General features: G+C 67.5%; 37 protein-coding genes and 1 tRNA gene (1 of these 38 cut by a window edge). 12 read left to right on the forward strand and 26 right to left on the reverse strand.

Going from position 1 to position 49,467, the window contains the following annotated elements; translation table 11 throughout:
- The 3 genes from FFS08_RS12180 to FFS08_RS12190 all read right to left on the reverse strand — a co-directional run.
- A protein-coding gene (locus tag FFS08_RS12180) for a TonB-dependent receptor plug domain-containing protein (RefSeq protein WP_171012581.1) crosses the window boundary here: on the reverse strand, positions 1-472 show its start. Its footprint begins 2,093 nt before the window's first position; 472 of the gene's 2,565 nt are visible here — the first part of the coding sequence; its start codon is at positions 470-472; the stop codon falls past the left edge of the window.
- Positions 473-828: 356 nt separating this feature from the next.
- On the reverse strand, positions 829-1,857 hold the full coding sequence (locus FFS08_RS12185) for a FecR family protein (protein WP_137861258.1): 1,029 nt from the start codon (positions 1,855-1,857) through the stop codon (positions 829-831).
- Complete coding sequence (locus FFS08_RS12190) at positions 1,854-2,561, reverse strand: RNA polymerase sigma factor (RefSeq protein ID WP_137861259.1); 708 nt, start codon at positions 2,559-2,561, stop codon at positions 1,854-1,856. The genes FFS08_RS12185 and FFS08_RS12190 overlap by 4 nt, the downstream gene beginning before the upstream one ends.
- On the opposite strand from FFS08_RS12190, the gene FFS08_RS12195 reads away from it, so the two are divergent.
- From FFS08_RS12195 to FFS08_RS12230, 8 genes are all read left to right on the forward strand, one after another.
- Positions 2,562-2,638, forward strand: a tRNA-Trp gene (locus tag FFS08_RS12195). It begins immediately after the preceding gene.
- A gap of 231 nt (positions 2,639-2,869) precedes the next feature.
- Positions 2,870-4,510: a capsular polysaccharide export protein, LipB/KpsS family gene (locus tag FFS08_RS12200; RefSeq protein ID WP_171012583.1), complete on the forward strand. Its 1,641-nt coding sequence runs from the start codon at positions 2,870-2,872 to the stop codon at positions 4,508-4,510.
- Entirely contained in the window at positions 4,507-5,754 is a 1,248-nt protein-coding gene (locus FFS08_RS12205; RefSeq protein ID WP_137861261.1) for a capsule polysaccharide biogenesis protein, read from the forward strand. Before FFS08_RS12200 ends, FFS08_RS12205 begins: the two co-directional genes overlap by 4 nt.
- Positions 5,751-7,016 (forward strand): glycosyltransferase family 4 protein, encoded by a 1,266-nt coding sequence (locus FFS08_RS12210; RefSeq protein WP_137861262.1) that lies wholly within the window; start codon positions 5,751-5,753, stop codon positions 7,014-7,016. The genes FFS08_RS12205 and FFS08_RS12210 overlap by 4 nt, the downstream gene beginning before the upstream one ends.
- On the forward strand, positions 7,013-7,822 hold the full coding sequence (locus FFS08_RS12215; protein WP_137861263.1) for an ABC transporter permease: 810 nt from the start codon (positions 7,013-7,015) through the stop codon (positions 7,820-7,822). Before FFS08_RS12210 ends, FFS08_RS12215 begins: the two co-directional genes overlap by 4 nt.
- Positions 7,823-7,826: 4 nt before the next feature.
- Positions 7,827-9,074 (forward strand): KpsE/RkpR family capsule polysaccharide export protein, encoded by a 1,248-nt coding sequence (locus tag FFS08_RS12220; protein WP_137861264.1) that lies wholly within the window; start codon positions 7,827-7,829, stop codon positions 9,072-9,074.
- Complete coding sequence (locus FFS08_RS12225; protein ID WP_137861265.1) at positions 9,071-11,533, forward strand: glycosyltransferase family 4 protein; 2,463 nt, start codon at positions 9,071-9,073, stop codon at positions 11,531-11,533. The genes FFS08_RS12220 and FFS08_RS12225 overlap by 4 nt, the downstream gene beginning before the upstream one ends.
- 44 nt (positions 11,534-11,577) lie before the next feature.
- Entirely contained in the window at positions 11,578-13,551 is a 1,974-nt protein-coding gene (locus FFS08_RS12230; RefSeq protein WP_171015307.1) for an FkbM family methyltransferase, read from the forward strand.
- 8 nt (positions 13,552-13,559) lie between these two features.
- Here the strand turns inward: FFS08_RS12230 and FFS08_RS12235 are convergent, their stop codons facing one another.
- Complete coding sequence (locus tag FFS08_RS12235) at positions 13,560-14,348, reverse strand: glycosyltransferase (protein WP_137861267.1); 789 nt, start codon at positions 14,346-14,348, stop codon at positions 13,560-13,562.
- Positions 14,349-14,419: 71 nt separating this feature from the next.
- On the opposite strand from FFS08_RS12235, the gene FFS08_RS12240 reads away from it, so the two are divergent.
- Complete coding sequence (locus FFS08_RS12240) at positions 14,420-15,082, forward strand: ABC transporter ATP-binding protein (protein WP_137861268.1); 663 nt, start codon at positions 14,420-14,422, stop codon at positions 15,080-15,082.
- A gap of 50 nt (positions 15,083-15,132) precedes the next feature.
- Here FFS08_RS12240 and FFS08_RS12245 read toward each other — a convergent pair whose 3' ends face one another.
- From FFS08_RS12245 to FFS08_RS12270, 6 genes are all read right to left on the reverse strand, one after another.
- Positions 15,133-16,269 carry a polysaccharide biosynthesis/export family protein gene (locus FFS08_RS12245; RefSeq protein ID WP_137861269.1) on the reverse strand — a complete coding sequence of 379 codons (1,137 nt, stop codon included), beginning with the start codon at positions 16,267-16,269 and terminating at the stop codon, positions 15,133-15,135.
- Positions 16,266-17,636, reverse strand: coding sequence for a glycosyltransferase family 4 protein (locus FFS08_RS12250; protein ID WP_137861270.1), 1,371 nt, complete (start codon positions 17,634-17,636; stop codon positions 16,266-16,268). The genes FFS08_RS12245 and FFS08_RS12250 overlap by 4 nt, the downstream gene beginning before the upstream one ends.
- The gene (locus FFS08_RS12255) at positions 17,633-18,430 is read right to left on the reverse strand and encodes an FkbM family methyltransferase (RefSeq protein WP_212742006.1); all 798 of its coding nucleotides are present in this window, start codon (positions 18,428-18,430) and stop codon (positions 17,633-17,635) included. Before FFS08_RS12255 ends, FFS08_RS12250 begins: the two co-directional genes overlap by 4 nt.
- Before the next feature lie 35 nt (positions 18,431-18,465).
- The gene (locus FFS08_RS12260; RefSeq protein ID WP_171012584.1) at positions 18,466-19,704 is read right to left on the reverse strand and encodes a glycosyltransferase family 4 protein; all 1,239 of its coding nucleotides are present in this window, start codon (positions 19,702-19,704) and stop codon (positions 18,466-18,468) included.
- A gap of 194 nt (positions 19,705-19,898) precedes the next feature.
- Entirely contained in the window at positions 19,899-20,384 is a 486-nt protein-coding gene (locus tag FFS08_RS12265; protein WP_137861273.1) for a helix-turn-helix transcriptional regulator, read from the reverse strand.
- A gap of 366 nt (positions 20,385-20,750) precedes the next feature.
- Positions 20,751-21,389 (reverse strand): hypothetical protein, encoded by a 639-nt coding sequence (locus FFS08_RS12270; protein WP_137861274.1) that lies wholly within the window; start codon positions 21,387-21,389, stop codon positions 20,751-20,753.
- Positions 21,390-21,633: 244 nt separating this feature from the next.
- Between FFS08_RS12270 and FFS08_RS12275 the strand changes: the two genes are divergently transcribed.
- Entirely contained in the window at positions 21,634-22,386 is a 753-nt protein-coding gene (locus tag FFS08_RS12275; RefSeq protein ID WP_171012585.1) for a cell wall hydrolase, read from the forward strand.
- 5 nt (positions 22,387-22,391) lie between these two features.
- Here FFS08_RS12275 and FFS08_RS12280 read toward each other — a convergent pair whose 3' ends face one another.
- The 13 genes from FFS08_RS12280 to FFS08_RS12340 are packed head-to-tail and all read right to left on the reverse strand — an operon-like array spanning position 22,392 to position 34,532.
- Positions 22,392-23,129, reverse strand: a complete 738-nt coding sequence (locus FFS08_RS12280) for an O-linked N-acetylglucosamine transferase family protein (RefSeq protein WP_137861276.1) — start codon at positions 23,127-23,129, stop codon at positions 22,392-22,394.
- A 3-nt stretch (positions 23,130-23,132) separates the two neighbouring features.
- Complete coding sequence (locus FFS08_RS12285; protein ID WP_171012586.1) at positions 23,133-24,809, reverse strand: tetratricopeptide repeat protein; 1,677 nt, start codon at positions 24,807-24,809, stop codon at positions 23,133-23,135.
- A gap of 23 nt (positions 24,810-24,832) precedes the next feature.
- Positions 24,833-25,675 (reverse strand): type II secretion system minor pseudopilin, encoded by an 843-nt coding sequence (locus FFS08_RS12290; protein ID WP_137861278.1) that lies wholly within the window; start codon positions 25,673-25,675, stop codon positions 24,833-24,835.
- Positions 25,672-27,720 (reverse strand): type II secretion system secretin GspD, encoded by a 2,049-nt coding sequence (gspD, locus tag FFS08_RS12295; protein ID WP_171012587.1) that lies wholly within the window; start codon positions 27,718-27,720, stop codon positions 25,672-25,674. The genes FFS08_RS12290 and gspD overlap by 4 nt, the downstream gene beginning before the upstream one ends.
- Positions 27,720-28,232 (reverse strand): hypothetical protein, encoded by a 513-nt coding sequence (locus FFS08_RS12300; protein ID WP_137861280.1) that lies wholly within the window; start codon positions 28,230-28,232, stop codon positions 27,720-27,722. Before FFS08_RS12300 ends, gspD begins: the two co-directional genes overlap by 1 nt.
- Positions 28,192-28,746, reverse strand: coding sequence for a type II secretion system protein GspM (gspM, locus tag FFS08_RS12305; protein WP_137861281.1), 555 nt, complete (start codon positions 28,744-28,746; stop codon positions 28,192-28,194). Before gspM ends, FFS08_RS12300 begins: the two co-directional genes overlap by 41 nt.
- Positions 28,743-29,750, reverse strand: a complete 1,008-nt coding sequence (locus tag FFS08_RS12310) for a hypothetical protein (protein WP_137861282.1) — start codon at positions 29,748-29,750, stop codon at positions 28,743-28,745. The genes gspM and FFS08_RS12310 overlap by 4 nt, the downstream gene beginning before the upstream one ends.
- Positions 29,747-30,433, reverse strand: coding sequence for a PulJ/GspJ family protein (locus FFS08_RS12315; protein WP_137861283.1), 687 nt, complete (start codon positions 30,431-30,433; stop codon positions 29,747-29,749). Before FFS08_RS12315 ends, FFS08_RS12310 begins: the two co-directional genes overlap by 4 nt.
- Before the next feature lie 3 nt (positions 30,434-30,436).
- Positions 30,437-30,820 (reverse strand): type II secretion system protein, encoded by a 384-nt coding sequence (locus FFS08_RS12320; RefSeq protein WP_137861284.1) that lies wholly within the window; start codon positions 30,818-30,820, stop codon positions 30,437-30,439.
- Entirely contained in the window at positions 30,817-31,254 is a 438-nt protein-coding gene (locus tag FFS08_RS12325; protein ID WP_171012588.1) for a GspH/FimT family pseudopilin, read from the reverse strand. The genes FFS08_RS12320 and FFS08_RS12325 overlap by 4 nt, the downstream gene beginning before the upstream one ends.
- The gene (gene gspG / locus FFS08_RS12330) at positions 31,238-31,660 is read right to left on the reverse strand and encodes a type II secretion system major pseudopilin GspG (protein WP_212742007.1); all 423 of its coding nucleotides are present in this window, start codon (positions 31,658-31,660) and stop codon (positions 31,238-31,240) included. The genes FFS08_RS12325 and gspG overlap by 17 nt, the downstream gene beginning before the upstream one ends.
- 17 nt (positions 31,661-31,677) lie before the next feature.
- Positions 31,678-32,889, reverse strand: coding sequence for a type II secretion system F family protein (locus FFS08_RS12335; RefSeq protein ID WP_137861287.1), 1,212 nt, complete (start codon positions 32,887-32,889; stop codon positions 31,678-31,680).
- Entirely contained in the window at positions 32,889-34,532 is a 1,644-nt protein-coding gene (locus tag FFS08_RS12340) for a GspE/PulE family protein (RefSeq protein WP_249340963.1), read from the reverse strand. Before FFS08_RS12340 ends, FFS08_RS12335 begins: the two co-directional genes overlap by 1 nt.
- Before the next feature lie 609 nt (positions 34,533-35,141).
- Between FFS08_RS12340 and FFS08_RS12345 the strand changes: the two genes are divergently transcribed.
- Positions 35,142-37,109 (forward strand): type 2 periplasmic-binding domain-containing protein, encoded by a 1,968-nt coding sequence (locus tag FFS08_RS12345; protein WP_137861289.1) that lies wholly within the window; start codon positions 35,142-35,144, stop codon positions 37,107-37,109.
- Positions 37,110-37,255: 146 nt separating this feature from the next.
- The gene (locus FFS08_RS12350; protein WP_137861290.1) at positions 37,256-39,208 is read left to right on the forward strand and encodes a type 2 periplasmic-binding domain-containing protein; all 1,953 of its coding nucleotides are present in this window, start codon (positions 37,256-37,258) and stop codon (positions 39,206-39,208) included.
- A gap of 69 nt (positions 39,209-39,277) precedes the next feature.
- Here the strand turns inward: FFS08_RS12350 and FFS08_RS12355 are convergent, their stop codons facing one another.
- The 3 genes from FFS08_RS12355 to FFS08_RS12365 form a co-directional block, all read right to left on the reverse strand.
- On the reverse strand, positions 39,278-41,116 hold the full coding sequence (locus tag FFS08_RS12355; RefSeq protein ID WP_137861291.1) for a tetratricopeptide repeat-containing sulfotransferase family protein: 1,839 nt from the start codon (positions 41,114-41,116) through the stop codon (positions 39,278-39,280).
- Positions 41,117-41,170: 54 nt separating this feature from the next.
- On the reverse strand, positions 41,171-42,301 hold the full coding sequence (locus tag FFS08_RS12360) for a Hint domain-containing protein (protein ID WP_171015308.1): 1,131 nt from the start codon (positions 42,299-42,301) through the stop codon (positions 41,171-41,173).
- Between the two features lie 380 nt (positions 42,302-42,681).
- Positions 42,682-49,428 (reverse strand): filamentous hemagglutinin family protein, encoded by a 6,747-nt coding sequence (locus FFS08_RS12365; RefSeq protein ID WP_212742008.1) that lies wholly within the window; start codon positions 49,426-49,428, stop codon positions 42,682-42,684.
- Positions 49,429-49,467 lie beyond the last annotated feature (39 nt).

Consider the following 49,467-nt stretch of genomic DNA (forward strand, 5'->3'; position numbering starts at 1 on the left):
TCACGTCGCCCAGATCGCGCTGCCCGGCTTCGCGCATCTCGCGCTGGTCGATCCGGAGGACGGGAGAGGCGACGGGCGCCCCGGCGATGTGCGTGCCGGTGACGACGATCTCCTGTTCGGCCGCGGCGACTTGCTCGGGAGCCGGATCCGCGTCCTGCGCGGCGGCCGTCGCGGCCACCACGACGAACACGCCGCGCGCGCTGCGGGAAACGCTCAACCCCGATCCGCGGATGAGGGCCGCAATCGCCGCGTCCGCAGTATAGGCGCCGTGCAGCGCATTGCTTCGCTTGCCGCGCACGACCTCGCCGCGGAAGACGATCTGCTCATGCGTCACGCCCGCAACGGTCTTGAGCGCGGCCTCCATGTCCTGTGCGGGAATGTCGAGCCGGTAGCTGGCCTGCGCTTGCGCCGATACCGGCGAGAGACAGCTCGCAGCCACCGTCATGGCAGCGCCAATGCGAAGCAACGCCATCGAACCCCTCATCTCTCTTCCCCTGTATCGCTCCCCGTTCGCCAGGAGCTTCCGGGAAGAAAGACGCACGAGCGGCGATATCGCGAAATGTCTGAACCATATCGCCATTCCGGCTCGCGGGACGCAGTGGCGAAACCCGCCCGCTCCGGCATCATGCAGCCCAGCGGGAGATGCCCCGCTTCGAGTTGATCCAGGTCGAGGACCTGAACAAATCTTGTCACCCCGGCCTCAAGGCCGGGGTGACGATGGGAGAATATGAGTCTCCAACCTAGGGTCAAACCTCGATCAAGACCTTGATTTCTTTCGTCATCCCCACGCAGGCGGGGATGACAAGGTTTGCTGAACGAGTCTTGACCCTAGCGCCCGGTGGAACGCAGGACCACCGTCTCTCCGCGCCGGAGCTTCCGCAGTCCGTAGAGCGTGACCACGCCGTCGATGAACGCTTCGGTGTCACCCGCATTGAACGTACCGCTCACCGGCAACGCGGCGGTGACCGGATCCTCGACCACGAGCCTTGCTCCGGAATAGCGATTGACCCGCTCCACGGCGACGCCCAGCGGCTCGTCGGAGAAGACCAGCTGTCCCTGCTCCCAGGCGGAACTGCGGACCATGTCGACGGCCTCCAGCCGCACCGCCGGGGAAGCGCCGGCCGGGACGATCAGCGCCGTGCTGGGCGCCAGCATCCGGTCCGCAGGCGTCCTGCCCTGGAGCAGGACGTGCCGGGGCACCTGATCGGCGGGGCCGTCCTCGAGCACCGAAACCGAGCCCTGGTAGAGCACTACCCGCATCTCCGCCCGGAACAACTCGATGCTGAACGCCGTGCCCGTCGCGACCACCATGCGATCGCCGGCCGTAACCGCGAAGGGGCGCCGCGGATCCTTGGCGACTTCGAACCGCGCCCGGCCGGCGAGCAGGCGCAGCGCCCGCCGCTCGGCGTCATAGCGCACCTCGACGGCGCTCGCCGCATCGAGGGAGAGCCGCGACCCGTCGTCGAGCGTGACTAGGCGGCGCTCGCCGATCCCGGTCCGATAGGTTTCGCCGCGCGGATAGAAATAGAAGGTCGCGACGATCAGCAGGAGGCAGGCGGCAAGCGCCCCAAGGACGTGTCGCAGTTCCGGCCGCCAGCCGCGCGCGGCGCGCCGGTCGGCCTGGCTCAGCGCCTTGAGCGCGTCCGCGCGCGCGGCGACCAGTTCGGGCGCCTCCGCTGCCTCGCCCGCCATTCGCCAGGCCCGGACCATGCCGGCGAGCACCTCGCGATTGGCCGGATGCGCCTCCAGCCACAATTCGAGCTCGAGTTCCTCCTCCAGGTCGATCGGCCCTTCATGGAACCGCATCAACCATGCCACCGCCTGTTGGCGGACGCCGTCCGGATCGCCGCCGCTCACCGACTTTTCTCCATGGAACTGGCCAGCGCCTCCAGCGCGCGCTGGACATGGATCTCGACCATGCGGACCGACAGGCCGAAGCTGTCCGCGATCGTGCGCTTGTCGATATGCTCGATGCGGTACAGCGTGAAGATCCTTCGGGTCTTTTCGGGCAGTTGATCGATCGTGCGCGCGACGAGACCGAGATTCTCCCGCCCCTCGGCAACGCGGTGGGGATCCAGCGGATCAATGCCCAGGAAATCCTCGATCGCCCGGGATTCCCGGTAGCTGGTGCGGACGCGCTCGCGCCGTCCCTTGTCGCGCAGCAGGTTCGCTGCGATCCGGAAGACATAGGCATCCGCCATCGGCGCCTCGCGCTTCGGATCGCGCACGATGCGGAAGAAGACGTCCTGGGTGAGATCCTCGGCTTCGGACAGCGTTTGCACACGTCGTGCGAAGAATGCGATCAGCGCCCGGCGCAAACGCCGGTCGTTCTCCGTCAATTCCTGTCGCACGGCCTTGGTCAATCGCTTCGAACCCTCCGACAGCATAACGCGCAGCTTCGCGGAATCCGAAACGGGAAAATCATGGGGATCGACGCTTCCGTCCGGCAGGTATCGACCGAAGGCTCGCAAGCCGCGCTCATTTCCGACCTCGGAAGGGCAAGGGATGCCAGCTTTCCCCTTGCTTTCCGCCCTGCCCGCCCATAAAGCCACCCACCGCACAGGGGCGTAGCTCAGCTGGTTAGAGCGTCGGTCTCCAAAACCGAAGGCCCTCGGTTCGAATCCGAGCGCCCCTGCCATTTCCGCCCCCGCTCGATCCGGGATCCGGGCACCCCCTGATCCAGAGACGCCGAGCAGGCGTTCGAGGCGGCACCCGCCTCTCTACACGTTTGCGATGACATTTTCGCCAGGCCATAGCCATGCGGCGCTCTTGTCTATTTCGCTTTCCGGCTGGGGGAATCCCCAGCCCGCTCGCCCGCTGCGCCTGCGATAGCGATTGTGTGGATTGCGATCGCAGACCAGCCGATGCCATGACCGCTCTCGCCGCCCCGACGCGCGCCGCTCCGCTTCTGCAGGCGCCGCCGGCCTTTGCGAGGCGTTCCCGGGCGCCCCTGGCGGTCGCCCGGGGTTCGCGCCGCCGCGTGTCGCTGACGCGGGCGCAGGCCGAACGGTCGGATGCGCTGATCGAACGGCTGCGCGAGTTGCGGGTCGGCGGCTGCTTCTGGGGTGCCCGGCCGCCCCTTTCCATGGGCTGCACCGTGGTGCGGTGCCCGGTTGCGGGCGCCCTGACCCTGGCGAGCGATGCCAAGGCCATGCACTGGGCCGATACCGAAGCGCTGGGGAGTGGAATCGACCCTTGGCATCTGCTCGACCATGCCGCGCGCGTGATCGCCCCGCACGGCGACACATTCGCGATACTCGCCAGGCTGCAGGGTGTCCCCACCACTGATTCCGTTACCGGCGAACCGCTGCCGCTAGACCCGGATGCGCGCCGTGCCCTCGCCTGGGAAACGCTTGTCGAGGCCCACAGATATCACGAACCCTTCACCGGATCGGAGATATCGGCGGAAGCGGCCATCGACCTGCTCGGCGAATGGCGACGGCATATCGAGGCGACCGCCGGGATCGGCGTGCAATTCGGGATGCGGCCCTGGAAGCGCGGCCAGATCGATCGTTTCCTCATGGGCGCCGCCCGCGCGCCCCGGCATGCCGGCCGGGGCGCACATGCGCTGGCCAGGGCGGGCGCGAACAAGAGCGCCATCGCGATATGGCCGTCGCGGGTGCCGCCGGACTTCGAGGCGAGTGCCGCGGCGGCGGGCGTGCCGATGGCCCGGATCGAGGACGGGTTCCTCCGCTCGCTGGGCCTGGGCGTGCATCTGGTGCCGCCGCAGTCGATCATCATCGACCGCCGGGGAATGCATTACGACCCAGGCCGGCCCAGCGATCTGGAAGCATTGCTGTCGCAACATCCCTTCCCGCCCGAGCTGCTGCGCCGCGCCGCAGCGCTTCGCGCCGCGATCGTCACCGCCGGGATCGGCAAATATGGCCGCGCCGACAGGGCGTCGCCGATCGCGCTGCCGCAGGACCGGCGCAACGTCCTGGTGGTCGGCCAGGTCGAGGACGACTGGTCGGTCCGGATGGGCGATGTTGCGGGCCTGGGCAATTCGGGGCTTGTGAAGCGCGCCCGTGCGCACGCGCCGGATGCATTCCTCCTCTACAAGCCGCATCCCGACACGCTCTCCGGCCATCGCCGCGGCGCACTCGACCGCGAGGCACGCGGCCTTGCCGACCGGATACTCGACAGGCCGTGCGGACTGGCGCCGCTGCTGGAGCAGGTCGATGAAGTCCATGTCCTCACTTCGCTGGCCGGGTTCGAGGCATTGCTGCGCGAACGCGCCGTGACGTGCCACGGCGTGCCCTTCTATGCCGGCTGGGGGCTGACTCGCGACTTCGTGACGGTGCCGCGCCGCACGCGCCGCCTGACGCTCGACGCGCTGGTGGCGGCAACCCTGCTCCTCTACCCGCTCTATCTGGACCCGGAGACCGGCCTGCCCTGTTCGGCTGAGCGGCTGGTCGCATGCCTGGCGAGCGCAGTCCCGCGGATATCGCTGCTGAGCCGGCTGCGGCGGATGGAGGGCAAGATCCGCAACGTGCTGGGGGGGGCGGCATGAGACGCTGCTTCCTGTTTCTCCAGGGCCCGCCCGGACCTTTTTTCCGGCAGCTCGGCGCGGCCCTGCGTTGCGCCGGCCACGACGTGCTGCGCGTCAATTTCAACGGCGGCGATCGTCTCGACTGGGGCGCGCCGGCGATCGATTTCCGGCAGCGGGGCGAGGCCTGGCCGGACGAAGCTGGAGCGCTGATCCGGCAGAACCATGTAACCGACCTGGTGCTGTTCGGGGATTGCCGGCCGCTGCACCGAGCCGCGATATCCGCGGCGGCGGAGCGGCAGATCACCGTACACGTGTTCGAGGAGGGCTATGTCCGCCCCGATTGGGTGACGCTCGAGCAGAATGGCGTCAACGGCCATTCCTCGCTGCCGCGCGATGCCGAATATTATTGCCGGACGGCGATCCACCTCGCGCCCGTGCCGGCGCTCCCGCCAGTCCCGGCCAGCTTCATGCAGCGCGCCCGCGAGGCTTTCGCTTATTATGGCGCCAGTGCCGCGCTCACTCTCCGGTTCCCCCGGTACCGCTCGCATCGTCCCTTTCCGAGCACGGCGGAGGCAGCAGGCTGGCTGCGCCGATTTGCGCGGCATCCCCTTGTCCGGTGGCGGAGCCGGGCGGTGCGCCGCGCCCTCGCATCATCCTATTTCGTCGTGCCGCTGCAACTCGATTCCGACCATCAGCTACGCGTCCACTCGCCGTTCGAAGGCATGGAGAGCGCCATCCGCGCCATCCTGGCCTCCTTCGCCGGGCACGCGCCCGACGGGCCGATGCTGGTGTTCAAGGAACATCCGCTCGACAATGGGCTGCGTTACTGGCGCAAGCGGATCGAAGCCCAGGCGCTTGCCCTCGGCATCGCCGATCGGGTCCGCTATCTCGAACATGCCGACATCGCGCCGCTCGTCGCTCATGCGCGCGGCGTGGTGACCGTGAACAGCACGACCGGAACGCTGGCACTGGCGGCGGGCGTTCCAGTGAAGGTGCTGGGCCGCGCCGTCTATGACGTGCCCGGCATCACGCACCAGGGCCCTCTCGACGGCTTCTGGGAGGCGCCCGGCAGGCCGCAGGTCGAGATCTATGCCGCGTTTCGCCGGGTGCTCGCACATCGCTGCCTGCTCCGGGGCAGCTTCAGCAGCCGTGAAGGACGGGCGCTGCTGATCGAACCGGCGGTCACGCGGATGCTCGCAGCGGGCACCACGGGCGATGCGGTGCGCGCCGTCGAGGCCGGCAAGCCGGTGCGGGCGCTCACATGAAGCCCCGGCCCTTCGCTGATCCGACAGCCTGCGCGGCCGTCCCGCCGCCACCGGTTCGATCGATCGAACCGGAGATCGTCCTCGATCTCACCCGCCTCCTGTCACGCGTGCGGCACCCAACCCCGACCGGCGTCGATCGGGTGGAGATGCACTATGCCCGCACCTTGCTGGCGCGCGTGCCCGAACGGCTCCAATTCGCTGCGACTCATCCGCTCGGCCGCTATGGCCGGCTCGATCCCGGCAATGTCCTCCGCTTCCTCGACGCCACCGAGAGGCGCTGGCGCGAAATCGGGGAAAGGGAGACCCGCGGTGCGGCCTGGCGGCATCTGATCAAGGCCCTGGCCGGCCTGCGGCCGCAACGGATCGCACCGGCCACGCGGCCACGCATCCTGTTGCAGGTCTCGCCCAGCGCGCTCGATAAGCCAGCCAGGGTCGCGGCGCGGCTGCGCCGTGAGGATGCCAGGCTGGTCTGCCTGATCCACGACCTCATCCCGATCGCCGAACCCGGCTTCGCACGCCAGGATGGCCCGCGTCGCCATGCCCGGCGGATGATCGGCGTAGCGCGTCACGCGCATGGGGTGATTGCCAATTCGCACGCCACTGCAGCCACGCTGACCAGCTATCTGGGCGCCATCGGCGAACCGGTGCCGCGCGTCCTCGTGAATCCGCTGGGCGCCGCTCGCTTCGTGTCGGATCCGCCGCCGCTCGACGGCCCCTATTTCCTCTGCCTGGGCACGATCGAGCCGCGCAAGAACCATCTCCTGCTGCTGCACCTGTGGCGACAGCTTGCCGAGGAGGCGGACGGACATCCGATACCCAGGCTCGTCCTTATCGGGCGGCGCGGCTGGGAAAATCAGAACACCTTCAATCTGCTCGACCGGTGCCCGCGCCTGCGCCCGCATGTCCAGGAGCTCGGACGGGTTTCCGATCGCACGCTGTCGGCCTGGCTCGGCGGAGCATCGGCATTGCTGATGCCCTCCTTCGCCGAGGGTTTCGGGCTGCCCGTGGCCGAGGCGCTCGCGGCCGGAACTCCGGTCATCGCCAGCGACCTGCCCGCGCATCGCGAGGCTGGCGGCGAGGTGCCGGATTATCTCGACCCGCTCGACGGCCCCGGATGGCGCCGGCGCATTCTCGACTATGCCGATCCCGGCTCCCCCGCACGCCGCGCCCAGCTGGCGCGCATGCGCGGGGTCCTTCCCCGGACTTGGGAGAATCACGTCGAACGCGCATTGGCCTTCGCGGACGAGGTCGCACGATCATGATCGCCATTGGCGATCTCAGCGGACCGGCCCGGTATTTCCGGGGGCTGGAGGTGCAGGGCGCCGTGCTGGGCGCACTGATCATGCGCGAGCTGCACACGCGCTACGGACGCGAGAATATCGGCTACGCCTGGCTGCTCGTCGAACCGATGCTGCTCGCCGCCTCGGTCGCCGCGCTGCACGGGAAGGAAAGCCCACACGGGGGAAGCGACCTGTACCCGGTGCCCTTCGCGCTGGGCGGCTATTGCATGTTCATGCTCTTTCGCTCGGTGATCTCGCGCGCGGAGTCTGCGCTGGAGGCAAACAAGCCGCTGCTGTTCCACCGGATGGTGACGATCTTCGACCTGCTCGCCGCGCGCATGCTGCTCGAAGCCGCATCGTCGCTGCTCGCGCTCGTCGTGCTGCTGAGCCTCTCCTGGGCGCTGGGCTTCGGAGGTCTGCCCGCGTCGCCGCTGACGATGCTGGCGGCCTTTGGCTTCATGGCCTGGTTCTCCTTCGCGCTGGCCATGCCGGTGTGCGCCGCCGCCCATTTCAGCAAGGCGGCGGGCAAGTTCGTCCATCCGCTGGTCTATCTGGCAATGCCGATCTCCGGCACCTTCTTCCTGCTCGAATGGCTGCCTGAACCCTATCGGGGCATGCTGGCCTGGTTCCCGCTCAACCAGATCTTCGAGCTGTTCCACACCGGCCAGTTCGCCTCGGTCCGCAGCCCCTATTTCGACCTGATCTATCTCAGCTTCTGGTGCCTTGGCCTCACATTGCTGGGGCTGATCTCGATCCGCATCGTCCGCAAACATGTTCATCTGAGTTGATCCCATGGCAACGATCCCGCTTCCTTCGCCCGGGCATGAGGCCGACTTCGCCGCACCGCCGGCCGCAGCGCCTTCCGGAGAACCCGCCGCACTCTTCCAACGCGAGCCGGCGCACGCGCTGCACGGCTTCGAACAAGCGGCGCCGAACGGATCCGAACCCTGGCGCAAGCGGCTGGCGTGGCTGCGGAACCTGGCCTTGCTCGTGCTGCTGCCCACGCTCGCCGTGGCGATCTTCGAATATGGCATCGTCGCGAACCAATATGAATCCGAAACCCATTTCGTGATCCGGACCGCCGGCCAGAGCGGCTCCACCAATTCCGGGCTCGGGCAACTGCTCGGTCTGGATCCCAATCCGACCGCAGCGGACAGCCAGACAGTCGTCGACTATCTGCTCTCGCACGACGCGGTTGCCAGCCTGGAACGCACGATCGGGTTGCGGGCGATGTTCCGCCGGCCCGAAGCGGATCCCTTCTCCCGCCTCGGCGCCGACGCGCCGCCCGAGACGCTGCTGCGCTATTATCGCGAGATGGTGCATGTCGATACCAGCCGCGAGGCCGGGATCACCCGCGTCGGCGTCCGGGGATTCAGGCCCGCGGATGCGCAGCGGCTGGCGGAGGCCTTGCTGGTCATCGGCGAGCGGCGTGTGAACGAGTTCAACAAGCGGCTTCTGGCGAACCGCCTGGCCGCGGCCCGCGAGGCACTGCAGGCCGCGGAAGCCGGCGTCAACGACACCCAGGCCGCATTGGGCGGCCTGCGCCAGTCGGCACGCGACATCGACCCGGAGCGCACCGGCGCGGCACGCATCGCGATGGTGACGCAGATGCAGGGCGACCTCGCCCAGGCCCGTGCCCGGCTCGCCGGCATGGCCGCCGCGGTGCGACCCGACAGCCCGCAATATGTCGCCCAGGCGGCACAGGTCCGAGCACTCGAGCAACAGGTCGGCGCTGCCCAGGCCAGCCTTACCGGTTCGGCACAGGCGACCGCAAACGGGCTGGGACGATTCGAAGGCATACGGTTTCGCCAGGAGCTCGCGGCGAAACGCTACGAAGCCGCGACCGCGGCGCTCGATACCGCGCGCGAGCAGGCGCTGCGCCAGCAACTCTACCTGGTGCGGATCGTCGAACCCAATCTGCCGGCCAAGGCGCTCTACCCCAAGCGCCTCAAGCTGGTCGCCACCGTCTTCTTCGCCCTGCTGCTGATCTACGCGATCGGCTGGCTGATCCTCGCCGGCGTTCGGGAGCATGCCGCATGACCACCGACCTGATGATCAACCTCCCGCTCAAGCTGCGCAGATCGGCCGGCATAGCCGTGACGCCGCAGGTTCACCGAATGATCGTGACCGGCAACAAGGCACGCGACGCCCAAGACTGGCCGGCAGCGGCATCCGCCTATCGCGACGCGCTCGAGGCCGATCCCTCGCTGTCCCATATCTGGGTCCAGCTGGGCCATGCCCTGAAGGAACAGCGCGATCTCGAGGCTGCGCAGGCCGCCTATCGGATGGCGACGGACGCTTCTCCGCATGCCGCCGATCCCTGGCTCCATCTGGGGCATCTCCACAAGGAACGCGGAGATCGGGCAGCGGCCAATCGGAGCTATATGCGCGCGCTCCGGCAAGAGCCCGCCAATCCCGACGCGCTGCGCGAAATGGGGCAGCTCCTCGGCAGTGGCGACAGCGCCCAGATGCGCGAGCTGATCGCGACGCTCGACACGGGCACCCTGGTTTCCGGGGCCGGAAATATGAATGCGTCCGAAACCGGGGACGTCGAGCGCTCCCTGCGCCAGATCGACGCCTTCCTCGGCAACCTGCCCGAGCAGGATCGGAATATCGCCCGCGACCAGATGCAGGCGCTCACCGCGCTCATCCGCGGCGCGGAACCCGAAGTGCCCACCGGCGAGGCGCGGGGCTCGGCCGTCGCACCGGCACTGGTGTTCGACGTCTCGGACCTGATCTCCTATTTTCGCAACGCCCGGCTGCCGACCGGCATCCAGCGCGTGCAGATCGAAGTGATCGGCAGCGCGCTTCGCCTCGACGGTTTCCGCGTCCATATCTGCGCCTTCCTCGAATCGCGGGACGACTGGCTGGAGATCCCCGCGGCCAGCTTCACCGCACTCGCCGAGCTCAGCCTGAGCGGCGGCGATCGCGGCGCCCCGGAATGGATCGCGGCTCTCGCCAGATTGCACCTGCGACTGGCCACCGCCGAGCCGATCGAGATGCCCTACCGGGCCTATCTGATCAATCTCGGCACCTCCTGGTGGCTGCAGAACTATTTCCTCTTCGTCCGCCAGGCCAAGGTGCTGCGCGGCGTGCGCTATGTTCCCTTCGTCCATGACCTCATCCCGGTCATCGCGGGCGAGCATTGCGTGAAGGAGCTGACTCAGGACTTCGTCAGCTGGGCGATCGGCGCATTCGAACACGCCGACCATTTCCTGGTGAATTCGGAATCGACCAAGCGCGACCTGATGCAGGTCGCGGCGATGCTCGATCATCCGGTCGCGCCCGAGGATGTCGCCGTGATCCGTCTCGACGGCGATTGCCGGAAATCGGATACGACACCGCTTCCCGTGCAGCAGCTCGGCCGCCGGGGGCTCACGCCCGGCGGCTATGTGTTGTTTGTCTCGACGATCGAATCGCGCAAGAACCATCTGGCCGCGTTCCAGGCCTGGATCACGCTGCTCAAGCGGTATGGATCGAACGGCGTCCCGAAACTGGTCTGCGTCGGCAACCGGGGCTGGCTCAACGACGCGGTCTATGCACGACTCGAGAGCCATCCGGGCTTGCGCGACCAAGTCGTGATGCTCTCCGGCCTGTCGGATGCCGAGCTGGAGCGGCTCTATCGATCCTGCCTCTTCACGCTCTATCCAAGCCAATATGAAGGCTGGGGCCTGCCGGTGACCGAGTCACTGTGCCACGGCAAGGTCCCGCTGATTTCCGACGCCGCGTCGCTGCCCGAAGCAGGCGGGGACCACGCCGTCTATTTCCCCTCGGGCAATATCGATGCGCTGGTCGAAGCGCTCGACCGGCTGATCCGTGAGAAAGGCTATCGCGAGGCACTCGAACAGCACATTGCCGAGACCTTCAGACCCCGGCCCTGGAGCGCAATCGCAGCTGATATCGCCGGCGCGGCGCGGCACTGGGCGGCGGACGAAGCGGAGACGCCCGCGCCGGTTCCGGTTGCGCGGCTGGGCGCCTGGCACCCGCTGGAGCGCAACTATGCCACTACCCTGTGGCGGGGCATGCGCTCCGCCGAGATCTTCCGCGCCGGCGATGGCTGGTGGGGGCCGGACGACTGGGGATGCTGGACCAAGCCGCAGGGCGGAAGGCTCGAGATCGGCACCGACGCTCCCGGCGTGTCCATGCGGCTGTGCCTGCGGCTCCACGGGGTTCCGGGCCGCGACGTGCGCTTCGCGATCGGCACGGCCGACCCCGCCCGGAGCGTCGAAGGCATATTGAAGCCGGGCGAGTTCAAATGGGTGACGATGACGCTCCTGCCCGACCCGGCCGGCGTCATCCGCCTGAACATCGCCGGCAATGCGAGCCTCGACCTCGCCGAAGTGACCGCGGGCGGCGATCCGCGCGTGGTCTCGGTCGGCGTCGCCGGATTCTTCCTTTGCGCGGCGAATGACGGCCAGGCGCGGCTCGATTTCCTGGAGGCCATGACGCTGGGAACGCTCGAGCACTTGGCATTCGGCCGGCGGGTACCCGACGTTTGACCGCGCTCCCGCCCCATGCGGCCGGCGGCGAAGCGATATCGTCGGTGCGCGGCACCGGCGGAGCGCTGTTCGCGATTCTTCTCGCCGATGCCGACCCGCGCGACGACTTCGCCGGCCCGCTCGCGGACGATCTTGCCGGGCGCGACGCATGTCGTGTCGCCAGCCTCGCAAGGGATCCCGATCTCGTCGATCCCGCCACATTGGCCGCGATACTTCGCGTCCAGGGAAGCGGCTGCGCCCGGACTCTCGTGATCGGTCACGGCGCCGGTGCGGCGTCGGCGACAAGGCTGGCGGCCGAGATCGGCGCCGACGCGGTCCTTGTGCTGGTGCCGGCATGGTCGCGGGAACCTGGTATTGCGTCGCTCCCCCCCTTTGCCGCCACCATGCCGGTCCATGCGGTGACCGGCATCGAGCGGGCCAGCGAATGGCTCGGGCAAGTGGCTCTGCTGGACGAGCAGCAACTGCCGGTGCCAAGCACGATATTGCCGCTCGCGTTGCGCCAATCCGGTGCGATGGCGGAAATCCTCGCCGCCATGATCCGGGGTGAAGTGCTCCCTGACCTGTCGCATCTGCTTACCCATTGGCAGCGGCGCAACGCCTATCGGATCGAACTGATGGAGCCGCCGCGCGCCGCGCCTTCCGGCCGGATCGAGCTGCGTGGCCGGATCGTCAACACCGGCCAGAACCGGCTGGACTTCGGACGCCGATCACGCGACCGGCTGCTGATCGGCGGTCGCCTCCGGATGCATGCCGAAGCATCGTGGTCGGCAGAGGCACGCGCCATGCCGGCACGTCCACAGCTCGAACCCGGCGTTTCGGCCAGCTTCGCGATCAGCCTTCCCGCGCCACCCCTGGCCGCCGCACCCGATATCGAGATCGAACTGTCCCTGCTGTCCGAAGGGGCGCTGTGGTATGCCGATCTCGACTTTCCCAAGCTCCGTCTGATGACCGGCGCACCGCACCACGACGCCCCGATGCCGCCCCCCGACGCGGCAGCCGAGCCCCGCCGCACCGCAACCCCTTCCCGGAGCCCTAGAGAATATCCGATGTCCAACACGACCGAGCAGACCAAAGACGAAATTGCGGCGGCCTATTTCTGGATCCTCGGCCGCCATCCCGATCCCGACGGGCTCGCTGCCTATCTGAACGAAATCCAGTCGGGCGCGATCGCCCTTCCGGACCTGCGGCGCATTCTGCTGGACAGCCCGGAATTCCGGCAAACCAGGGTGCCGCTCGTCGTGGCGGACGTCGGAGGGGAGGCGAAGGTCGTGGTCAATCCTGCCGAACCCGAATTCGGCCGTTGCCTCGCGGCCGGCGGCGGATGGGAGCCGCATATCGCGACGGCGATCACCGGGCAGTTGGAGCCCGGCGCCACCTTCGTCGATGTCGGCGCCAATGTCGGCGTCATGTCCTTCCAGGCGGCTGTGAAAGTGGGGGCCGCCGGCAGAGTGCTCGCGTTCGAGCCCAACACGGACAACGCCGCGCTGTTCCGGCGCGGCATCGTCGCCAATGACCTCGGCAACGTGCGGCTCTTCCCCTTCGCGCTGAGCGACCGGCAGGAAATGATATGCCTCAGCGACGCATCGAATGCGAAGGTGCTGGGGCGGGCGACCGCGCTTCAGGCCCTGGACGTGGTGCAGGCGCTTCCGGGCGACGAGATACTGCTCCCGCAGGAGCGGGTGGACCTGATCAAGATCGACGTCGAAGGCTTCGAGCTTCGGGTGCTGCGCGGATTGGCGGACACCATCCGCAGATTCAAGCCGAAGATCCTCTGCGAATTCAATCCCATGTGCATCCGGGAACAAGCCGAGACGGATCCGGAACGACTTGCGGACCATATCTTCGAGCTCGCCCCCCATGGCGACCTGGTCGAGCATGACGGCTCGTTTACCCGAATAGGTTCGACGAGCGAACTCATGCGGCTCTGGGAGGCGCGCGACGCGGAATCGACGCGCATGGGCCTGCTTCCCCAGGGCTGGGTGCATTTCGACATATTATTCGACACCGCAGCGAAATGAGGGCGCGCTCAATCGACTGCGCGCGCTACCGCATCCCGGTCGTACAGCGGCAGGCCGCGCGCCGCCGCATAGGCATTCGCCTTCTCGATGAGGAAGTCGAAATGCTTGCGGATGAAGGTCGAGTGCCAGAACGGGTTGGTGCCATAGCGATATCCCGGCACGATCAAGCCGCGCAGCACCATGTAGGAATAGAGACGGCTCTTTTCCTCGATCGCCACCTGGGGCTTGAATTGCGAAAGGTGGTGCAGGACCAGTTCGCTCTGGCCGGCGCGTTGCCAGGTATTGCCGTCCCGATCGCAGATCTCCTCATGGATCAGCCCCTCCCAGCGAATGTCGTGCCGATTGCGATAGATCCGGCGCTGCGTCTCCTCGCCGAACGAGCCGCTGACACGAAGCTGGTCGAGATCGATCGGGGCGCCCGCCCTGCCAACATAGTTGCGGCGATGGACGGCGAGCGTGTCACAGGTCGCCTCGGCGATCTCACGGCGAAGCGCGCCGGTTTGCGCGGGATCGATCCATTCGTCGGCATCGATCGCGAACAGCCAGGGCGCCGTCGCATATCTGGCGCCATGGTTTCGGGCGTGCGCGAAACCGAACTGCGACAGATTCTGCTGATCGTAATGCGCGAGCCGGTCCTCCCCGGAGAGCAGCCGGGCATAGAGCGCGTCGCTTCCGTCCGTGGAGCCCATGTCGACGACGACCACCTGATCGACCAGCGCCTTGATCGCGGGAAGCGTGATCGAGAGCATCTCCACTTCATTGAAGGCGAGCACCACGGCGGCGATTTCGATCGTCATATGACAGCTCCATTCCTGATCGCCGGTCCGGAGACTCCGGCCATCTCGACAAGGCCGGGAGGGCCATGCGCATGATCACCTTCGATCGCGTCAACAAGGCCTATCACGGCCGCAAGCTCACCAAGCACGTGCTTCATGACGCCAGCTTCGCGATCCGCCCCGGGCAATCGCTGGGGATTTGCGGCGCGAACGGCGCCGGCAAATCGACTCTGTTGCGGCTGATCGCCGGCGTCGAGCATCCGAGCAACGGGACCATCCGCCGCGGCATGCGGGTATCGTGGCCGATCGGCTACACGCACTGCTTCCAGGGCAGCCTCACCGGTGCGGACAATGCCCGGTTCATCGCCCGGATCTATCGCCAGCCGGTCGATCGGCTGCTCGCCTTTGTCGAGCAGTTCGCCGAGCTCGGGGAATATTTCAATCAACCAGTGAAGACCTATTCGGCCGGCATGTCCGCGCGCCTGGCGTTCGGGGTGAGTCTCGCGATCGATTTCGATTGCTATCTGGTCGATGAAGTCACCAGCGCAGGCGATCACCGCTTCGCCGAACGCTGCCGCGCCGCGCTGGCCCATCGCCGCGCGACCGGAACGCTGGTGATGGTGTCGCACAGCCCGCCGACGCTGCAGGAATATTGCAGCACCGGCGCGGTGCTCCACCAGGGCCGGCTCCGCTTCTATCCGACCATCGACGAAGCGATCGCGGTGCATCATGCCCAGCAGATGCAGGCGGCCTGATCCGGCGATCCGCGCCGCCACGGGAAGCCGCACGGGCGGCGCTCCCCCTATCACCGCGTCAACTCGCGTACCCCGTAGAAGGGCGAGAAGAGCTGGTTGATGATCTGGACCAGCTTGCTCGCCTGGTTGGAGCGCGCGTTCGCAATGTAGATCACGTCGCCGTCGCGCATCGCGAAACGCTGCGAGACGAAATAGCTTTCCGGGCGCAGCATGTTCAGCCGATAGATCACCGGAACGGGCGCGGCGCCGGACGCGTGTGCCGCAGCCCAGCGGAAGACGAAGATCGCGGTCGGATCGGCCTGGCGGTCCGACGGCCCGCCGGCCCGCGCGACGGCCTGGGCGAGCGACAGCCGGCGCGCTTCGAAGGGGATTTCCGACACCTTGTCGCTCGCCCCGAACACAGTGAAGCTTCGCAGCTGGCGAAGCAGCTCGATCCGATCGCCGGGGAGCAGCAGCAAATCGTCGGGCGATCCGGCGAGCAGCGCATCGAGGCCGATCTCGGCGCTGCGGCCGGCGCGAGTGATCCTGACCGTCGTGTCCTGTGCCGGGAATACCGCGCCGCCGGCCAGCGCGACTGCGTCGAGCAGGTGCTCGCGCGCCAGCGAGAGGGGAATACGCCCCGGCATCTTGACGCCGCCGAGCACGAATACGGCGTTGGCGATGTTCTCGCGGATCGCGACACTGACCTGGGCATGCTGGGAATAGCCGATCAGCCGCGCCTCGATGCCGGCGGCGAGCGACTGGGCGGTCTCGCCCGCGGCTGAGATGCGGCCGACATAGGGAATCTGGATCGTCCCGTCGGTCGCGACGGTGATCGGCGGCAGGTTCGTCCCGGCGGCGGCGGGCTGGGCCACGGTCGCGGTCGCCCCAGGGCCGGCGAACAACGCGGTGCCTATCTCGAATATGGAGACTTGCAGCACGTCTCCTGGCCCGATCCGGTCGGTAACGCCGTCCGCGGCCAGCCCGGCGAGCGTTTCCGGCGGCGTCGACGCGGCGTTGGCCTCCGGCAGGGCATCGGCATCAAGATCGACCAGCCGCGCCGGCAGCCGCGCATCGGGCCGCGAGATCGCGACGACCTGGGCGCCGGTCGGCCCGCTCGACGGCAGGGTGGCGCAGCCGCCGACGAGCAGTGCCAGCGCGACGAGGAAGGCGCGCGCAGACGCGCGGGGCAAGGAGGACAGGGTCATGCGGTGGCGATCCCGGAAGACGAGGGTCGGGCAGCGGTGCCCGTCGGGGGGGCGAGCGCGCGATAGAGCCCGGACAGGTTGGCGCGAAACGTCGCCGGGGCAAAGCGGGCGGCATGCCCGGGGCCGGCCACGGACAGGCTGCGGCGAAGCCCACCGTCCCCGTCGAGGCGCCGGATCGCCGCGACCATGTCGCCCACGTCATAGGGATCGACAAGCAGCGCCGCGCCGCCCGCCACTTCGGGCAGCGAGCCGCCGGTCGAGGCCATCACCGGCACGCCCCTCGCCAGCGCCTCCACCACGGGCAGGCCGAAGCCTTCGTAGAGCGAAGGGAAGAGCACGCCGCGAGCGCCGGCGATCAGCAGATCGAGCATCCGCCGCGGAAGATAGTCGAGCTTGCGGATCCGCGCCGCGCCCGAAAGGCCCTGGGCCGCCGACATGCCGAGCAGGCGCAGTTCGTTCTCGGAGCGCCAGGCCCGGCCGCCGACGATGACGAGCGGCGTCGCGACTTCGCTCGCCAGATAGGCCTCGATCAGCCGGCCGACATTCTTCTTGGGCTCGATCGCGCCGAAATAGAGGAAATAGCCCTGAGCCTCGAGGTCGAACAGCGCGCGCAGGCGCCCGGCAAGGTCCGCGCCGGCGATCTCCGGCACCGGATCGATCGACTGATAGCAATTGACGACCCGCCCGGGATCGGCGCCGAGCATGTCGATGATGTCGCGCCGCGATGCCTCGGAGACGGTGCAGATTCGCGCGCCCCGTGCGACACAGCTTCGCAGCAGCCGGTCGTGCAGCCGCTTGTTCTCCAGGCTGGTGTGCGGCAGCCGCAGCGGCACCAGGTCGTGGATGGTGTAGAGGTTGACCGCACCGGCGAGATGGATCGGCAGCGGATAGGTCCAGTGCATGATCGCCGGCGGATCGGGCATCGTCACCGTCAGGAAGCGGCGATAGCGCCTGAAATGCCGCGCGGCGACCGACCAGAGCGAACCGAAGCTGTACAGCCGCGAAAAGGGCGGCATGCGCTCGGCAAAGGCTTCGGCATGGACGCGCCCCTCGACCGGCACTTCGACCAGTCGCCGCGCCCAGGGGGCGACGAACAGCCGCTCGCGCTTCGGCGTGCCCCCCCCCTCGCTCATCGGCTCGTCGCGGCCGAGTTCGGCGAAGAACAGCGTCTCGCGCAGGTCGCGCGGCGCGCGGGGATGAACGGGCAATCCGAAGATCAGGTCCGGTGGCGTGCCGATCTCGGCGATCGTCCGTGCCAGAGTCCGGGCATAGGTGGCGACACCGGTGCCGCGCGGCATCGCGAGATTGAGGCCGTCGATGCCGATCCGGAATCCGCCGTCCCGTCCGGGGAAGCCAAGATCGCTCATCGGGTCAACACCAGCATCTGCTCGCGCACCGGCGATGCCCGCAGAATCTCCGCCGCGTCGGCCCGGCGCATCCCATGGTCGGTGTCGATGCGATGCAGCGCGAAACCCTCTCCGGCGATCGCCGCCAGGAATCCGCCGGGATCGGCATAGCGTATCGCTGCGAATTCGAGCAGCACGGTCATCGGACGCCCCTGATCGAGCAGGCCGCGCATGCCGCGCCAGATCGCCTCTTCCGACGCCTCCGCGTCGATCTTGACGAAATCGGCGCGGTCGAGCCCCGGAACGCCGTCGAGCCGACAGGTCCGCAGCGCGCCCGCCGGATCGCCCTCGGGGAGAATGCGGATATGGGCACCGCTCGGCTGAGTCGGCGGGACGACGAGCTCGGCGGCGAGACCCGCCGCGTCGAACACCGGATCGCCGTGCGATCGCACCTGCTCCGCAAAGCCGTTCACGCGCACGGAATCTTCGAGCATCCGCCGCAACGCCGGATTGGGCTCGAACGCGTGCACTCTGCCCGAGGGGCCGGCAAGGTCGGCCATCTGCAATGTGAAATAGCCGACATGCGCGCCGACATCGATACAGACGGCACCCGGCCGGATCAGTTGCGGCAGCAGCTCGGTGACCCACATCTCCCAGAAGCCGTCGAGCAGGAGATGCGCACCGATATCGACGTCGCGCGTATCGACGAACATCTTGTAGCGGCCGAGCACCCGGACCAGGGCGCGGCCATCGCCGAGATAGGCATTGGTGCAGAGGCTGCGGATGGCCGCCTCGTTCTCGGTGCGGTTGTGCAACCCCGGCCTCCGGCGGAACAAGGCGGGAAGCAGCGTCATGCGGCAAGCGCATCGGCATAGAGCGCGCCGAGCCGGCGGGCATAGAGCTCCTGCGTGAACATCCGGCTGCGCGTGAAACCCGCGGCGCGCAATCGGGCGCAGAGGATGTCGTCGCCGTCCAGGCGGCGGATCCCCGCCGCGATCTCATCGGGCGCCCGCGGATCGACGAGCAGCGCGGCATCGCCGGCCACCTCCACCGCCGCCTCGATGTCCGACGCAAGCACCGGGCACCCCAGCGCCATGGCTTCGACGATGGGCAGGCCGAATCCCTCGGCCAGCGAAGGAAACAGCAGCGCACGCGCCCGACGCATCATCCCGAGCAATTCGGCGCGCGGCACCCAGGGAACCCGGATAAGCGCAGGACAGGCGCGCAAAGTCGCTTCGAGACGCGCTTCGCCGGGTACTTGCGGGCCGACGACAACCAGCGGCAGCGCCGTTCCGCTCGCCGCATGGGCCGCGGCGAGCCGATCGAGATTCTTGCGCGCCTCGACCCGGCCGCAGAACAGGAAATAGCATCCGGAGCGCAGGCCCGGCGGCAAGGGCGGATCCACCTGAAGCGGCGCATCGAGCGCCTGCCAGGTGTTGACCACCCGCTCCTCGCCCAGCGCCAGCCGCTCGACGGCCTGGCGGCGGACGGTCTCGGACACAGTCACCAGCCGGTGCGCATGGCAGGCGATTTCGCCGAGCACGGCCGCGTGGCGCGCCGGCGAAATCGACGTGAGCTCGGGATCGGTGAGCGGTATCAGGTCATGCACCGTGTACAGGTTCCTGGCCCCGCGCGCATAGAGCGGCAGTGGATAGGTCCAGTGCATGACCTGGGGCGGCCGGGTGAACTCGACCGGCAACAGCCTGCGGTGCAGGTTGAAGAACACATGCGCCTCGCGGAACAGGTCGCACGCCGCCCATTGCACCGGCATTTCCTCGCCGCCGGGGTCCTGCGCCGCCGCGACCCGCGCTCCGGTACGCGTGGCGGCAAGCCAGCGGCCGAGCCGCGTGAAGCACGGCGCCTCGCCCGGCGCCTGGTCGCTCAGCAGCAGCAACGACGCTCCCGCCGCCGGCAGGCACGCCGCCAGCGTCCGCGCATAGGTCGCGACACCGGTCCCCGCACTTGCGCCGAGCATCCGCGTCTCGAGACAGACCTGCACCGGCGCGTCCTCGAACGAATCGACCCGGCGAACATAATTGGGATCGTAGAGCTGCCGAAGCCGCTCGATACCGGGGGCGCCCGCCTTCATCGCCGATCCTCGCGGCGCGAACGGGTCCATGATGCGCCGCGCCATCCCTCGCCGGTTTCGGTCACGCTGAAATCTGCTGGTCGCATTGTCTCGACGAAGCTCGGGCGGTGCGGCGATTTCCGCCGTTCCGGACTATCGAGATGTGCCCCGCCCCGACCTAGTCGTTTCCACAGGTACGCACCACTATCGACAAATCAGGCACCAAGGCCGAGCGCGCTGCTCCGCAGGTTCCGACGCCAGCGGCCCGGCGAAATGCCGAGCAGCCGAGTGAATGCCTTGGTGAAATGACTCTGATCGGCAAAGCCGCATTCGTCGGCGACCTTGGACAGCGGGATCGTCTCGTCGCGAAGCAGCGTGGTCGCCTGCGCGATCCGGCGCTGCATGAACCAGTGATAGGGCGACACCCCTTCGCTCTCACGAAAGCCCTTGATGAAGTGGCTGACCGACATGTCGAGCCGCCGGGCGACATCCGCCAGGGCAAGCCCGCCGGTCATCTGCGCAAGCATCATGTCCCGCGCGAGCTTGACCTGCCATGCCGCAAGATGCGCGCGCGTCCTGGGCCTGGGCGGAAGCGGCGGCGCTTCCGTGCGGTCCTCGCCGATCCGATGATGCTCGAACGAACCCGAAGGATATTCCTGATTCGCAACGGCGGGCGCTGCGATCAAAAAGGATTCCTCCATTGCGACCTCCTTGGAGCAAGGATGGGACCGGGCGCAGGGCACAGCCCGCGGCGCGCACCGGCACGCCACAGGGAAATCTCGCCCCCGGGGTTTCCCAGGAATCGGAAACTCGTGTTTCCTATTATGTAGACACCCCGGCCAAGATATTCTGGCAGATCACGCCGGAAAATTTCGACATTCCTGCGATATTTACCAATCAATATCGTCAATACCCGGGGTTAACTGAAACATATCAGAAATAAAATTGGAGATGATTGTTAATAACCAGGAATTATCGGCTATTTAATTGCCAACTATCCTATCGTAATTCTTGCAACCCATCGGATAATGCTTGCCAGTCCGAGGCCGGAGGCGGGCATCAATGCGTTATCCAGCGCCCTGCTCGCGAATCTTGCAATGACCCGAATAAAGATGCTTCTCGTCCCAGCTAACCGCATCGGTCGCCCTGGTCATGAACAGATCGATCAGCCCGGGCTTGGTCTGCGAGCGCTGGAGAATGATGAGGTTCACGAGCCCGTTCCCGATCGGCGTGGTCATCTCCACGCGCTCCGGCCAATAATCGACCACGCGCTCGAAAGGCTTGGCAGCCGCGCCTGCCGCTATTCCATCCGGATCGGCGACGATGCGCGTGCGCGGGTCGACCGGTTCCGGCGGCAGCGTCGAACGGGGGGGCTCGGCGGTGCGCACCGGGATCGACGGCAGGAACAGCGCAAGGCGATGATCGCCTTCATAGGTGAGCTCGGATGGCGCCTGCTCACGCGAAGGATTGAAATTGGTGATCCGGCCGAGCCGGCATTCGAGCAGGCGCTCGGGCAACATGCCTCCCCCTGTGGCCATTGGCTTGGCCTGAACCGGCACGGCTGCGGTCCGAACTGCGCTCGGCCCCGCCCCCGATGGCGAGGCCGCCGGCGTCGGGTGCGATGGGGCCCGCACGGGCTGACGCCAGGCCAGAGCAGACAGTCCCAGGAGGGAAACCAAGCCGAACACCGCGGCCTTGCCGATCATCTCACAGCTCCATGCTCATTGATGGCGGTTCAAATTTTGTGACAAGATGTGACAAATTCAGCGAATGGAATGCAGCAATATTCGTGATCTTGTAAAACACCTGCACTATTCAATCTTTCGCAGTTCGATATTTCGATAATATTACATCGATATATTTGCCGAATAATTCGCATGAAACTACGAGAATAACCCTCACTCGTGTGCACAATTTACGGCATGTACTCAATATATCAGGAAATATAGCGTGGGGCTCGCCAATAACTGGCAGGAAGGCGACACAAGAACGCACGACGCAGCGCCTTGCCGGACGCACCGCTTCCATTCGCATGCGCCCTGTTCGCCAGCGCGCGGATCGGGAAACCGGTGTGCCGGATCGATATGGCCGATCCTTTGCTTCGCCGTCATCGCAACCACTGCCCCGCACGCCCGGGCCCAGACCACCCCCTTCCCGATCGAGGACCGCGCGCAGGCCCTGGAATGCCTGACGCTCGCGATTGCCCATGAGGCGGGGCATGAGAGTCCGGAAGGCCAGCAGGCCGTTGCCGAGGTCGTTCTCAACCGCGTTCGCCACCCGGCATTCCCGAAATCGGTGTGCGGGGTGGTCTTTGCCGGCTCGACGCTGAAGACGGGATGCCAGTTCACCTTCACCTGCGACGGATCGCTGCGGCGACGCCTGTCCGACAAGGTGATGGCGCAGGCCCGCGCCGTCGCAGAGCAGGCGATTGACGGCCGCCTCACGCCGCTGGTCGCCGACGCGCTCAACTATCATGCGGATTATGTCTCGCCCTATTGGGCGCCGAGCCTCGATCGCGTGACCAAGATCGGCGCGCACATCTTCTATCGCCGGCGGGGCGGTCCGGCTCCGGCGATCGCGGCGCCCAATTTCGCCGGTGCGATGCCGGCCGCTGCCGCCGCGAGCGCGGCACCGCCTCCTCCATTCGCTCCCTGGGGCCTCGCCCCGCAGCCACCGGTGGCATCGCCACAGCCGCAGCGATAGCCGCATCAGCATGCGGCCACGTGGAAGTCCGCAGGGGCTTCGCCGGCGTGATGCCGTTCGTACATCGCGGCATAGGCCGCCTCGAGCTTGCGGGCCATGGCGGCGGGATCGAAGAGCTGCGACGGCGCACGGTTTGCCAGCAGGCGGGCACGGATTCGCTCCAGCCGCCCGGGATCATGGGCCAGCGCGATCGCCTGCTCCTCATATTCATCGAGATTGCTCACGATCAATTCCGCTGCGTCCATCGCCATGAGCAGGCTGGCGGCAACGCGCGCGGCAAAGCTTCGCCCCGCGCAAGTCAGTATCGGCAGGCCGACGCGCAGGGCATCGCTTGCCGTGGTATGGGCGTTGCACGGCAGGGTATCGAGGAAGAGATCGGCAAGTTGCAGCCGATCGAGATGGCGCTCGCTGGGCTCGGTGCCGGCGAAGACGATCCTGGCGGGATCGACGCCGGCCCTGGCCGCGCTGCGCGCCAGGCTTTCGCGGGCGCCTGCATGGTTCACCCACAACCACAGCACGCTCGATTCCACTGCCCGCAGGATCACCATCCAGCGCGCGAAGACCTCGGGCGTGATCTTGTAGTTCTGGTTGAAACAGCAGAAAATGAAACCCTGGCCGGGCAACCCGGCTTCGGACCGCGTGATCCGCCGCGACACCGGTTTCAGGCTCGCATTCGCCTGATAGCTGCCGGGCAGATAGGCGATCCTTTCGGAGATGCCCTCGCGCGCGCCGGGATGAACCACGACCTAGTCGGCAATCAGATAATCGATCGAAGGGGCGCCCGAAGTGCCGGGATAGCCGAGATACCCAGCCTGCACGGGCGCAGCCCGCTCGGCAAAGATGCCGAAGCGGCAATTCTGGGTATAGCCCTTCAAGTCGATCGCGATGTCGATCTCGCGTTCGCGGGCAACCTGCGCGACGGCTGCATCTTCCTTCAACCGAACATCGACAAAGGCGTCGAACCCCTTCTCGACTCGGGCACGCCAGGAGTCTCCCCTGCCGTCGCCGAACCAGAATGCAGTGAGCTCGAAGCGATCGCGATCATGCGCCTCGAGCGTCTCCATGAACAATTGCATCGTCGCATGATGATGAAAATCCGCCGAGAAATAGCCGAGCCGGATTCGCTCGTGGCGCGGATACCGCCCGGCGAGCGGCACCGCCGGAACACGCGGATGGCTGTTCGCGAGGATGCGGGAGCATTGAAGCTGGAGCTCGGGATCGTCGGCCAGCGCCAGCACAGGGAAGGACAGCGCGCCCTGGCTGCCGACAGCCGCAGCACGCCGGACCGCAGCGAGCTGCCCCTCGAAATCCTCCCATTGCGACAGGTGCATCGCGGCATGAAGGCGGACCGCGGATTGCTCCATCCGGGGATCGAGGGCCTTGGCCCGATCGAAGGCCCGCAGCGCCTCGGCATGCTCCGCGCGCCCGACCAGCAGGAAACCGCGCTGTTGATGCGCGGCCGCGTTGCCCGGATCGACCGAAAGCAGATGATCGTAGCAGATCAGCGCGCTCTGATGCTGGCCGAGTTCCTCCAGCGCCCGGGCAAGCCCGCGGAGCGCCGCCACATTGTCGAGCTCGATCGTCAGGATGCGCTGATAGCAGCGGCCCGCTTCATCGAAGCGGCGCTGCTGTGTGAGCAGGGTGGCATAGCGTTGCAGCGTGGCGACCCGATCGGGCTCACGCTGCAACGCGCGGCCAAAGCAGCGCTCCGCTTCGTCGAACCGCTCGAGCCGGAAGAGCGATGCGCCGAGATTGGTCAGAAGCTCGACCTGCCCGGGATCGATCGCCAACCCCTGCTCGAATGCTTCGATCGCTTCTTCCTGGCGATCGAGAAGGGATAGCGCCGTTCCTCGGTTGCAGAGCATCTCGATATTGCGCGGCTCGATCGCCAGCGCCCGCTCGAACCCCCGCAACGCCTCCCGGTGACGGCCCAGCGCCGCAAGCGTGCGCGCGCGCAGGTCGTGCGCGGCCGCGAGGTTCGGCAGGCGCGCGATCACATCGTCGAACGCCTCCAGCGCCTCCCCGAACCGGCCCAGCTGGCGAAGCAGGCCCGCGCGATTCTGGAGCGCATCGAGATTGTCCGGCGCGATCAGCAGCGCGCGCGCGATGCTCTCCAGCGCCGGCTCGAACGCCCCCGAGGCAGCGAGCGCGGCACCCCTGCGATCATGCGCTTCGGCACATCGCGGATCGAGCGCAAGCGCATGGTCGTAGCTCGCGATCGCCGCGGCGAGCTGGCCGAGACCGGCAAGCGCGTTGCCGCGTCGGCAAAAGGCTTCGGCATTGGCAGGATCGAGCGCCACCGCGTCGTCGAGCGCGCGCAACGCATTCGCCGGCTTGCCCTTGGCGAGGAACATGGCACCACGCGCGAGCAACGCCTGCACCTGGGATTGCCGGCCGCCCTTCAGGACATTCGAACCCGCCATCGCCTCACCTCCCTTCGAACGCTTCATTCATAGGCCCGCACGACATAGGGCCGTTCGGAAATGCCCGTGATCTCGGCGACGAGAGTCCGCGCGGCACGGCCGCCACCGGGCAAGGTCGCCAGCACTTCGATCGAGACCGGCCGGTCGACGAGCGAGGGCGTGCTGGCGAAAGCCAGCGCCGTCCGCTGCCCGCCAAGCGCGCGCGCGCGTTCGATGGCTTGAGGGCCGTCGCCGCCGGCCTCCATCACTGCGAGCGCGCGCGGATCCGCATATTGCGCGTCGAAGCCGCTGCGCAGCGTGTAGGTGGTGACATAGGGCCGGATGCGCGCGACGATCACGGGATCCAGGCCGCGCACCAGCGCGAGCTCGTCGATCGAAGCGAGGCGCGCGCCCGGCGGGCGAATGCCGGCGGCGCTATAATAGGGATCCTCGGCGCCGAAGGGGCGCTTGATCTCGTCGTCGTCGATCCAGTCCAGGAGGGAGTCGCGCGCGATCAGCAGCCGCTCGCCTTCCAGGCCAGCCTGTTCGAGCAACCGAGTCGCCTGGGGCTCGTCGAGCAGGCCGAGCGGCACCTTGCCGCGCTCGTCCCGCACGACGATCCGGAGCTCGGCTTCGCCGAAGCGCAGCGCGTGAACAGCGCCGTCCGCGGCCCAGCGCTGCGTGGGATCATTGCCCAGGATCTTGCTCAGCCCGAACGCGATCCCCGCATCGGCGGCGGCCACCGCCTGCATCTGCGCCTGCTCAGCCCCGGCATCCGCCAGTCCCATGCGAGCCGTATCCAGCACCGCCAGCGCCATCGTCGCGAACACGGCGATGCTCGCCACCGCTGCGACAAGGGCATAGCCCTCCTCGCCCTCGCGGCTCACGGGATCCGCCCCTCGGTGCGGAACGGCTCCAGCGTGCGCAGCTTGGCGCGGAGCTCCTCGGTGACGGCGCGGCCATCGTCGGGGGTGCGGATCACATGGGGCTTGAGCAGCACAATCAGCTCGGTGCGCTTCTGCCCATTGTTGTGGCTGCCGAACAGGCCGCCGATGACCGGGATGCGCGACAGGATCGGGATGCCGTTCTTGCCCAGGCTCTGAGAGTCGCGGAACAACCCGCCCAGCGCGATCACTTGCCCGTCCTGCACCGCGACCGAAGTCGAGATGCGCCGAGTCGAGATGGTGGGCGAGGCCGGAGTCTTGTCGCCGGCCGCGCTCGGGGCGTTGACGTTGACGTCGCTCACTTCCTGCGAGATGTCGAGCAGCACCAGCCCGCCGGCATTGACCCGCGGTGTGACCTTGAGGATCACGCCGGTATCGCGATAGCTGATCGAGTTGACGATCGGCGCGTTGGGATTGTCGACGCTGACCGCGCTGCCCGACGAGACCGGCACCTGGTCGCCGACCTGCAGCGCTGCGGTCTGGTTGTTGAGCGTGACCAGCTTCGGCGCCGAGACGACCTTGATGTTGGTACGCTGCTCGAGCGCGTTGAGCGCCGCCGTGATGCTGCTGCCCGCGAGGAAATAGGAAAAGCCCGCCTGGGTAGCGCCGGTCGGCATGGCGGCCCCGTCGGTCAGCCGGAAATTGCTGTTGCCGGTCAGCCAGTTCCACTGGACGCCGTACCGCAGCGTATCGGTAAGCGACACTTCGGTGATCGCCGCCTCGATCATCACCTGCTGGGGCGGCAGGTCGAGACGGCGCAGGGCGTCCTCGATCATAGCATAGTCGCGTGGCGTGCCATAGACCACGACGGCGTTGTTGACTTCGTCCGCGGTGATCTTGCCGCCGGAAGCCGTGGCGTCGCGCCCGACGCCGCCCGGCTCGGCGGAATTCGCGGCGCCGCTCGCCGGTTTGGCAGCGTCGGGCTTGGGGGCCGGAGACGCGGTACGACTCGTCGCCTGGTCGCTGGCGGCGAAGGGATCGCCGTTTCCGCTGTCCTCCTCGCCGCCGCCGCCAAAGGCGCGGTTCAGCGTGCGTGCCAGATCGCGCGCGCGACCATTCTGGACGCGATACACGAAGATCCGGCGCTCGTTGTTCTCGCCCTCCCGATCAAGCACTTCGATCCAGCGACGGACGTCGTCGAGATACTGGCGCTGCGTGCTGACCGCGAGGATGCCGTTCAGCCGCTCCATGGTGATCAGCCGAACCAGCCCACGCGTCGGCGCATCGGCTGCGTTGATCAGCTTGTCCAGCTCGGGAACGATCAGCCGGGCGTCGGTCCGCTCGGGGACGAACAGCGCGAAACTCATGTTGCGCAGCCAATTGACGTCGAACTGCCGGATCAGGTCGCGCGCACTCGCGCGCTGGCCGGTGGTGCCCGCGATGGTGATCCGCCCGCCCGCCCCATCGACACCGGCGACCACTCCGGGCAACGCGCCGTCGATCACCTTCTTCAGTTCCTCGGCATTGATGAATGCGAGCGTGACGATTTCGGTGCCAAACCCGATCGCATCGGGCGCGACGGGCGCCTGGGCAGCGGCCAGCATGCGCACGGCATAGCCATTGCCGACCGGCACGAGCGCCAGGTTGGCGGCGCGCAGCCCAGCTTCGAACAACGGGATTATCTCGGACCGGGCGACCGTTCCCGGCGTGACCAGCGAGACCTGGCCGGTCACCCCCGGTTCGACCGCGACCGCGATCCCCGTGGCTTCCTGGACCGACATCGCCACGGCACGCACATCGGCGCGCGGCAGGTTGATGCTGATATTGCCCGGCCTGACCGGGCGAGCGCGCGGTACGGCAGGGCCCGGCGGCGAGCTTTCGCCGCCCATGATCGTCGCGCGCACCTGTGGCGCCGCTTGCTCCGCCTCGGCCACGATCGGCGGCGCCTGCGGGACCGCGATCGGTTGGGGCGGCGGGCCGCCCGCACAGCCGGCGATGGCGAGGGAGAGCCCCGCCGTCCCTGCTCCAAGCTTGCGACGCGCGTCCATCATTGTTCTCCCTTGCCGGATGCCGTGGTGACCGGCCCGCCGGGGCCGAAGCGGACCTGCATCCGCTCGCCGCCCCGCGACAGCGCGACCTCGTCGCGGGTCACGCTGCGCAGCTGCCAGCCGCCGAGCCGCTGGCCCGGCGCGGCACGGAACGTCCGCTCGCCCGGCCCCTGCACGATCGCGTAGATGGCGGCATTGACCTGGACGACGCCGACCACCGCGTAACCGCCAAGCTGCCCCTGCCCCGCCGCCGCCTCCTTCGGCTCGGCAAGGACCGGCATGAACATCGCTCGCCGCGCGATCCCCGGATCGACGAGTGCGACCGGGGGCTGGATCGCCACGCGCCCGTCCACCGGCGCGCCGCCGCGCACCGGCCCGGCCATCGGCAGGTCGATCTCGTTTCCGGCGAGCAGCTGGAACGCCAGCGCCGCGCCAAGCAGCAGCGCGAGCGCCAGCGGCAGCATCGACGACCTATCGAGCGGCGACAGGGCGAATGGGGATCGAAGCTTCAATTTCCACATCCATGACTGGGGATTGGCCGGGCACGATCGTGTTGCCCGCACTGAGGCTGACCGTCTCGACGACGAGCCAGGGCGGCTGGTTCTGCAGTCGGGCCAGCGCGGCGGTGAGCTGGGACAGAGTCATCCGCGCCGCGCCGCGCGCCCGCGCCCAGCCCGGGCGGCCTTCGGCATCGCCTCCCTCGCGGAAAGTGCCGCCTGCCCCTTCGACCGCGCCCTGCAATCGCTCCTTGAGCCACTCGCGGCCCGCATCGACATTGGGCACGCCGGCTACGAAGGATGCAGTTGCGGCGCGCGCAGCCTCCGCCTGGCGCCGCAGCCGCGGGATCGTCGCGATGGTCCGAACATTGTGCGCATAGGTCAGCGCGAGCCGGTCCAGCCGCTCCGCGCGCGCCTGGAAACCGGCGACGATCGGGGCGACGATCAGGAAATGGGCCGTGGCGACGGCCCCGGTGAGGATCAGCAGCGCGACGAGGCGCCTTTCGCGGGTGGAGACCGGACGCATCATCGCGCGCCCATCCTGGCGGAGAGGTCGAATGGCTCACCGGCGGGTACGGCCGCCTCGCTGCTCTCGCCCATGGCGCGGACGCCGGCGAAGCGGCCCGAACGGCGCAGCGCCGTCGCCACGTCGGCACGTGCCGGGCGATAGCCGGTAAGCCGCACCCCCTCGCCGTCCCAGACGAAGCGCTGGAGCCAGGCTCCCTCTGGCAGTGCATCGCTCACCGCCGCGATCACCTGCAGCGGGTCATGCGTATGCCGCAGCGCGAGCGAGCGGGCGGCGAGGCTGCGGTCCTGCTCGCCGCGCCGGGCTATCGCCTGGGCAATGCCGGCCGCCGGCTGCTGTTCCGCGACGATCTGCTCGAGCTGCGCCACGCGCGCGGCATCGCGCCAGATCGCCATGGTGATATTGAATAGCAATAGCACTGCCACCAGCCCCCAGAGCAGCGGCGTGGCGCTCCGCCTGCGCGCCAGCAGGCCCGCCGAACGCAGCGCCGGCGCGAAGTCCAACGGCGATGGCTGCGACTCATCGAGAATCACCGCGACGGGCACTACGCGCGCGGCGTCGGCGGCGCGGAGCATGGCGTGCGCGGTTTCGATCGGCAGGCCTGCAACCCGGATGCGAGTCTTGCCCGGCTCTTCCGCGGCGCCCCCGCTCCGCACCGCCAGGAGCACCGAGCCCGAAGGCAGCGGCAGCAGCGTATCCGCTTCGAACGCGACCATGCGATGCATGTCGCGCTCGCCAAGCGTGGGTCGGGTGATCACCCGCACCAGGCACTCGGCGGCGGCCACGACCAGCGTGACGCGCATCCCCGGCGTCGCGCCGCGGGTCCCGTCGGATACCGGCACGAGCGCATCGTGTCGCACGACGAAGCGCGGAGCGTCGCTGGTCCGCGCACGCCGCAACCGGGCCGGCGCCAACCCCCGGATCTCGTCGATCCACCATTGCCAGCCCTGGAGCAGCCATTGGCCGATCGTCCGCATGTCGGCATCGAGCAGGCCGCGAGGGTTCATCGCTCGGCTCCGCAGGCGCCGCCCGATCGATCGCTCAGGCAGGTATTGATCGCGACCTGCGGCCGAATCAGCAGGTCCGGCCATTGCCGGGGATCGGCGGGCGCGAATTCGACATGGATGCGAATCAGCTCGGGCGGACTGGTCCGGTCCCACCATCGATTGAGCCAGGCCCGGTCGCCGCCCGATTCCGGAACCCCGCGATAGTTGATCGAAAGACGCGTGGTGCCGCGCAGCAGCGTCGTCGTGGCCCAGCCGGTCAGATCATATCCGCGCTGATCGACCCCCGCCTTGCGCGTGCTCACGGTATGGAGGACGAGCTCGCCCGTTGCGGTGCGCGTGAGCCGGAAACGCTGGAGCGCATCCGGCGCATCGCGGTCGAATGGCGGCGCCACGAAGCTCAGGACCGCATCGTCCCCGCGAAACTCCAGGATCGGCCTGGAGGTATCGAAGCGCACGGCCGGCCGCAGCCGCGTGATCCCCATACGCAGGATGCGCTGTGCCGCGATCACTTCGTCCAGCCCCGCGTTGCTCGCCCGCTCGCGGAGCGTGACCAGCCCTGCCATGCGCAGCCCGGCGAGCAGCAGCGATGCCGCCATTCCCATCAACGCAAGCGCGACCAGCAGCTCGATGAGCGTGAAACCCGATGCGTCCGCGCGGCTCGCCGAGGAAGCAGGGGCGCGCATCGGTCAACGCGCGAGCCGAAGCGTATGAACGCTGGTGAGCGGGCGGCCGGTCGTTCGATCGGCAATCTCGATGCGAACTTCCTCGAGCGGAATACCGCCGTCCCGCGCGTCGCCACCGCGCGACAGGCGCGTGATTCGCCAGCGCAGGTTCCGGCTGCTGCCGCTGTCGGCGACATTGCGCGAATCGCTGGGCGCCGTCGCCGCGGCGAGCAGCGACTGGGCGAGCAGCACCGCTTCGCGGCGTGCGGCAACGGTACGCGAGAGATTCGCATTGGTGCCGATCGAATCGAAGAACAGCCCGGACATCATCGCGATCACGGCCAGCGCGACCAGCGTCTCGACCAGGCTGAACCCCGCGGACGCGCCCGCCGGCACCGAGGCGCTCATTGCCGTCCCTCGGCCGTGCCCAGCGTCTTGCTGATGGCGATCCGCCGGCGGAGCTGCCCGTCCGAGATCTCGATTTCACCGCCCGTGGCGCTTCCGTCGGCGAAGAACCGGATCCCGCGGCCAGGCATCGCGATCGTCACACCGTCGGGAAGACGATCGTCGCGATCGGCGAAGCGGAAGCCATGACCGTCGGACACCGCGGCGAAGCGAACCGGCACGCCGCCGGCCACCGCCGCGGCCCGCGCGGCGCGAAGCCCCAGCTCCACACGCTTCGCTGCCCCGACGAAGCTCTGGCGCCGCATCGCCTTCTCGACCGAAGGAAAGACGATTCCCGCCATGAGGATGAGGATAGCCAGGATCACCAGGACCTCGACCAGCGTGAATCCACAGGTACCGGCATCATCCCCGGCATGCGGATCAATAATTGCCGACATCCCGCGCCTCGCCGGTGCCGCCGGGCTGCCCGTCCGAGCCGAGCGAATAGACATCGACATCGCCGTGCTCGCCGGGGATCCGCAGCAGATAGGGGCGCCCCCAGGGATCGATGATCGCCGACTGCTCGGGCAGATAGGGGCCGTTCCAGTTAGGCACGTTGGGCGGCTGCTTGATCAGCGCCGTCACGCCCTCTTCCGGAGTCGGGAAGCGCGACACGTCGAGCTTGAACAGGTTGAGCGCGGCGGCAACGTTCTTCGCCTGCACCCGCGCCGATTGCGACTTGGAGCTGTCGAGATATTTGATTACCTGCGGCCCGACGATCGCCGCCAGCAACCCCAGAATCGCGAGCACCACGAGCAGTTCGAGCAGCGTGAAGCCCGCTTCGCGTCCATTGTTTCTCCGCATGGCGGTCCTGTCCTTGTTCATGATGTCAGGGCGAGATCGTTGAAGCCGAGGATCGCCGACATGATCGCGGCGATGATCGATGCGACGGTGGCACCCAGCACCACGGTGATGACCGGGGTGAGGATGCCGATGAGCCGCTCGATGCGCAGGCGAATGTCGCGATCGAGCACGTCGGCGAGACGGCCCAGCATCATGCCGAGCTGCGAGGTCTCCTCGCCCGTGCGCAGGAAGCCGATCGCCAGGCGCGGCAGCGCGCCCGAGGCGGCGAGCGGCGCGGTGAGTCCCCCGCCCTCCTTCACGCCATCGGCGACGCGGGCGATGGTCTCGCCCAGCACCTGGTTCGAGATCGTCCGGCGCGCGAGCGCGAGCGCGGCGGGCAGCGGCACTTCGCCGTCGATCAGTGCGCCGAGCGTGCGGGCGAAACGGGCGGTGTCGACGCGCCTGATCAGCTCGCCGAGCAACGGCAGCGCCAGCACCAGCCGGTCGCGGGCGAGACGCACCGCCGGGCGGCGGAGCAGCAATGCCCCGCCCACGCCGATCGCCACGGCACCGAGCAGCATCACCAGGCCATAGCCCCGCAGCAACCGGCTGGCGGTCATCACCACGACCGTGGCGGTGGGCAGCTTGCCGGCGGCACTCGAGAACATGCTTTCGAACTGCGGGACGACGAAGAGCAGCATCAGCAGCACCACGCCGATGGCGATCACCAGCAGCGCGATCGGGTAGATCATCGACGATCCGATCAGGCGGCGGAGCTCGGCCTCCTGCTCCAGCGTCGCCGCGAGCCGCGACAGCGCCTCGCCCAGGCGGCCATTGGCCTCGCCCGCCTCGATCATCGCCATCGCGGTGGGCGAGAACAGATCGGGCTTCTGCGCGATCGCCCGCGACAGGGGAACGCCTTCGCGCACGTCGCGCAATATCTCGCCCAGGCTTTCCCCGACTCGCTTGTCCTCGACATTCTCGATCGCCAGCGCGAGCGCCCGATCGAGCTGCAGCCCGGCGCCGATCAGCACCGCGAGCTCGCCGATACAAGTCGCGGCCGCCGCCCGCGCTCTGGCTCCGGCGCGCCGTGGCCGCCCCGGCGCACGTGGCGGCACCGCGACCAGTTCCAGCGGCGTGGCGCCGCTCCGCCTGAGGCTGGCCACCGCATCGTCCCGGTCGGTCGCGTCCACCTCGCCGGCCAGCGCGGAACCGTCGCGGCGGACCGCCCGATAGCGCCAGGTCGCCATCAGGCTTCCCCACTCGCGACGCGAAGCACTTCCTCGATCGTCGTCAGCCCCGCCGCCGCCTTGGCGACGCCGTCCGCCGCCAGGCTGCGCATCCCGCCCTGCTCGGCGGCAACCAGGATCTCGCGCGTATCCGCCCGCTTCAGGATCAGCCGCTCCACCGCGCCGTCGACCCGCAGGAATTCGAGCAGCGCGATCCGCCCCGAATAGCCGCTCCCGCCACACCGCGCACAGCCCATCGCATGGTAGAGCCGGTCGACGCCCTGGAGCGCCAGCAACGGCCGCAGGGCCTCGGGGCCGGCCTCCGCCGGGTCGAATGGCTGGCGGCATTCGGGGCAGAGCCGCCGGACCAGCCGCTGGGCGAGCACGCCGGTCAGCACCGATCCCAGCAGGAACGGCTCGACGCCCATGTCGAGCAGCCGCGAGACCGCTCCGGCAGCAGTGTTGGTATGCAGCGTCGACAGGATCATATGGCCGGTCAGCGCCGCCTGCACCGCGATCTGCGCCGTCTCGGTATCACGGATCTCGCCGACCATCATCACGTCGGGGTCCTGGCGCAGGAACGAGCGCAGCGCCGATCCGAACGTGAAGCCGATCGCCGGATTGACCTGGGTCTGGACGACGCCCGGCAGGCGATATTCGATCGGATCCTCGACGGTGAGCAGCTTGCGCTCGGGCGCATTGAGCTCGGAAAGAGCCGCGTAGAGCGTGGTGGTCTTGCCGCTGCCGGTCGGGCCGGTGACCAGCACGATCCCGTGGGGGCGCGCTATCGCCTCGCGCAACCGCCCGGCAAGGCCCGGGTCGAAGCCGAGCGCGGCGAAGTCGAGCGCGAGCCTGGAGCGGTCGAGGATGCGCATGACGACGCTCTCGCCATGGATCGAGGGCGCGGTCGCCACACGCAGGTCGATCTCGTTGCCCCGTACCGAAATGCGCATCCGCCCGTCCTGCGGCAGCCGGCGCTCGGCGATGTTGAGCTGCGCCATCACCTTGATGCGCGACGCCAGCGGCGCACGCATCGCCACGGGGAGCCGCCCGGCATCGCGCAGCATGCCGTCGATGCGGAAGCGAATCGACAGGCCATCGTCGCCGGGCTCGATATGGATGTCCGAGGCACGCTGATCGACCGCGCTGGCGATCAGCCGGTTGACCGCGCGAATCACCGGTGCATCGCTGACCAGGTCCTTAAGCCGCTCGAGATCGTCGTCGTCGACGGCATCGTCGATCGCGCCCGAGCCATGCGGCTGGCCATGATAAAGCCGCTCGATCGCGACGTCGATGTCGCTGGCCCGGCCGATTACCCGCTCGACACGGCGCTGGAACATGAAGCCGAAAGCCTGGGCGGCGAAGGAATCGAACGGGTTCGACACGGCGATGCGCACGACGACGGGGTCGATCGCCACGGGGATCGCGCGCATGTCGCGCAGGAAGGCAACCGAGAGTTCCGGGCCCTCGACCGGCGCCGCAGGGAAACCGTCGGCACCAATCGCAGCCAGGCCCGAGAAGCGCGCCAGCTCCGCGGCCAGCCGGTCCTCCGAAATCATGCCCAGGCGAGTCACCACCGCCTCGAGGCGCTCCCCCGATTCGCGCTCGATCAGCAACGCGCGCTGGAGCGCCTCCTCCGCCAGCAGCCCTCGGCCGCGCAGCATCGCCGCGAGTCCGCCTCCATCGGCCGCGACAGCCGGTCCGTCCGGCAATTTGTCCCAGGAACCTTCAATATTTGGCCCGGACGCCGTGCTATCGCCGATCATGTACAACCTCCCGGCTCGAGCCTCTCGGCCGAGGCGAGCCCTGGATGAGCCAGCCAATAACTACTCATATCCAGATTATGCTACAACTAAATTTCACAAATATGAGATATATTACTTCACATATTTGAAGTTAATATCCGTGCATTTTTGCAAATGCTGCCATTTTAGTGCGGATTATATTTGTGGATGCATCACGATAACAAAAATGTCATTTGACCTGCGTAAGAGATCAACCGTCGGTTCTGAATCGAGTCGAAACCGATATGTAGAAATATTCTTGTTTGAATGATCGTTACCTGTGCGATTCATGAAATTCATCGTCGCACATGCTGAACGAACCCCAGAACGAGGGTTAGCCGACATTCTTTGAATGCACGGGTAGACTTTGCGTGAACTTAAGATCTCTCGATCGTCCCAGGATATCATAGCGATATCTTGAAACGACCGAACTTTGACTCGCAACTAACCGACATTTCTTAAGGCAAGTCCCAAACAGGAGAATATCCCATGAAGCGTTTCAAGAACGCGCTGTTCCTGGCGACCGTCGCCACCAGCGCTCTCGCCTCTTCCTTCGCCCAGGCCCAGACCACGGCGAACAATGACGGCGAGACCGCCCTGCACGGCACCGGCGCGACCTCGATCCAGGGCGTCCTCGTGCAGGAGCTCAACTGCAACGGCGGCTATTCGAACCTCGGTGCGATCGGCACTTCTTCGGTGGCCGGCACGTCGTCGACTTCGATCGAGCCGACCAGCCTGTACACCGGCTTCAACTGCACCACGACGGACCTGTGGCCCGGCTTCAGCGGCCGCTACATCGGTTCGGGCTCGGGCACCGGCCGCAGCTCCTGGATTGCGGCGGGCTCGCTCACCTCGACCTCGGCCTTCGCGATCGGCACGGCCAATCCGAACCCCTTCGGCACCTGGAACAAGATCCAGTTCGCCTTCGCCGATTCCTCGGTCACGGATGGCGATCTGACCAGCTACACCGGCGGCGCCGCGCAGACCAATGGCGGCGCGCCGATCATGTTCCCGAAGTTCGTGCTTCCGGTCGCGATCGCCTATAGCCCGACCTATGGCCGCAAGACGGTTGGCGGCGTCAACACCGACTATGCCTTCAACCTTTCGAGCCCGCAGAGCATCCTCGGCACGGCCGCGGGCGGCCTGCGCATGAGCCAGACGACGCTCTGCGGCGTCTTCAACGGCACCATCGTCAACTTCAACGACGCCGCCTTCACTGCCGACAATGGCAGCACCAGCCTGCGCGATTCGGCCGACGCCGTGGCCCGCTGGAATGCCGATGGCGTTCCGGTCCGCCTCGTCGGTCGCCTCGACCGCTCGGGCACGACCGACATCTTCACCCGCGCGCTCGCCGCGCAGTGCGGTTCGGTCGCCAGCGGCAACAAATACGCCACCAACGCCGAGACGCTCCCCTACAACCGCACGGTGACCGCCACGATCCGTCCGGTGTTCGACAGCGTCCGCTCCGACACGGGCCTGCAGACCGCCAGCTCGCAGCCTGAGGCCGGCAACACTTCGCCGAACGACACCGGCGTCCCCGGTTCGCCGAACTTCTCGGGCGCCACGGTGGTCGGTGCCGAATATTGGAGCGGCAGCGCGATCGTCACTCCGGCAGCCAATGCCGGCAAGGTAAGCTCGCAGCCCTCCGCTTCGGTCTCGAACGGCACCGGCCTGTTCCTCGTCGCCGACGGCAGCGGCCGCGTCGCCAGCGCGATCAAGTTCGCGCCCGACTATGTCTCGCCTTCGGATCCGACCGTGAAGCTCAACGGCAAGATCGGCTATATCGGCGCCGACTTCATCGACGGCTCGCCGAGCGCCCCGGGCGGCCTGCACGCCGCGGCGCTGAAGAACGCCACGACCAACCTGTGGCACATGCCGAGCGCGGCGAACGCCACGACTGCCTTCGGCACGATCCTGCCGCCGCAGTCGGCCAGCGACGGTTCCTTCAACGACACCGCCACCGACACCCGCCCGGTCCGCATCCCCACCTATCAGGGCGGCACCGCGGGCGTGAAGGGCAATGCCAAGCGCACCAACCCGCTCGCCTGGTATGACGTGATCTACGCAGGCACCGGGCTTCAGAACCCCGCCGCCGGCTATCCGATCACCGGCACGACCCAGTTCCTGGGCTATACCTGCTACGCCACCGACGCCAGCGGCTCGAACGCCGCTGCGATGATCAACTTCCTCAGCTTCAATACCGACTATGTGAACACCTTCGACAGCACCGGCACCAACCGCACGGGCATCTTCACTCGCGTCGGCGCCGCGTTCAACAGCTCGGGCCTGCTGGTCCGCTCGAACATCGGCGGCCTTCCCCAGGCGTGGAAGCACGCGGTGCGCGAGACCTTCCTGACGGACTCGGCCGAAACCTCGACCACGCGGCTCGGCGACAGCAAGCTGTTCATGGGCACCTCGACGTCCAACAGCACCTGCACGGGCAAGGCAGGCATCTAAATATACAGGATAACCAGAAACTTCGGCGGCCTTGGAGAAATCCGGGGCCGCCGCCTTCGCTTCGGCGCCACGACCTCGAAAGACCACCAGAGAACGAAATCCCCGAAGGTTCGCATCGATCCGCAAGACCAACCGGGAGACCTTCGATGCAATATTCCAGCAAGACCCCGCTTCTGGCGGCAATCGTCTTCGGGGCACTCGCATGCGCTTCCGCCCAGGCCCAGACCACGGCGAACAATGACGGCGAGACCGCCCTGCACGGCACCGGCGCGACCTCGATCCAGGGCGTCCTCGTGCAGGAGCTCAACTGCAACGGCGGCTATTCGATCCTCGGCCTGCTCGGCGGCGGCGGCATTGCGATCCCCGAGCCGACCAACCTGTACACCGGCATCAACTGCGCCACGACGGACCTGTGGCCCGGCTTTCTCGGCCGCTACCTCAGTTCGGGCTCGGGCACCGGCCGCGACGCCTGGGTCGCACCGGGTTCGCTCACCTCGGTTCCCGCCTTCGTGATCGGCACGGCCAATCCGAACTCCTTCGGCACCTGGAACAAGGTCCAGTTCGCCTTCACCGACTCCTCGGTCACGGATGGGGACCTCACGCGCTACAACGGCGGCGCTGCGCAGACCAGTGGCGGCGCGCCGATCATGTTCCCGAAGTTCGTGCTTCCGATCGCGATCGCCTATAGCCCGACCTATGGCCGCAAGACGGTTGGCGGCGTCAACACCGACTATGCCTTCAACCTTTCGAACCCGCAGAGCATCCTCGGCACGGCCGCGGGCGGCCTGCGCATGAGCCAGTCGACGCTCTGCGGCGTCTTCAACGGCACCATCGTCAACTTCAACAATGCCGCCTTCACTGCCGACAATGGCGGCACCAGCCTGCGCGATTCGGGCGACGCCGTGGCCCGCTGGAATGCCGATGGCGTTCCGGTCCGCCTCGTCGGTCGCCTCGACCGCTCGGGCACGACCGACATCTTCACCCGCGCGCTCGCCGCGCAGTGCGGTTCGGTCGCCAGCGGCAACAAATACGCCATCAACGCCGAGACGCTCCCCTACAACCGCAAAGTGACCGCCACGATCCGTCCGGTGTTCGACAGCGTCCGCTCCGACACGGGCCTGCAGACCGCCAGCTCGCAGCCTGAGGCCGGCAACACTTCGCCGAACGACACCGGCGTCCCCGGTTCGCCGAACTTCTCGGGCGCCACGGTGGTCGGTGCCGAATATTGGAGCGGCAGCGCGATCGTCACTCCGGCAGCCAATGCCGGCAAGGTAAGCTCGCAGCCCTCCGCTTCGGTCTCGAACGGCACCGGCCTGTTCCTTGTTGCGTCCGGAGATCACAACGTCGCCAGCGCGATCAAGTTCGCGCCCGACTATGTCTCGCCTTCGGACACGACCGTGAAGCTCAACGGCAAGATCGGCTATATCAGTGCCGCCTTCATCGACGGCTCGCCAAGCGCGCCCGGCGGTCTGCACGCCGCGGCGCTGAAGAACGCCACGACCAGCCTGTGGCACATGCCGAGCGCGGCGAACGCCACGACTGCCTTCGGCACGATCCTGCCGCCGCAGTCGGCCAGCGACGGTTTCTTCAACGACACCGCCACCGACACCCGCCAGGTCCGCATCCCCACCTATCACGGCGGCACCGCGGGCGTGAAGGGCAATGCCAAGCGCAGCAACCCGCTCGCCTGGTATGACGTGATCTATGCCGGCACCGGGCTTCAGGATCCCGCCGCCGGCTATCCGATCACCGGCACGACCCAGTTCCTGGGCTATACCTGCTACGCCACCGACGCCGGCGGCTCGAACGCCACTGCGATGATCAACTTCCTCAGCTTCAATACCGACTATGTGAACACCTTCGACAGCACCGGCACCAACCGCACGGGCATCTTCACTCGCGTCGGCGCCGCGTTCGCCAATTCGGGCCTGCTGGTCCGCTCGAACATCGGCGGCCTTCCCCAGGCGTGGAAGCACGCGGTGCGCGAGACCTTCCTGACGGACTCGGCCGAAACCTCGGCAACGCGGCTCGGCGACAGCAAGCTGTTCATGGGCACCTCGTGGTGGAACAGCACCTGCACGGGCAAGGCAGGCATCTAGGCACCGGACGTGCGACGAGAATGGCCCCGGGGAAATCCGGGGCCGCTTCCCGTGGCTCGAAGACCCGCGCTACCGCTCGATCGTGTAGCCGAGCCGCTCGATCGCCGGCATGAGGATGGGGATCACCGGTTCGAGATGCTTCAGATAATTGCGATAGCGGAAGCGTGATCGCGTGTAGAGCTTCTCGGTCACCTGGGCATAGCTGGCCGTGCGGGCGTGGCGCGCATTCTCGTGAAAGGCGAGCACCGCCGGATCAAACGGCTCGCCGATGAAGTGGAGCATCGCGCGCACTTCGCGCTCCTGATCGGTGACCAGATCCTCATAGCGGACCGCGTGATAATTGAGCGGCATCGCAGTCCGGTAATGCGCGATCAGATCGGCGATCAGGGCGTAGTGAGTGGCGGCGCTATCGAGGGCACTGGCGCAATAATAGCCATGAGTGAGGCCGTTCGAGAAAACCGAGAGCACCACGTCGAGCGGATGGCGAACGAGATGGATGATCGGGGACTTGGGGAACAACAGGCCGATCAGACCGAGATGGGTCTCGTTGAGCGGCATCTTGTCGGTGAACCATCGCTTGCCGGGCGCGACGGCGCCCATCTCGCGTGCCTCGTTGAGATAGAGATCGCGTAGCGTCTCGACATGGCCGCGGCGATCGCCCAGCCAGAGTTCGCTCAGCGCGATCGGATAGGCGCCGGGGCTGCCCAGCAGGAGTTGGGCGCGCTGCACGATCGAATGCACGATCGGCAGTTCGTCGCCTGCGGAGATCTCCGGATGGGAACTGAGCGTCTGCTCGACGAGCGTGGTGCCCGAGCGCGGGAATCCGACGATGAAGATGGGCTGGGGGCTCGCGTCGCGGATCGCGGCGCGCGGCAGGAGTTTCGTGCGCCCTTCGGTGAAGAAATCCTCGAGCGCCCGGACCAGCCGGCGTGCCTCCTCGGCCATGTAGCACCCACCCCCGTCGCGGACCCGCGCCTTATAGGCATCGAAGCATGCGAACGCCTCGTCATACCGGCCCAGCGAGTCGAGTATCTGCCCCTTGGCCAGCAGCATGCCGCTCCCCTCGCCCTCCGCGCTCGACGTGTCGATTGCCTCGAGTGCGCGCTCGGGCTCCTTCACGCGGCGATGGAGGCCTGCACGCATCACCGCCACGCGCATATCGGCGCCGGGCATCGCAGCCGCGCGGTCCAGCAGCGCGAAGGCGGCGGGGAAATCGCGGGCGGACTCCTCCAGCGTGGCCCAGTCGAGCAGCATCTGGAGACTCAGGCTGTCTTCGGCGGAGAGGCGCTCATAGATCGCCCGTGCCGCGGCGAACTTGCCCTGTTCCCGCAACGCGCCGGCGCGCGCCGCCCGGAGATCGGGGGCATTCCGCTTGCGGGGATCGGCGAGTTGCTCGGCAAGCTGGAGATGCATTTCGGCGGCCTGCGCCTTGCCGCTCGCCAGGAAGATGCGGCCCATTGTGAAATGCGCAACGGATTCCTCCGGCGCCAACCGCACCAGCATGCGCCCATGCAGGTGCGCGTTCGGCAGATCGTTCCGCTCCAGGAAGTAGCTTGCTGCCACCGACCTGATGGTTGCATCATTGGGATCGAGCAGGGCCAGCCGGCTGACGACGGAAGCAGCAGCCTGCCATTGCCCGGCCTCGCGCAGCAGGTTGAAGAACGCCCCCAGCGCGTCCCGCTGGCCCGGCGAAATCTCCAGCACCTCGATCGCCAGGCGCCGGGTCGTCTCCAGGTCGCCCGCATGATAGGCGCGGGTCAGCCCGGCCAGCGCTTCCGCATGCCGCTCCGGCGGGACGTGCTCGACCCGGCCGAGATCCAGCTCGCAGCATTTGTCCCGGCCGAGTCCGGACTGGCACGCGCAAGCCAAACCCTGGCCGGCATCCTGCTTCTCGATCAGATCGAGCAAAGGGCAAACTCCCTTGGAACGAGGGCCCGGCGACCGGCCGGGCCCTCACAATTGTCAGGCAACGACGCGGAGCGCCGGCGTCGGGCTGGTCCAGGACGGCGCGATCATGACAAGCTCGATTTCGAGCATGGCCGGGGCACCCCGCCCGAGCTTGAGCGTCGCATCACCGTCAGTCCAGCGCCAGGAGAACTGCTCGCTCTGCTCAAGCGCATGAAAGCCGGAAGCAAGGGCATCCGAATCAAGGCCGATCGCCTCGCCGTCCAGCCGCAGCTGCGACACCGCCACACCGAGCTGCCGGTAATCGGCAAGGCCCGGAACGAGCTGCGACAGCACGCTACGGTTGGAGCTGAGCAATATCTCGCTCGCCGCAGGCAGCGCGAACCAGTGGCGGTCGCCCGCAACATGGAGCGGCGCCAGTTCGACCCCATCGGCGAACACCGCGAGGCCGGCATCCTCGGTCCGCACCCAGCCTAGTTCCTCGGCCCGCGCATGGAGGCGCTGCTGGATCTCGACGAGCTGCGGGCCTGCCGCGACGAGCGGTGCGCAGGCATCGTCCCAGCTCTTCGGATCGAGCCGGCCGTGCAGCGCCACGGCCTCGCCCGAATTGACGAAGCTGGCACGGTTGCCGTCATCCAGATAGCTTTCGCAGGGCAGGCCCGCGGCGACCAGAAGATCATGCGTGTCGAGCTCGACGTGGAAGTAACGGATCGTCTCCACCGCTTCCTGGACGATCGTCGCGCCATTGATCAGATGCCCGGCGGGCACCAGCACCCCATCGATATGGATGGCATGGCCGGGCGAGACACGCACATCCTGCTCGGGCACGTTCGGTGCGAAGGCATGCGCCTTGACACGAACCGGATTGACCTCACCCGGATGCACATGGCGTGCGGGGTGCGTGCTCGTCCAGCCGACCCATTTGATCGGCCGTTGCTCGCCCCCGGCGGTCAGGATCATGTCCCCGGCGGCCAGATCCTCGACCAGGCGCGGGCCCGACGGCGTGAGCAGCGGCGTGCCTTCGGCGAAACAGGGCAGATAGGCGGCCACGTCATAACCGAAAGTCACAGGGAAGGTGACGCCGCCCGTCCCGAAACCATCTTCTGAAAAGATCGCGCCGCCATAGGTGGCGTCGATGGCACCGATATTGAAATAATGCAGGTCCTGATAGACCATTCGATACAACAACAGGCCGTTCTGCGAGAATCCCATGATGATATATTGCTGATACGGCCCGGTTATATCGGAAACACCCCCTGGATTGGCGATGTTGGAGAATGTTATTATCCCGAATATGGGCGGAACGTAGCTACTTCCAGAGCCACTTCCCGGACGATATGTATAGTCTATGACATCTACTCTACCTACTCGCGTATCTGTATTTGCCACAAAGCCGGATGCTACCAGCTTGTTTCCAGATATGCTCAACTCATCTGGAGTCGAAGGAGCGAGAGCCTTTACAGTTCCGAAATCGACTCCATTCAGCTGAATCAACTTATCGTTGAACGGATTGCTGGGATCGCCTGCCATTTCAAATCTCCGGTGAAATAGGAAAACTGGGATTCACGTCATTGCGGTTGATGGCCTCCGCTCGGCGCGCAGTCCGGGTCATCGCCCGCGTTGCGATCCTCGCAGCGGCCGTCGCGTGCCGGGCCCAGCACGTCGACGGTGATGATCGAACGGCGATCGGCCGGCGGTTGCGCGCTCCGCGTCGCGTCGCGCAGTTGCGCCTGAACTTCGCTGGCGCCATTCGGTGTCACGTTCACATTGGCGACGCCCTGGCTCGGCACGCCGGTGATGTCCCCCGCAGCCTTGAAATTGTCCGCGTTCGCCACCCGTGCGGCCGCGACCACGACATTGCCCGACGCACGCACGCCCGCGTCGCCGGCATCGACTTCGCCCACCGGCGCGATCAGGATCACGTCCGATGCCGGATCCTCCGGCGCCCGCTTGAAGGTGCCGATGCCTGCGCCCGAGACGCTGCCGACGCTGTTGATGTCCGCCAGCCCCTCTTCGTCGAAACGGACCGTGACCGGCGGGAAGTTCGAAGCGCTCTTCGGTCCCTGGCCGGCGTTGAGATCCCCGTTCGACGACCACATGACGATGGCGCCGCCCTGCTGCGTGAACACGCGGCTCTGGTTGAGGATGAAGTCCCCATCGGTGAACGACCGGATCTCGCCGCCACGCAGCGTCAGCAACCCCTCATAGCCGAGCGGGACGGAGAGGAAGTCGTTGCCGATGATGGCATTGACGTTGCCCTGTTCCAGATTGGACGGCACCCCGACTCCCGCCACCTGGAAAGCCGTCGCGCGGCGCGCCGGCTGGTCCGCGGTGCGCACCACGGAACCGGCAATGACGTCGCCGCCCGGCCCGAGGATGGTGACATTGCCACCGCGCCCGGTCTGGATGGTGGCAAGCCGCAGATCGACATTGCCGGTAATGATCCGCTCTGCCTTTTGCGGCTGCCCATTGACGATGTTGCGCACCGGCTCGCCAAGCGGGTGGTCCGCGGAGATCGTCGACGGATCGAGCGTATAGGGCGCGAGGTTGTCGGTATAGCCGAGGCTCGCCGGGAAGAGCGTCTGGATCGCGCGATAGCCGCGGACATATTGCTGGAACGAGGGGCCGTGCTTGTTGCCGACCGCGGCGATCTCGTTGAAATAGAGCCGGTTGATCAGGAAATCCTGCTGGCGCAGCGGATCGACCTTGGCAAAGGCCTGATAGAGCGCCTCGGCTTGGCCATAGGCCGCCTGGCTCAGCGCGGTCTTGTCGGCGAAGCTCCGGCCGCCGAAGATGGCGGCAAATGCCTCCGGCGCGTTGTCGCGCAGCCATTCGGCAAGCAGGGGAGCATAGATCTGCCTGCTGTGATCGGGCCGCTGGTTGCCGAAGGTGTCGGTGACCTGCTCGAACAGATCGCCGTCGAGCTTCGCGAAGTTCGCCGGGTTGAGATAGATCTCGCGCAGCGCCGTATAGTCTGCGCCGGCCGCCATGCCGAAGCGGACCTGGAGATCCGCGCCCGTATCGGCCAGCCAGGGATTATAGTCGTTGCCGATCGTCCTGATGCCGCCGCCGAAACTCGCCGACTGGTGATTGGTCGGCGATGTCATGTTGGCGGAAGTGACAAAGGGTCCGATATCGCCGCCCGCCTCGACGATGAAGCTGCCGGGCCCGCCGAGAATGAAATCGTTCGACCTGACATAGGGGAGGAAGCTCGGGGTAGAGGCAATGGTGCCGGTGATGTCCCCGCCCGCTCGGATGCGGGTCACGTCGAACGCAGTCAGGTTCTGTCCGTTGAAGAACATGTCGACGATATTGCCGCCCGCCGTGATCCGCGCCTGCTTGGGCAGGAAGATCGCCGAGTTGACGATGTCGCCGCTGCTGTAGATCCGCACCGGCTCGGCATCGCTCGCATGCGTGATGCGCTGATTATGTTGCCTGCGGAGATCCGCATCGGTGGTGTTCGAGACGACTGCGGGGATTGCGAAGGGGTTGGGGTTGACCGTGATGAAGGCACCCGCCGTGAACCCCGGATCCGCGTCGCTCATCGCGATCGACAGGTTCTTGATGCTGCCGTCGCTGAACAGGCGCAGCTGGCCGAACGCCGACGGATAGAGCAATTGCGGCGTCAATGCGGGCAACACCACGCTGCCGGCGAGCGACGTCAGCGCGACGGTCGGCGGCAGAACCTGGACGGTGTTTGCCAGCCCATAGTCCGCGCCCAGGGACTGCACGATGAATTGCGGCAGGAGCTCGATCTTCTCATTGGCCGAGATTCCGATCGCGGCAGCCGGGCTGAAGAAGCCGATCGCGCCGGGCGTCTGGATCGCGCTGCTCACGCCGAGCGCAGATACGCTGGCCAGCTTCACTGCCCCCTTTGCCGACACGTCCACCACCGCATCGGCAAGGCGAACCCGTGCATATTGCTGGGGCACCACGCGATCCACGAGGAGATTCGCAGTGTACGGCTCCAGGCCAAAGGCACCGATGTCGCGCTCGGCATGGATGCGCCCCGCACCCGAAGCGACATCGAACCGGCCGGCCAGCACGTCGCGTCCGGCATCGATCGCCAGATTGCCGTTGCCGAAGCTCAGCATCACCGGTCCGGCATTGCCGGAGGTGGTCGACACGCCGTTGGTCAGCGCCACCGTCAGCTCGACGACGTCGCGACCGGCGTCGATCGTCACGTCGCCCCCGGCAAGCGCTCCGACGCCCGAGGTGAAATAGCGCGGCGAAAGGGCAAATTCGGTATCGACTCCGATCTCGCCGGAGACGACCCGCCAGCGCTGGCTGCTCTGGCCGATCGTGGGATCGAGGCTCGTCCCATTGGCAAGGCCGAGGACCCGCTCGCTCCACACGTCACGCGTGCCGAGCACGTCCCTCCCGGCCGTGATGCCGATGTCGCCGCCGTGATATGCCAGCACCGGCGGCGTTTCGGACAGCGCCATGGGCGAAGGAATGAAGTTGAGCCGCTCGAGCGCCGGATTTAGATAGGGGCTGTCGGACCGGACGGTCACCAGACCGCCTCCGGCGATGCGGGCCGTGACATCGACCGGCGCCACGCGCACGCCCGCCGTGTAGATCGCCGCCGCCGAAAAATCGAACGACGCGTTGACGCTGCTGCCATAGTCGGGCGTCGTCGTCGACGTCCCGTCCGCTCGGCGATAGGTGACTGCGTTGCGATCGTTAAGATTGGCCGCGCCGCGCAGATCGACGTCACGCGCCGCCGCAACGTCGATAGCACCGTCGCCGGTCCGCACATAGGAGCGGACCCAGGCCTGGTTGGGCGCAGTCGGGCTGTTCTGCTGGCCGGCGGTGCCGTAGCGGATGATCGCTGGCGTGCGGTTCGCCGTATAGCCGGTCCGCCCGCTGATCAGCCCGGCCATATAGGTCGCCTCGAAGCTCTTGAGGAAGCCGAGGATCTCCGAAAGCGGCGCCGTGATCCCGGTCGGCTGGTTCGCCGGTCCGATGAAGCCGTATCCCTTGCCCGCGAAATAACGTTGCGCCGCCGCCCGCGCATCGGCGCCGAGCCCCGTGGAAGTGCCCCAGTTGAGCTGGGTATAGGCATCGTCGCGGAGCTGGTTGAGATTGCCGGTCGTGCTGGCCTGGCCCAGCGTGTCGCCGATATCGAAGTTGACCGTATTCGTGCCGGCGGACCTGAGGAGCTGGAACTGGAGCGGGCCGTTGAAGCCGACGGTGCCGCTCGCCGTGATGCGATAGCTATATTGGCCCGCCACGACCATGTCGGCGTCGAGCGCGCGATCGACCACGAGCGGATTGACCGACAGCGTGGCCCCCGCTCCGGCGACCAGACGCAGATCCGACGAATGCATCGCGGTATTGCCGTCGAGCAGCGGGAAGAGCTCGGCAAAGCCCAGCGAATCCCCCGCTTCGCCGCCTCCCGCCGCGCCGTTGCCGGCGAGCGCCAACGGCGAGTTGACATAGGCGGCACCCGATTTGAGAGCGCCCTGCGCGGCTTGCGTGCCGAGTCCGATGACGAGCGTGCCCGCGGCACCCGGGTTGTTGGCCACGCCCGAGGCATAGCTCGGGATGCTTCCGCAGGATCCGGATGCGCCGCCGCACGAGAATTGGATCGCCGGCGAATAGCTCCGGTCGCCGCCGCCGAGCTGCCAGTTGATATAGCCGGTGTTCGACTTGTCGCGGAACGTGAAGAAGCCGTCGCTGATGCTGCGGTTGATCGTCAGGCTGCCGCCCGCGCGCATCGTCACCACCGGCGCCTCGCCCCGCGCCGATCCGCCGGTGCGATAGAGGAAGGTGGCGAAACGGTCGAGCAGCGCGCCTTCCCTGCCCGGCACCACGCGATACTGGGTCTGCCCGCCGGTGCTTAGCTCGGGAATGACCTCGATCACGCCCGCCGCCACCGCCGCCTGAAGCTGCGCGGGCGAGAAGGTCGCCGCGCCGAGATTCCACTGGGTCACGGTGCGGATGCTGCCGCCCGCAGCGAGTTCCACGCCCGGCCGCAGCCGCATCCCGTCAAGGCTGCTCCCATCCAGCGTCGTGACGCCGAAGCCCTGGATGAACCGCACCAGCGAGGAACCGCCATCGGCAAGCGCGAAATTCTCGGTGAACGGATTGAACTTCCCGCCGGATGCGCTGCTCGCGGCCAGGTCGAGCAGCAACGTGCCGTCCGCCGCTCGGCTGATCCCCGAATAGAGCCCGCTGTTCGCCAGCGCATCGAGATCGTAGCGCTTGAACGCCTCGAGCTGGATCTCGCTCGCGCCCAGCACCGATCCGTGCAGGCTGACCGCGACCTTGTCCTCGCCGGCGCCGAGCACCGGCGCGCGGAAGCGCACGGTCCCGCCGCTGTCCGCCGCCGCATAGCGATAGACGGTGATCGGATTGCCGGTCGCCACGTCGGTGATCACCTGCGGCACCAAGCGCGCGCCGGCCTCGCCGGCCGCCCGAGCGGCCTGCGTCCGGCGGGCACCGACATCCATGACCGCGCCATTGGCGATGGTGATCGCCGCGTCCGGGGAGGCGATGCCGATCGTCACATCGCCGGCCGAGGCAACCCGGCTGTCGGTATCGGCATAGCCGCTGGTATGCGTGTCGAGCTTCGCCGTGGCGGCGAGCGTCACTCCGGTGCGTCCCCAGAGCGCGATGTCGCCGCCGTCGACCGCGGCGTTGCGCGCCGCGTCCGCGGTCATCCCGGCGATGCTCATGCCCGACGTGTCGATCGTTCCGCCGATCGCAATCGCCCCGCCATCCGCAGTGAGGCTGACGCTCTTTGCCTTCAGCACCTGCCCTGCCGCCAGCGCCAGGTCGCCCGCACCGCTGCGCACCGCGACGTCGCCGCCGAACAGGCGCCCATAACGCGTGACGAAGCCGCCCAGGTCGAACCCCGATTGGCCGGAATCGAATGCGATCGAGCTCTGGCGGCTGCCCTGCACGCCCGGATTCAGCATCGCGTCCAGTGTGATCGCGCCATTACCGGCGAGCAGGTTGAGCGTTCCCGCCGTGCCCGTGCCGCTGTCGACGATCAGCTTGCTCGCCGCATCGGCACGCAGGTTACCCGTCTTCGACAGGAGATTGATCGTGCCCCCGCCGGCCGAGATCGTAACTGCATCGACACTGTCGCCGAAGGTCTTCTCATATCCCGGTGTCGACAGCGTCGCGCCGGACAAGGTGATGTCACCGCGCGACTCCATGTCGATGATGCCGGCCGTTGCGCGGATCAGGCTGCCGACGATCGTCGCCGAGAGCACCGGCGCGTCCTTCGTACCGATGCTGATGCTCGCGCCCGGCGCGGCATTGCCGGTCGGGGACTGAGCCGCGGCGCCCGCCGGAGCGGACAGGGTGAAGCCGGCATTGGTCAGGAAGCCATAGTCCGGCCGCACCTTCTGCGCGCGCGGATCGGCGGCCGCGGCGCGATCGGCGAGGAACGGCGCCTGAAGCGTCAGCGCGGCATTGCCGGTCGAGAAGGAGCCCTTGCCCTCGACATAGATGCCGTCGCGCGCGGCGAGCGTCACGCCGGCGGTGATGCCCGTGGCTCGCACTGCGTTCGCGCCCAGGCTGAGCGTCGTCGCATTGATGTTCAGGTTCGCCGCCTGTCCGCACAGGCCCGCGGTCGCGCACCCGTCCGCCGCGCCCGTCGCATTGAGCAGGCGAACGGCGCCCGCATCGATGGTGACGTCGCCGCCCGCGGCACCGCCGGGAGTCGCCGCCAGGGTCGCCGTGTCGAGTACCAGGTCGTTGAAGCGATGCGCGCCCTGCGAGAAGCGGATCACGCCCGGCGAACGTACCGTCAGCTGCTGCGCCGCGGCGAGCTTGACTTCGAGCCCGGCGCCGATGACGCCAGCCTGTCCGGCCATATCGGCGCTCGCGTTGAACTGGATCGCACCGCCGCCGATCGCGATCTTCTGGGCGGAGAGCGCCGCGGCGTCCGCGACTGCGAAGTTCCCGCTCGTGTCCAGCGCGAGCGCGGCACCGCCAAGGTTCGCTGCGCCGATCCGCAGCGTCGAGGCACCGGTGCCGGTACGGGAAACCAGCCGCTCGACGCCATTGGCGAGCCGCACCAGCGATCCCGCCGTCGAAGCGGTATAATCGGTCGCCGGCTGCGTTCCGAGCGCGCCGCTCGCCTTGAGCGTCACGCCGTCCTCGATCGCAAGCGTGGAGCCGACCCCACCCACCGCGAGGAGCAGTTCCGGCACGTCCAGCGTGACGCCGCTGCGGATCACGAGCGAGGCGGCGCTGGCGTTGATCGCCGTGGTGCCGTCGGCATTGTCGGCACGCTGGCCGCCGATCAACAGGCTGGTGGCGCCGAGCCGCCCCAGCGTAGCAGCGCTTACGGTGAGCACGCCAGCGGCCTGCTGGCTGTCATCCGCGGCGACGATGAC

This window comes from Sphingomonas sp. 1F27F7B (assembly GCF_005503355.1).
Classification (GTDB): Bacteria; Pseudomonadota; Alphaproteobacteria; order Sphingomonadales; family Sphingomonadaceae; genus Sphingomonas.

Coding starts and splice junctions, on each gene's coding strand:
- FFS08_RS12200 (WP_171012583.1), top strand. CDS start 2,870: ATGACCGCTCTCGCCGCCCCGACGCGCGCCGCTCCGCTTCTGCAGGCG.
- FFS08_RS12205 (WP_137861261.1), top strand. CDS start 4,507: ATGAGACGCTGCTTCCTGTTTCTCCAGGGCCCGCCCGGACCTTTTTTC.
- FFS08_RS12210 (WP_137861262.1), top strand. CDS start 5,751: ATGAAGCCCCGGCCCTTCGCTGATCCGACAGCCTGCGCGGCCGTCCCG.
- FFS08_RS12215 (WP_137861263.1), top strand. CDS start 7,013: ATGATCGCCATTGGCGATCTCAGCGGACCGGCCCGGTATTTCCGGGGG.
- FFS08_RS12220 (WP_137861264.1), top strand. CDS start 7,827: ATGGCAACGATCCCGCTTCCTTCGCCCGGGCATGAGGCCGACTTCGCC.
- FFS08_RS12225 (WP_137861265.1), top strand. CDS start 9,071: ATGACCACCGACCTGATGATCAACCTCCCGCTCAAGCTGCGCAGATCG.
- FFS08_RS12235 (WP_137861267.1), bottom strand. CDS start 14,348: ATGACGATCGAAATCGCCGCCGTGGTGCTCGCCTTCAATGAAGTGGAG.
- FFS08_RS12240 (WP_137861268.1), top strand. CDS start 14,420: ATGATCACCTTCGATCGCGTCAACAAGGCCTATCACGGCCGCAAGCTC.
- FFS08_RS12245 (WP_137861269.1), bottom strand. CDS start 16,269: ATGACCCTGTCCTCCTTGCCCCGCGCGTCTGCGCGCGCCTTCCTCGTC.
- FFS08_RS12250 (WP_137861270.1), bottom strand. CDS start 17,636: ATGAGCGATCTTGGCTTCCCCGGACGGGACGGCGGATTCCGGATCGGC.
- FFS08_RS12260 (WP_171012584.1), bottom strand. CDS start 19,704: ATGAAGGCGGGCGCCCCCGGTATCGAGCGGCTTCGGCAGCTCTACGAT.
- FFS08_RS12265 (WP_137861273.1), bottom strand. CDS start 20,384: ATGGAGGAATCCTTTTTGATCGCAGCGCCCGCCGTTGCGAATCAGGAA.
- FFS08_RS12270 (WP_137861274.1), bottom strand. CDS start 21,389: ATGATCGGCAAGGCCGCGGTGTTCGGCTTGGTTTCCCTCCTGGGACTG.
- FFS08_RS12285 (WP_171012586.1), bottom strand. CDS start 24,809: ATGGCGGGTTCGAATGTCCTGAAGGGCGGCCGGCAATCCCAGGTGCAG.
- gspD (WP_171012587.1), bottom strand. CDS start 27,720: ATGGACGCGCGTCGCAAGCTTGGAGCAGGGACGGCGGGGCTCTCCCTC.
- gspM (WP_137861281.1), bottom strand. CDS start 28,746: ATGATGCGTCCGGTCTCCACCCGCGAAAGGCGCCTCGTCGCGCTGCTG.
- FFS08_RS12310 (WP_137861282.1), bottom strand. CDS start 29,750: ATGAACCCTCGCGGCCTGCTCGATGCCGACATGCGGACGATCGGCCAA.
- FFS08_RS12315 (WP_137861283.1), bottom strand. CDS start 30,433: ATGCGCGCCCCTGCTTCCTCGGCGAGCCGCGCGGACGCATCGGGTTTC.
- FFS08_RS12320 (WP_137861284.1), bottom strand. CDS start 30,820: ATGAGCGCCTCGGTGCCGGCGGGCGCGTCCGCGGGGTTCAGCCTGGTC.
- FFS08_RS12325 (WP_171012588.1), bottom strand. CDS start 31,254: ATGTCGGCAATTATTGATCCGCATGCCGGGGATGATGCCGGTACCTGT.
- gspG (WP_212742007.1), bottom strand. CDS start 31,660: ATGCGGAGAAACAATGGACGCGAAGCGGGCTTCACGCTGCTCGAACTG.
- FFS08_RS12335 (WP_137861287.1), bottom strand. CDS start 32,889: ATGGCGACCTGGCGCTATCGGGCGGTCCGCCGCGACGGTTCCGCGCTG.
- FFS08_RS12340 (WP_249340963.1), bottom strand. CDS start 34,532: ATGCTGCGCGGCCGAGGGCTGCTGGCGGAGGAGGCGCTCCAGCGCGCG.
- FFS08_RS12345 (WP_137861289.1), top strand. CDS start 35,142: ATGAAGCGTTTCAAGAACGCGCTGTTCCTGGCGACCGTCGCCACCAGC.
- FFS08_RS12350 (WP_137861290.1), top strand. CDS start 37,256: ATGCAATATTCCAGCAAGACCCCGCTTCTGGCGGCAATCGTCTTCGGG.